Annotated in this window: 45 protein-coding genes, 2 tRNA genes and 1 pseudogene; 28 read left to right on the plus strand and 20 right to left on the minus strand. The window is 48.1% G+C overall.

The window, feature by feature from the left end; translation table 11 throughout:
- Positions 1 to 9: 9 nt before the first annotated feature.
- Positions 10 to 85: transfer RNA gene (locus WC5_RS16940), tRNA-Gly, on the minus strand.
- 210 nt (positions 86 to 295) lie between these two features.
- A complete protein-coding gene (orn, locus tag WC5_RS16935; protein WP_001295188.1) occupies positions 296 to 841 on the minus strand; it encodes an oligoribonuclease in 546 nt (181 codons plus the stop codon).
- A 94-nt stretch (positions 842 to 935) separates the two neighbouring features.
- Between orn and rsgA the strand changes: the two genes are divergently transcribed.
- From rsgA to mscM, 3 genes are all read left to right on the plus strand, one after another.
- Positions 936 to 1988 carry a small ribosomal subunit biogenesis GTPase RsgA gene (rsgA, locus tag WC5_RS16930; protein ID WP_000041984.1) on the plus strand — a complete coding sequence of 351 codons (1053 nt, stop codon included), beginning with the start codon at positions 936 to 938 and terminating at the stop codon, positions 1986 to 1988.
- 96 nt (positions 1989 to 2084) lie between these two features.
- Positions 2085 to 3053: an archaetidylserine decarboxylase gene (asd, locus tag WC5_RS16925; RefSeq protein ID WP_000934943.1), complete on the plus strand. Its 969-nt coding sequence runs from the start codon at positions 2085 to 2087 to the stop codon at positions 3051 to 3053.
- 21 nt (positions 3054 to 3074) lie between these two features.
- Positions 3075 to 6398 (plus strand): miniconductance mechanosensitive channel MscM, encoded by a 3324-nt coding sequence (gene mscM / locus WC5_RS16920; protein WP_001236820.1) that lies wholly within the window; start codon positions 3075 to 3077, stop codon positions 6396 to 6398.
- A 149-nt stretch (positions 6399 to 6547) separates the two neighbouring features.
- On the opposite strand, the gene yjeM is transcribed toward mscM, so the two are convergent.
- Complete coding sequence (gene yjeM / locus WC5_RS16915) at positions 6548 to 8050, minus strand: glutamate/gamma-aminobutyrate family transporter YjeM (RefSeq protein ID WP_010349887.1); 1503 nt, start codon at positions 8048 to 8050, stop codon at positions 6548 to 6550.
- Between the two features lie 217 nt (positions 8051 to 8267).
- Positions 8268 to 9245, minus strand: a complete 978-nt coding sequence (gene epmA, locus WC5_RS16910) for an elongation factor P--(R)-beta-lysine ligase (protein ID WP_000004774.1) — start codon at positions 9243 to 9245, stop codon at positions 8268 to 8270.
- Between the two features lie 324 nt (positions 9246 to 9569).
- On the opposite strand from epmA, the gene frdA reads away from it, so the two are divergent.
- From frdA to blc, 6 genes are all read left to right on the plus strand, one after another.
- Positions 9570 to 11378, plus strand: coding sequence for a fumarate reductase (quinol) flavoprotein subunit (frdA, locus tag WC5_RS16905; protein ID WP_001192969.1), 1809 nt, complete (start codon positions 9570 to 9572; stop codon positions 11376 to 11378).
- Positions 11371 to 12105 carry a fumarate reductase iron-sulfur protein gene (gene frdB / locus WC5_RS16900; RefSeq protein ID WP_000829498.1) on the plus strand — a complete coding sequence of 245 codons (735 nt, stop codon included), beginning with the start codon at positions 11371 to 11373 and terminating at the stop codon, positions 12103 to 12105. The genes frdA and frdB overlap by 8 nt, the downstream gene beginning before the upstream one ends.
- A 10-nt stretch (positions 12106 to 12115) precedes the next feature.
- Positions 12116 to 12511, plus strand: a complete 396-nt coding sequence (gene frdC / locus WC5_RS16895; RefSeq protein ID WP_000208763.1) for a fumarate reductase subunit FrdC — start codon at positions 12116 to 12118, stop codon at positions 12509 to 12511.
- A gap of 10 nt (positions 12512 to 12521) precedes the next feature.
- Entirely contained in the window at positions 12522 to 12881 is a 360-nt protein-coding gene (gene frdD, locus WC5_RS16890) for a fumarate reductase subunit FrdD (RefSeq protein ID WP_001299198.1), read from the plus strand.
- Positions 12882 to 12942: 61 nt separating this feature from the next.
- Positions 12943 to 14076, plus strand: a complete 1134-nt coding sequence (locus WC5_RS16885; protein WP_000477367.1) for a BlaEC family class C beta-lactamase — start codon at positions 12943 to 12945, stop codon at positions 14074 to 14076.
- An 88-nt stretch (positions 14077 to 14164) separates the two neighbouring features.
- A complete protein-coding gene (blc, locus tag WC5_RS16880) occupies positions 14165 to 14698 on the plus strand; it encodes a lipocalin Blc (protein ID WP_001238382.1) in 534 nt (177 codons plus the stop codon).
- On the opposite strand, the gene sugE is transcribed toward blc, so the two are convergent.
- The 4 genes from sugE to efp form a co-directional block, all read right to left on the minus strand.
- On the minus strand, positions 14695 to 15012 hold the full coding sequence (sugE, locus tag WC5_RS16875; protein WP_000118476.1) for a quaternary ammonium compound efflux SMR transporter SugE: 318 nt from the start codon (positions 15010 to 15012) through the stop codon (positions 14695 to 14697). The genes blc and sugE overlap by 4 nt on opposite strands.
- 176 nt (positions 15013 to 15188) lie before the next feature.
- Positions 15189 to 15335, minus strand: coding sequence for a lipoprotein toxin entericidin B (gene ecnB, locus WC5_RS16870; protein ID WP_000239596.1), 147 nt, complete (start codon positions 15333 to 15335; stop codon positions 15189 to 15191).
- A gap of 111 nt (positions 15336 to 15446) precedes the next feature.
- Positions 15447 to 15572 (minus strand): lipoprotein antitoxin entericidin A, encoded by a 126-nt coding sequence (ecnA, locus tag WC5_RS0121915; protein WP_000977757.1) that lies wholly within the window; start codon positions 15570 to 15572, stop codon positions 15447 to 15449.
- 51 nt (positions 15573 to 15623) lie between these two features.
- Complete coding sequence (gene efp / locus WC5_RS16865; protein ID WP_000257278.1) at positions 15624 to 16190, minus strand: elongation factor P; 567 nt, start codon at positions 16188 to 16190, stop codon at positions 15624 to 15626.
- Positions 16191 to 16231: 41 nt separating this feature from the next.
- Here efp and epmB point away from each other — a divergent pair, with 41 nt between their 5' ends.
- Together epmB and WC5_RS16855 are read left to right on the plus strand one after the other, a co-directional pair.
- A complete protein-coding gene (epmB, locus tag WC5_RS16860) occupies positions 16232 to 17260 on the plus strand; it encodes an EF-P beta-lysylation protein EpmB (protein ID WP_000940511.1) in 1029 nt (342 codons plus the stop codon).
- Between the two features lie 383 nt (positions 17261 to 17643).
- On the plus strand, positions 17644 to 18513 hold the full coding sequence (locus WC5_RS16855; RefSeq protein ID WP_001008065.1) for a YjeJ family protein: 870 nt from the start codon (positions 17644 to 17646) through the stop codon (positions 18511 to 18513).
- Between the two features lie 202 nt (positions 18514 to 18715).
- On the opposite strand, the gene WC5_RS16850 is transcribed toward WC5_RS16855, so the two are convergent.
- The 3 genes from WC5_RS16850 to WC5_RS16840 all read right to left on the minus strand — a co-directional run bounded on the left by WC5_RS16850 (position 18716) and on the right by WC5_RS16840 (position 21190).
- Positions 18716 to 19069, minus strand: a complete 354-nt coding sequence (locus tag WC5_RS16850) for a DUF4156 domain-containing protein (protein ID WP_000558209.1) — start codon at positions 19067 to 19069, stop codon at positions 18716 to 18718.
- A gap of 137 nt (positions 19070 to 19206) precedes the next feature.
- Positions 19207 to 20853 (minus strand): chaperonin GroEL, encoded by a 1647-nt coding sequence (groL, locus tag WC5_RS16845; protein WP_000729121.1) that lies wholly within the window; start codon positions 20851 to 20853, stop codon positions 19207 to 19209.
- A gap of 43 nt (positions 20854 to 20896) precedes the next feature.
- Positions 20897 to 21190: a co-chaperone GroES gene (locus tag WC5_RS16840; RefSeq protein WP_001026276.1), complete on the minus strand. Its 294-nt coding sequence runs from the start codon at positions 21188 to 21190 to the stop codon at positions 20897 to 20899.
- A 275-nt stretch (positions 21191 to 21465) separates the two neighbouring features.
- Here WC5_RS16840 and yjeH point away from each other — a divergent pair, with 275 nt between their 5' ends.
- Positions 21466 to 22722 (plus strand): L-methionine/branched-chain amino acid transporter, encoded by a 1257-nt coding sequence (gene yjeH / locus WC5_RS16835; protein WP_000015829.1) that lies wholly within the window; start codon positions 21466 to 21468, stop codon positions 22720 to 22722.
- 15 nt (positions 22723 to 22737) lie between these two features.
- Here the strand turns inward: yjeH and WC5_RS16830 are convergent, their stop codons facing one another.
- The gene (locus WC5_RS16830; protein ID WP_001267449.1) at positions 22738 to 23214 is read right to left on the minus strand and encodes an FxsA family protein; all 477 of its coding nucleotides are present in this window, start codon (positions 23212 to 23214) and stop codon (positions 22738 to 22740) included.
- A 336-nt stretch (positions 23215 to 23550) separates the two neighbouring features.
- Between WC5_RS16830 and aspA the strand changes: the two genes are divergently transcribed.
- The 6 genes from aspA to WC5_RS16800 all read left to right on the plus strand — a co-directional run bounded on the left by aspA (position 23551) and on the right by WC5_RS16800 (position 29327).
- Positions 23551 to 24987, plus strand: coding sequence for an aspartate ammonia-lyase (gene aspA, locus WC5_RS16825; protein ID WP_010349613.1), 1437 nt, complete (start codon positions 23551 to 23553; stop codon positions 24985 to 24987).
- Positions 24988 to 25104: 117 nt separating this feature from the next.
- Positions 25105 to 26406, plus strand: coding sequence for an anaerobic C4-dicarboxylate transporter DcuA (dcuA, locus tag WC5_RS16820; protein WP_000961959.1), 1302 nt, complete (start codon positions 25105 to 25107; stop codon positions 26404 to 26406).
- A 115-nt stretch (positions 26407 to 26521) separates the two neighbouring features.
- Complete coding sequence (cutA, locus tag WC5_RS16815; RefSeq protein WP_000883313.1) at positions 26522 to 26860, plus strand: divalent cation tolerance protein CutA; 339 nt, start codon at positions 26522 to 26524, stop codon at positions 26858 to 26860.
- Positions 26836 to 28533 carry a protein-disulfide reductase DsbD gene (gene dsbD / locus WC5_RS16810; protein WP_000068950.1) on the plus strand — a complete coding sequence of 566 codons (1698 nt, stop codon included), beginning with the start codon at positions 26836 to 26838 and terminating at the stop codon, positions 28531 to 28533. Before cutA ends, dsbD begins: the two co-directional genes overlap by 25 nt.
- 36 nt (positions 28534 to 28569) lie before the next feature.
- Positions 28570 to 29145, plus strand: coding sequence for a transcriptional regulator (locus WC5_RS16805; RefSeq protein WP_010349609.1), 576 nt, complete (start codon positions 28570 to 28572; stop codon positions 29143 to 29145).
- Positions 29146 to 29251: 106 nt separating this feature from the next.
- A tRNA-Phe gene (locus WC5_RS16800) sits at positions 29252 to 29327 on the plus strand.
- Positions 29328 to 29397: 70 nt separating this feature from the next.
- Here WC5_RS16800 and WC5_RS0121925 read toward each other — a convergent pair.
- The 5 genes and pseudogenes from WC5_RS0121925 to WC5_RS16780 all read right to left on the minus strand — a co-directional run bounded on the left by WC5_RS0121925 (position 29398) and on the right by WC5_RS16780 (position 40576).
- Complete coding sequence (locus WC5_RS0121925; protein ID WP_024192186.1) at positions 29398 to 29664, minus strand: GNAT family N-acetyltransferase; 267 nt, start codon at positions 29662 to 29664, stop codon at positions 29398 to 29400.
- Positions 29661 to 29816: pseudogene (gene yjdI / locus WC5_RS0121930) on the minus strand (4Fe-4S mono-cluster protein YjdI); the annotation flags it as partial. The pseudogene yjdI (WC5_RS0121930) and the gene WC5_RS0121925, both read right to left, overlap by 4 nt.
- A gap of 102 nt (positions 29817 to 29918) precedes the next feature.
- The gene (locus WC5_RS16795) at positions 29919 to 33848 is read right to left on the minus strand and encodes an autotransporter outer membrane beta-barrel domain-containing protein (RefSeq protein WP_016231487.1); all 3930 of its coding nucleotides are present in this window, start codon (positions 33846 to 33848) and stop codon (positions 29919 to 29921) included.
- Between the two features lie 1138 nt (positions 33849 to 34986).
- A complete protein-coding gene (locus tag WC5_RS16790; protein WP_016231488.1) occupies positions 34987 to 35817 on the minus strand; it encodes an AraC family transcriptional regulator in 831 nt (276 codons plus the stop codon).
- 916 nt (positions 35818 to 36733) lie between these two features.
- Positions 36734 to 40576: a S6 family peptidase gene (locus WC5_RS16780; RefSeq protein WP_016231489.1), complete on the minus strand. Its 3843-nt coding sequence runs from the start codon at positions 40574 to 40576 to the stop codon at positions 36734 to 36736.
- Between the two features lie 475 nt (positions 40577 to 41051).
- Between WC5_RS16780 and WC5_RS16775 the strand changes: the two genes are divergently transcribed.
- From WC5_RS16775 to WC5_RS16765, 3 genes are read left to right on the plus strand one after another with little or no spacing between them, the layout of a single operon-like run.
- On the plus strand, positions 41052 to 41621 hold the full coding sequence (locus tag WC5_RS16775) for a fimbrial protein (RefSeq protein ID WP_000749168.1): 570 nt from the start codon (positions 41052 to 41054) through the stop codon (positions 41619 to 41621).
- Positions 41622 to 41671: 50 nt separating this feature from the next.
- A complete protein-coding gene (locus WC5_RS16770) occupies positions 41672 to 42373 on the plus strand; it encodes a fimbrial biogenesis chaperone (RefSeq protein ID WP_016231490.1) in 702 nt (233 codons plus the stop codon).
- A 32-nt stretch (positions 42374 to 42405) separates the two neighbouring features.
- Complete coding sequence (locus tag WC5_RS16765; protein WP_016231491.1) at positions 42406 to 44943, plus strand: fimbria/pilus outer membrane usher protein; 2538 nt, start codon at positions 42406 to 42408, stop codon at positions 44941 to 44943.
- Positions 44944 to 45052: 109 nt separating this feature from the next.
- Here the strand turns inward: WC5_RS16765 and WC5_RS16760 are convergent, their stop codons facing one another.
- Together WC5_RS16760 and yjdI (WC5_RS16755) are read right to left on the minus strand one after the other, a co-directional pair.
- Positions 45053 to 45325, minus strand: coding sequence for a GNAT family N-acetyltransferase (locus WC5_RS16760; RefSeq protein ID WP_000405640.1), 273 nt, complete (start codon positions 45323 to 45325; stop codon positions 45053 to 45055).
- Positions 45326 to 45336: 11 nt separating this feature from the next.
- The gene (gene yjdI, locus WC5_RS16755) at positions 45337 to 45567 is read right to left on the minus strand and encodes a 4Fe-4S mono-cluster protein YjdI (protein ID WP_000371866.1); all 231 of its coding nucleotides are present in this window, start codon (positions 45565 to 45567) and stop codon (positions 45337 to 45339) included.
- Positions 45568 to 45745: 178 nt separating this feature from the next.
- Here yjdI (WC5_RS16755) and WC5_RS16750 point away from each other — a divergent pair, with 178 nt between their 5' ends.
- The 5 genes from WC5_RS16750 to WC5_RS16730 all read left to right on the plus strand — a co-directional run bounded on the left by WC5_RS16750 (position 45746) and on the right by WC5_RS16730 (position 52501).
- The gene (locus WC5_RS16750; protein ID WP_016231492.1) at positions 45746 to 47377 is read left to right on the plus strand and encodes a sensor histidine kinase; all 1632 of its coding nucleotides are present in this window, start codon (positions 45746 to 45748) and stop codon (positions 47375 to 47377) included.
- Complete coding sequence (gene dcuR / locus WC5_RS16745) at positions 47374 to 48093, plus strand: two-component system response regulator DcuR (RefSeq protein WP_000611279.1); 720 nt, start codon at positions 47374 to 47376, stop codon at positions 48091 to 48093. Before WC5_RS16750 ends, dcuR begins: the two co-directional genes overlap by 4 nt.
- A 570-nt stretch (positions 48094 to 48663) precedes the next feature.
- Positions 48664 to 50004: an anaerobic C4-dicarboxylate transporter DcuB gene (gene dcuB / locus WC5_RS16740; protein ID WP_000899528.1), complete on the plus strand. Its 1341-nt coding sequence runs from the start codon at positions 48664 to 48666 to the stop codon at positions 50002 to 50004.
- A 77-nt stretch (positions 50005 to 50081) separates the two neighbouring features.
- Positions 50082 to 51728, plus strand: a complete 1647-nt coding sequence (gene fumB, locus WC5_RS16735) for a class I fumarate hydratase (protein ID WP_000066142.1) — start codon at positions 50082 to 50084, stop codon at positions 51726 to 51728.
- Between the two features lie 122 nt (positions 51729 to 51850).
- Positions 51851 to 52501, plus strand: a complete 651-nt coding sequence (locus WC5_RS16730) for a DUF2238 domain-containing protein (RefSeq protein ID WP_000198758.1) — start codon at positions 51851 to 51853, stop codon at positions 52499 to 52501.
- On the opposite strand, the gene melA is transcribed toward WC5_RS16730, so the two are convergent.
- A complete protein-coding gene (melA, locus tag WC5_RS16725) occupies positions 52498 to 53853 on the minus strand; it encodes an alpha-galactosidase (RefSeq protein WP_000986615.1) in 1356 nt (451 codons plus the stop codon). The genes WC5_RS16730 and melA overlap by 4 nt on opposite strands.
- Before the next feature lie 260 nt (positions 53854 to 54113).
- Between melA and melR the strand changes: the two genes are divergently transcribed.
- Both melR and adiA read left to right on the plus strand, forming a co-directional pair.
- Positions 54114 to 55022 carry a transcriptional regulator MelR gene (melR, locus tag WC5_RS16720; protein WP_001090774.1) on the plus strand — a complete coding sequence of 303 codons (909 nt, stop codon included), beginning with the start codon at positions 54114 to 54116 and terminating at the stop codon, positions 55020 to 55022.
- Positions 55023 to 55219: 197 nt separating this feature from the next.
- The gene (adiA, locus tag WC5_RS16715) at positions 55220 to 57487 is read left to right on the plus strand and encodes an arginine decarboxylase (protein ID WP_077629234.1); all 2268 of its coding nucleotides are present in this window, start codon (positions 55220 to 55222) and stop codon (positions 57485 to 57487) included.
- Positions 57488 to 57671: the final 184 nt, after the last annotated feature.

A 57671-nucleotide genomic window follows, 5' to 3' on the forward strand; every position in this document is an offset into this window, starting at 1 on the left:
TTCAAATTTTGGAGCGGGAAACGAGACTCGAACTCGCGACCCCGACCTTGGCAAGGTCGTGCTCTACCAACTGAGCTATTCCCGCGTACTACTTAATTTTTGCTTTCGTAATTTCGCATTTCTGCGTCGTTACGGGAGGCGCATTATACGAGAAATCTTTCCCTCTGCAACCCCCCTAAAAATTTTTTTTTGAGTTTTTATCTCAAGTGCTGAAATTATCAGCAAGACGTTCAATTTAGCGCCAAACCCACGCCGCCGCAAGTGGAATCCAGCGGTTACGTGACCAGGAAAAATTTTACAGCTTGATAAAATGTTCGCGGTAGTAAGCCAGCTCCGCCACCGATTCACGGATATCATCCATCGCCTGATGCGTCCCCTGCTTGGTAAAACCATCAAGAATTTCCGGCTTCCAGCGGCGCGCCAGCTCTTTCAGGGTGCTGACATCGAGATAACGGTAGTGGAAGTACGCTTCCAGTTCCGGCATGTATTTAAACAGGAAGCGACGATCCTGACCGATGCTGTTACCGCAAATCGGCGATTTTCCCGCAGGCACCCACTGTTTTAAAAATTCGAGCGTTGCCAGTTCAGCTTCCCGATCGCCCATCGTGCTCGCTTTCACGCGCTCCACCAGCCCGCTGGCGGTATGGGTACGGACATTCCAGTCATCCATCAGCGCCAGCTGTTCATCGGACTGATGTACTGCAATGGTCGGCCCTTCTGCCAGAATATTCAGGTTGGCATCGGTCACCAGCGTGGCAATCTCAATAATGCGATCGCGCTCGGGATCCAGACCGGTCATCTCAAGATCGATCCAAATCAGGTTGTTTTCATTGGCACTCATGCTATTTTCCACCCATTCACAGTGACTATATTGATCCACAATTGCGTGTATCATAGATGTTTTGCCCATCAGGGGCGACCAGGAGTCAGTACGATTGAGTAAAAATAAACTCTCCAAAGGCCAACAGCGCCGTGTGAACGCCAATCACCAGCGTCGTCTTAAAACGTCTAAGGAGAAGCCCGACTACGACGACAATCTGTTTGGCGAGCCTGATGAAGGTATCGTCATCAGCCGTTTTGGTATGCACGCTGATGTGGAATCCGCAGACGGCGAAGTTCACCGCTGCAATATTCGCCGTACCATCCGTTCGCTGGTAACCGGCGATCGCGTGGTCTGGCGTCCGGGTAAACCAGCGGCAGAAGGCGTAAATGTCAAAGGGATCGTGGAAGCGGTGCATGAGCGCACCTCGGTGTTGACGCGCCCGGATTTCTACGACGGCGTGAAACCTATTGCCGCCAACATCGACCAGATTGTCATTGTCTCCGCTATTTTGCCGGAGCTGTCGCTCAATATTATCGACCGTTACCTGGTGGCCTGCGAAACCTTGCAGATTGAACCGATTATCGTGCTCAACAAGATAGACCTGCTGGACGACGAAGGCATGGCATTCGTCAACGAGCAGATGGATATTTATCGCAACATCGGTTATCGCGTATTGATGGTTTCCAGCCATACTCAGGATGGGCTGAAACCGCTGGAAGAGGCGTTGACCGGGCGCATCAGCATTTTTGCCGGACAGTCCGGCGTCGGCAAATCCAGTCTGCTTAACGCGCTGCTGGGGTTGCAAAAAGAGATCCTGACCAACGATGTCTCGGACAACTCCGGTCTCGGTCAGCACACCACCACTGCTGCCCGGCTGTATCACTTTCCGCACGGCGGCGATGTCATTGATTCCCCTGGCGTACGTGAATTTGGTCTCTGGCATCTGGCACCGGAACAAATCACTCAAGGCTTTGTCGAATTTCATGATTACTTAGGCCTGTGTAAATATCGCGATTGCAAACACGATACCGATCCGGGCTGCGCAATCCGTGAAGCGGTTGATGAGGGGAAAATCGCGGAAACTCGTTTCGAAAACTATCACCGTATTCTGGAAAGCATGGCGCAGGTAAAAACGCGTAAAAACTTTTCTGATACGGATGACTGACAATTAAGCTAACCGTCGTTAGAATCGTCCCCTTTTTTTCAGGATCCGGCATGAACGCCGGATCAGGAACGACAAAACAATGGCCTGGAGGCTACCTTGTTAAATTCATTTAAACTTTCGCTACAGTACATTCTGCCAAAACTATGGCTTACTCGCCTGGCGGGTTGGGGCGCAAGCAAGCGGGCAGGATGGCTGACAAAACTGGTTATCGATCTGTTCGTTAAATACTACAAGGTCGACATGCAAGAGGCACAAAAGCCGGACACCGCCAGTTACCGCACCTTTAACGAATTTTTTGTCCGTCCGTTGCGTGACGAAGTACGCCCAATCGATACCGATCCAAATGTCCTGGTCATGCCTGCCGATGGCGTTATTAGCCAGTTAGGTAAAATCGAAGAAGATAAAATCCTGCAAGCCAAAGGCCACAACTACAGCCTCGAAGCCCTGCTGGCGGGTAACTACCTGATGGCGGATCTCTTCCGCAATGGTACGTTTGTGACCACTTACCTCTCCCCGCGTGACTACCACCGCGTGCATATGCCGTGCAACGGCATTCTGCGGGAGATGATCTACGTGCCGGGCGATCTCTTCTCTGTGAACCATCTCACCGCTCAGAACGTGCCGAATCTGTTTGCCCGCAACGAACGCGTAATCTGCCTGTTCGATACCGAATTTGGCCCGATGGCGCAGATTCTGGTCGGTGCGACGATTGTTGGCAGCATTGAGACGGTCTGGGCAGGCACCATTACGCCACCGCGCGAAGGCATCATCAAACGCTGGATCTGGCCTGCAGGGGAAAACGACGGCTCCGTGGCACTGCTGAAAGGCCAGGAAATGGGGCGCTTTAAACTCGGCTCTACCGTTATCAACCTGTTTGCACCGGGTAAAGTGAATCTGGTTGAGCAACTGGCAAGCCTTTCTGTCACTAAGATTGGTCAGCCACTGGCAGTATCTACCGAACCCTTTGTTACCCCAGAAGCTGAACCTGCCCCGCTTCCTGCTGAAGAGATCCAGGCAGAACACGACGCCAGCCCATTGGTTGACGACAACAAAGACCAGGTCTAATCCATCAAAGGAAACGCTGACGTGCGCCTGATTATCACTTTTCTGATGGCCTGGTGCCTCAGTTGGGGGGCGTACGCCGCGACGGCCCCCGATAGCAAACAAATCACCCAGGAACTGGAGCAGGCAAAAGCGGCGAAGCCCGCGCAGCCAGAAGTCGTAGAGGCGCTCCAGTCCGCCTTAAATGCGCTTGAGGAGCAAAAAGGCTCCCTTGAGCGCATCAAGCAATATCAGCAAGTTATCGATAATTACCCCAAACTCTCCGCTACTCTGCGCGCGCAGTTGAACAACATGCGTGATGAGCCGCGCAGCGTGTCGCCGGGGATGTCTACCGACGCGCTGAATCAGGAAATTCTCCAGGTCAGCAGTCAATTGCTGGATAAAAGCCGTCAGGCTCAGCAAGAACAGGAGCGCGCCCGCGAGATTGCGGATTCGCTGAATCAACTGCCGCAACAGCAAACCGACGCCCGCCGCCAGTTGAATGAAATCGAGCGTCGTCTCGGGACACTTACGGGAAATAGTCCACTTAATCAGGCGCAAAATTTCGCGTTGCAGGCCGACTCCGCGCGTTTGAAATCATTGGTCGATGAGCTCGAACTGGCACAACTTTCCGCCAATAACCGTCAGGAACTGGCGCGTCTGCGTTCGGCACTGGCAGAAAAAGAGAGTCAACAACTGGATGCGTATTTGCAGGCATTGCGTAACCAGTTGAATAGCCAACGCCAGCTTGAGGCTGAACGGGCACTCGAAAGCACTGAATTACTGGCAGAAAGCAGTGCCGATTTGCCGAAAGATATCGTCGCTCAATTCAAAATTAACCGCGAACTGTCGGCGGCGTTGAATCAGCAGGCGCAGCGGATGGATCTCGTCGCTTCACAGCAACGTCAGGCTACCAGCCAGACGTTGCAGGTTCGGCAGGCGCTGAATACGCTACGTGAACAATCACAATGGCTGGGTTCGTCAAACCTGCTCGGCGAAGCACTGCGGGCGCAGGTGGCACGGCTGCCAGAAATGCCCAAACCGCAGCAACTAGATACTGAAATGGCGCAGTTGCGCGTGCAACGGTTACGTTATGAGGATCTCCTCAATAAACAGCCGCTGCTACGGCAAATCCATCAGGCCGACGGTCAACCACTTACCGCCGAACAAAACCGTATTCTTGAAGCACAATTGCGTACTCAGCGTGAGTTACTGAACTCCTTACTCCAGGGTGGCGACACGCTACTGCTTGAACTGACCAAGCTGAAAGTCTCCAACGGACAACTGGAAGATGCGCTGAAAGAGGTCAATGAAGCGACGCACCGCTATCTGTTCTGGACCTCTGACGTGCGCCCGATGACCATCGCCTGGCCGCTGGAGATCGCTCAGGATCTGCGCCGTCTGATCTCGCTGGACACCTTCAGCCAGTTAGGTAAAGCCACCATGATGATGCTGACCAGCAAAGAGACGATTTTGCCGCTGTTTGGCGCGTTGATTCTGGTCGGTTGCAGTATTTACTCGCGCCGCTATTTCACCCGTTTTCTTGAACGTTCGGCAGCGAAAGTCGGCAAAGTCACCCAGGATCACTTCTGGCTGACGTTGCGCACCCTTTTCTGGTCGATTCTCGTCGCATCACCGCTGCCAGTGCTGTGGATGACGCTGGGTTACGGCTTGCGCGAGGCGTGGCCTTATCCGCTGGCGGTAGCGATTGGCGATGGCGTAACGGCCACCGTGCCGCTGCTGTGGGTAGTGATGATTTGTGCCACCTTTGCCCGCCCGAACGGCTTGTTTATCGCTCATTTTGGCTGGCCGCGCGAACGGGTTTCCCGTGGGATGCGCTACTATCTGATGAGCATCGGGCTTATTGTGCCGCTGATTATGGCGCTGATGATGTTCGATAATCTCGACGACCGCGAGTTTTCCGGTTCGCTGGGACGTCTTTGCTTTATCCTCATTTGCGGTGCACTGGCGGTAGTCACACTCAGCCTGAAAAAAGCCGGTATCCCGCTGTATCTCAACAAAGAGGGCAGCGGTGACAACATTGCTAACCATATGTTGTGGAACATGATGATTGGCGCGCCGCTGGTCGCTATTCTCGCCGCAGCGGTGGGTTATCTGGCAACGGCGCAAGCTCTGCTGGCAAGGCTGGAAACATCGGTCGCCATCTGGTTCCTGTTGCTGGTGGTTTATCATGTTATCCGCCGCTGGATGCTGATCCAGCGACGCAGGCTGGCGTTTGACCGGGCGAAGCATCGCCGGGCAGAGATGTTAGCGCAACGTGCGCGTGGCGAAGAAGAAGCGCATCATCACAGTAGCCCGGAAGGGGCAATTGAAGTCGATGAAAGCGAAGTCGATCTCGATGCTATCAGCGCACAATCCTTACGGCTGGTGCGTTCAATCCTGATGCTGATCGCCCTGCTTTCGGTCATTGTGCTGTGGTCGGAAATCCATTCCGCTTTTGGCTTCCTCGAAAATATTTCGCTATGGGATGTCACATCCACAGTGCAGGGCGTGGAAAGTCTGGAACCGATTACCCTCGGTGCGGTGCTGATTGCCATTCTGGTGTTTATTATCACCACGCAGCTGGTGCGCAACCTGCCCGCGCTGCTGGAGCTGGCGATTTTGCAGCACCTCGATTTAACGCCGGGTACGGGCTACGCCATCACCACCATCACCAAATATCTGCTGATGCTGATTGGCGGGCTGGTCGGCTTCTCGATGATTGGTATTGAGTGGTCGAAATTGCAGTGGCTGGTCGCTGCGCTCGGTGTTGGTCTCGGCTTTGGTTTGCAGGAGATTTTCGCCAACTTTATCTCTGGCCTGATTATCCTGTTCGAAAAACCGATTCGCATTGGCGATACGGTGACAATTCGCGATCTCACCGGTAGCGTGACGAAAATTAACACCCGTGCCACCACCATCAGCGACTGGGACCGTAAAGAGATTATTGTGCCAAACAAGGCGTTTATTACTGAGCAGTTTATCAACTGGTCGCTCTCTGACTCAGTCACACGCGTGGTGTTGACGATTCCGGCTCCTGCCGATGCCAACAGTGAAGAAGTGACGGAGATCCTGCTAACCGCAGCACGCCGCTGTTCGCTGGTAATCGACAATCCGGCGCCGGAAGCCTTCCTGGTGGATCTGCAACAGGGGGTTCAGATTTTCGAATTGCGTATTTACGCCGCTGAAATGGGACACCGGATGCCGCTGCGCCATGAGATCCACCAGTTGATTCTGGCAGGCTTCCACGCCCACGGTATTGATATGCCATTCCCGCCCTTCCAGATGCGTCTGGAAAGCCTGAACGGTAAACAAACGGGAAGAACATTAACTTCTGCGGGTAGACGTCGCCAGGCGGGAAGTTTGTAATGTGTGAAGCTGCCAAATGACGCCAACGTGACTAATTTAGCAGCTTAGCATCATCTTCAGTTATCTCCGGCTCCGGAGAGTATCATCCATAACGCATTTCTTCCTGACAACTCATCGCCGGACTGGCGATGAGTTGTTATTGCAGACAATCAATCTAAAGTTAACTCAGGCTGACTCGCCATGCGGCTGCAATAGTTCTGGTAAATCGCCATCGCTAACAGAGAGAAGAAGACAGGGCCGCCAATCATCCACAATGTGCTGTCCCAGTCTCCGGCCTCAACCACTGGCTGGATGATGGTGAAGACGTTCGCAAAAGTCACCACCAGTACGACAACCACCGTCGCGATCATTGCCGACATATGCGTTTTGAAAATCACAAACGGTCTGTCGAGATCCTGACGCGCTTTAAAGAACGGGAAAGCCAGCGCGAGGAACAGATACGGAATGGTCATGGAAACGTTCGCCATCAGCGTCAGCTTGTTAAAGAATGCCGATGCGGTGCCGCCGCCAAAGGAAACCAGCAGGATGAAGACAGTAACCAACCCACACTGCATCCACATGGCAATGGACGGCATCCCCATGGCGTTCAGGCGCGTCATCGGCTCCGGCCACAAGGCTTTCGGCGTTCCCTGGATGATTGCTTTCAGTGGTGAATAGCAGAGCGTAAAGAACGCACCGGTGTAAGCGAGGAACATGGAAAGTCCGGTAATACGCGCAAACCATACGCCCAGCGACAATGACGCTTCAGGTGATAAATGCAGCGCGTTACCCAGCGACATCCCCAGGCTCTTCATCAGCACATAGGTAATATTGCCGAGGTTAACAGAACCATTACTTAATACCTGCTGCCAGTTAGTGCTGACGCCCCATAAGAATATTGCCAACGAATAACCGATTGAAATAACAATAGCGGCAAAAACAATACCTTTAGCAAAGTTCTTTTCTGGGTTTTCCGTTTTATCTACCAGTCCACCTACAGCCTCAATTCCGCCATAAGCAAAAATGGCAAATACGACAAAAGATAACATCGCCAGTCCGGACTGATATCCCGGATTTGGTGATGCCAGGAAATTAATATCTTGCGCGAAATGCCCACCATTTAATAACAAAATAGTAATGCTTACTAACAGCAATACTAAATTAAGACACATTACTGCAATACCGCCCACCGCAGTAATACGGGCAATTTTATTAATCCCTTTCGAGGCAACGACGGTAACCAGAATCATCCATGCTACAGCCAGCAGCCCAACCACCTGCGTAGGCTCAAGCCCAGCAATGCGCCAGTGCTGGGTCATATCGCTACCATAGAGGAAAGTAGAAAACGGCACCCAGACTTTAGCGGAGGTACTCACCATCCAAATGATATAAGAGGAAAACCACATAAATGTGCCGATGAAAGCAAAACGTGGTCCAACGCTATTATTCATCCAGGAATAGATACCGCCTTCTTCTTTGCGATAGGCAGCCCCCATTTCAGCCATCATTAAGGCGAATGGAATAAAGAATAATAATGCAGAAAATATATACCACGGAATCGCACTATATCCCATTAAATAATAAGCCGAAGGGCTATTCGCAAAACCGAATACTGAAGTAAAGATCATCAGTATGAGTCCAATTAGACTCATCTTTTTTATCGTGTGAGGCATGAAATCATCCTTCATTTCAGCGCGCATATTAAACGCGCCAACTAACTGCACTACCCACCGATTGGTGGGCAACAATAAAACTAAAACAGAATTGATACCCGGATGATAGCAAACATCCAGTCTTAAATTGTGCGCTTTAGCGGAAAAATGAAAACATATGCTACAGAATGGCGCTGACTACGCCATTCTATGTTGATTTATGGCTAATTTTTCAGAATTATGCCCGGTCGATACTAAAGGCGATCACTTCTGCCAGTGTCTCCGCGCCCAGTGCTAACATCACCAGGCGGTCAACACCTAACGCCACGCCGGAACAGTCGGGCATACCAACTTCAAGAGCTTCGATCAGGTTATGGTCGATAGGATGCTGCGGTAAACCACGTGCCGCACGTTTACGGTTATCCTGTTCAAAGCGTTGTTGCTGTTCACGGGCATCCGTCAATTCATGGAAACCATTCGCCAGCTCAATACCTTTGTAGTAGACCTCGAAGCGTTCTGCGACTCGATGATCCTCGGTACTGATTTGTGCCAGTGATGCCTGAGTGGCTGGAAAATGGTACACAAAAGTTGGTTTCTCTTTACCAATGTTCGGTTCCACACCAAAGGTAAACAACAGTTGCAGCAGCGTGTCGCGGTCTTCTTCGGTATCTGCAACGTTGCTGAGATCCAGCTTTGCCGCCACTTCCCGCAACTGCGTTTTATCAGCAGAGAGCGGATCAATTTCCAGATAACGCAAGAAGGCTTGCTGATAAGAAAGGCTTTCTGCTGCCGGGCAGTCCAGCACCTGTTGCAGAAGATCGTCCACCTCGTTCATCAACCGGTACATATCATAGTGCGGTCGATACCACTCCAGCATCGTGAACTCAGGGTTGTGATAACGACCCATCTCTTCATTACGAAAGCTGCGGCACAGCTGGAATACCGGACCACAACCGGCAACCAACAGGCGTTTCATATGGTATTCCGGGCTGGTCATTAACCAGAGATTCATCCCCTGCGAATGCCCGGGGCCAACGAAACGTGTCTCAAACGGGACCAGATGAATATCGGTTACCGTCGCCTGGCTCATACAAGGCGTCTCCACCTCCAGCACTCCACGATCGGCAAAGAAACGACGGATCTCCGCCATAATCGCCGCGCGCTTTAATAAGTTAGGAATGGATGCGCTCGGCTGCCAGGATGCCGTTTCGCTCATAGTAAAATCTCCAGTTTTTAACAAGGGCACGAAGTCTACTCGCAACGCGACGGCGAGACAAATTTTACGCAGGAATCAATCAACGGTGGGCAGTGACTAAAAAAACCACAACATGATGCTTTAGTAATTAAATTAATCATCTTCAGTGATAATTTAGCCCCCTGGCACGCTAAAAAAATCGATCTCGTCAAATTTCAGACTTATCCATCAGACTATACTGTTGTACCTATAAAGGAGCAGTGGAATAGCGTTCGCAGACCGTAACTTTCAGATACTTACCCTGAAGTACGGTGCTGCGGGATAAAAACAATCTGGAGGAATGTCGTGCAAACCTTTCAAGCCGATCTTGCCATTGTAGGTGCCGGTGGCGCGGGATTACGTGCTGCAATTGCTGCCGCGCAGGCAAATCCAAATGCAAAAATCGCACTAATCTCAAAAGTATACCCGATGCGTAGCCATACCGTTGCTGCAGAAGGGGGCTCAGCCGCTGTCGCGCAGGATCATGACAGCTTCGAATATCACTTTCACGATACAGTAGCGGGTGGCGACTGGTTATGTGAGCAGGATGTTGTGGATTATTTCGTCCACCACTGCCCAACCGAAATGACCCAACTGGAACTGTGGGGATGCCCATGGAGCCGTCGCCCGGATGGTAGCGTCAACGTCCGTCGCTTCGGCGGCATGAAAATCGAGCGTACCTGGTTCGCCGCCGATAAGACCGGCTTCCATATGCTGCACACGCTGTTCCAGACCTCTCTGCAATTCCCGCAGATCCAGCGTTTTGACGAACATTTCGTGCTGGATATTCTGGTTGATGATGGTCATGTTCGCGGCCTGGTAGCAATGAACATGATGGAAGGCACGCTGGTGCAGATCCGCGCTAATGCAGTAGTCATGGCAACCGGCGGTGCGGGTCGCGTATATCGCTACAACACCAATGGTGGCATCGTTACCGGTGACGGTATGGGTATGGCACTGAGCCATGGCGTTCCGCTGCGTGATATGGAATTTGTTCAGTATCACCCGACCGGCCTGCCGGGTTCCGGTATCCTGATGACCGAAGGTTGCCGTGGTGAAGGCGGTATTCTGGTCAACAAAAACGGCTACCGTTATCTGCAAGACTACGGTATGGGCCCGGAAACTCCGCTGGGCGAGCCGAAAAACAAATATATGGAACTGGGTCCACGCGACAAAGTTTCTCAGGCCTTCTGGCACGAATGGCGTAAAGGCAACACCATCTCCACACCGCGTGGTGATGTGGTTTATCTCGACCTGCGTCACCTCGGCGAGAAAAAACTGCACGAACGTCTGCCGTTCATCTGTGAACTGGCGAAAGCGTACGTTGGCGTCGATCCGGTTAAAGAACCGATTCCGGTACGTCCGACCGCGCACTACACCATGGGCGGTATCGAAACCGATCAAAACTGCGAAACCCGTATTAAAGGTCTGTTTGCCGTTGGCGAATGTTCCTCAGTTGGTCTGCACGGTGCAAACCGTCTGGGTTCCAACTCGCTGGCGGAACTGGTGGTCTTCGGTCGTCTGGCGGGTGAGCAAGCAATGGAACGCGCATCTACTGCTGGTAATGGCAACGATGCGGCAATCAATGCCCAGGTTGCTGGCGTTGAGCAGCGCCTGAAAGATCTGGTTAACCAGGATGGCGGCGAAAACTGGGCGAAGATCCGCGACGAAATGGGCCAGTCCATGGAAGAAGGTTGCGGTATCTACCGTACACCGGAACTGATGCAGAAAACCATCGACAAACTGGCGGAACTGCAAGAACGCTTCAAGCGCGTGCGTATCACCGACACTTCCAGCGTGTTCAACACCGACCTGCTCTACACCATTGAGCTGGGTCATGGGCTGAACGTTGCTGAATGTATGGCACACTCCGCGATGGCACGTAAAGAATCTCGCGGCGCGCACCAGCGTCTGGACGAAGGTTGCACCGAGCGTGACGACGTCAACTTCCTCAAACACACCCTCGCCTTCCGCGATGCTGATGGCACTACTCGCCTGGAGTACAGCGACGTGAAGATTACTACGCTGCCGCCAGCTAAACGCGTTTACGGTGGCGAAGCGGATGCAGCCGATAAGGCGGAAGCAGCCAATAAGAAGGAGAAGGCGAATGGCTGAGATGAAGAACCTGAAAATCGAGGTGGTGCGCTATAACCCGGAAGTCGATACCGCACCGCATAGCGCATTCTATGAAGTGCCTTATGACGCAACCACCTCATTACTGGATGCGCTGGGCTATATCAAAGACAACCTGGCACCAGACCTGAGCTACCGCTGGTCCTGCCGTATGGCGATTTGTGGTTCCTGCGGCATGATGGTTAACAACGTACCGAAACTGGCATGTAAAACCTTCCTGCGCGACTACACCGACGGTATGAAGGTTGAAGCGTTAGCTAACTTCCCGATCGAACGCGATCTGGTCGTCGATATGACCCACTTCATCGAAAGTCTGGAAGCGATCAAACCGTACATCATCGGCAACTCCCGCACTGCGGATCAGGGTACTAACATTCAGACCCCGGCGCAGATGGCGAAGTATCACCAGTTCTCCGGTTGCATCAACTGTGGTCTGTGCTACGCCGCGTGCCCGCAGTTTGGCCTGAACCCAGAGTTCATCGGTCCGGCTGCCATTACGCTGGCGCATCGTTATAACGAAGATAGCCGCGACCACGGTAAGAAGGAGCGTATGGCGCAGTTAAACAGTCAGAACGGCGTATGGAGCTGTACTTTCGTGGGCTACTGCTCCGAAGTCTGCCCGAAACACGTCGATCCGGCTGCGGCCATTCAGCAGGGCAAAGTAGAAAGTTCGAAAGACTTTCTTATCGCGACCCTGAAACCACGCTAAGGAGTGCAACATGACGACTAAACGTAAACCGTATGTACGGCCAATGACGTCCACCTGGTGGAAAAAATTGCCGTTTTATCGCTTTTACATGCTGCGCGAAGGCACGGCGGTTCCGGCTGTGTGGTTCAGCATTGAACTGATTTTCGGGCTGTTTGCCCTGAAAAATGGCCCGGAATCCTGGGCGGGATTCGTCGACTTTTTACAAAACCCGGTTATCGTGATCATTAACCTGATTACTCTGGCGGCAGCCCTGCTGCACACCAAAACCTGGTTTGAGCTGGCACCGAAAGCGGCCAATATCATTGTAAAAGACGAAAAAATGGGACCAGAGCCAATTATCAAAAGTCTCTGGGCGGTAACTGTGGTTGCCACCATCGTAATCCTGTTTGTTGCCCTGTACTGGTAAGGAGCCTGAGATGATTAATCCAAATCCAAAGCGTTCTGACGAACCGGTATTCTGGGGCCTCTTCGGGGCCGGTGGTATGTGGAGCGCAATCATTGCGCCGGTGATGATCCTGCTGGTTGGCATTCTGCTACCACTGGGGCTGTTTCCGGGTGATGCACTGAGCTATGAGCGCGTTCTGGCGTTCGCACAGAGCTTCATTGGTCGCGTATTCCTGTTCCTGATGATCGTCCTGCCGCTGTGGTGTGGTTTACACCGTATGCACCACGCGATGCACGATCTGAAAATCCACGTACCTGCTGGCAAATGGGTTTTCTACGGCCTGGCTGCTATCCTGACAGTTGTCACGCTGATTGGTATCGTTACAATCTAACGTATCGCCAATGTAAATCCGGCCCGCCTATGGCGGGCCGTTTTGTATGGAAACCAGACCTATGTTCAAAACGACGCTCTGCGCCTTATTAATTACCGCCTCTTGCTCCACATTTGCTGCCCCTCAACAAATCAACGATATTGTGCATCGCGCAATTAATCCGCTTATAGAGCAACAAAAAATCCCTGGTATGGCGGTTGCGGTGATTTATCAGGGCAAGCCCTATTACTTTACCTGGGGCTATGCGGACGTAGCAAAAAAGCAGCCCGTCACACAGCAAACGTTGTTTGAGTTAGGTTCTGTCAGCAAAACATTTACGGGTGTGCTCGGTGGCGACGCTATTGCACGAGGGGAAATCAACCTAAGCGATCCCGCGACAAAATACTGGCCTGAACTTACTGCTAAACAGTGGAACGGGATCACGCTATTACATCTTGCAACCTACACCGCTGGCGGCCTGCCGTTACAGGTGCCCGATGAAGTGAAGTCCTCAGGCGACTTGCTACGTTTCTATCAAAACTGGCAGCCCACCTGGGCACCAGGAACACAACGTCTGTATGCCAACTCCAGTATCGGTTTGTTCGGCGCGTTGGCTGTGAAACCATCTGGTTTGAGCTTTGAACAGGCGATGCAAACTCGTGTTTTCCAGCCACTCAAACTCAACCATACGTGGATTAATGTGCCGCCCGCAGAAGAAAAGAATTACGCCTGGGGATATCACGAAGGTAAGGCAGTGCATGTTTCGCCAGGGGCATTAGATGCTGAAGCTTATGGTGTGAAGTCGACAATTGAAGATATGGCCCGCTGGGTGCAAAGCAATTTAAAACCCATTGATATCAATGAGAAAACGCTTCAACAAGGGATACAACTGGCACAATCTCGCTACTGGCAAACTGGCGACATGTATCAAGGCCTGGGCTGGGAAATGCTGGACTGGCCGGTGGATCCAGACAGCATCATTAATGGCAGCGACAGTAAAATTGCGCTGGCAGCACGACCAGTAAAAGCGATTACTCCGCCTGCCCCTGCGGTACGTGCATCATGGGTACATAAAACAGGCGCGACCGGCGGGTTTGGTAGCTACATCGCATTTATTCCAGAGAAAGAGCTGGGGATTGTGATGCTGGCTAACAAAAACTATCCGAATCCAGCGAGAGTCGCTGCCGCCTGGCAAATTCTCAACGCTTTGCAATAACAACGCAGATGGTCCGAATTTTCGGACCTTTTATCCGCTTTTCCTTGCTGTCATCTACACTTAGAAAAAAACCAGTAAGGAAACATCTATGCGCCTGCTCCCTCTCGTTGCCGCAGCGACAGCGGCATTTCTGGTCGTTGCCTGTAGTTCACCTACACCGCCACGTGGCGTTACTGTGGTAAATAATTTCGATACCAAACGCTATCTGGGTACGTGGTATGAGATTGCCCGTTTTGATCACCGCTTTGAACGTGGACTGGAAAAAGTCACCGCAACATACAGCCTACGGGATGATGGCGGCCTGAATGTCATTAATAAAGGCTATAACCCTGACAGAGAAATGTGGCAGCAGAGTGAAGGGAAAGCGTACTTTACCGGCGCACCAACTCGCGCCGCGCTGAAAGTGTCGTTCTTTGGCCCTTTCTATGGCGGCTATAACGTCATTGCGCTAGATCGGGAGTACCGCCATGCGCTGGTTTGCGGCCCGGATCGCGATTACCTGTGGATACTCTCCCGCACCCCAACCATTTCTGACGAAGTTAAACAGGAGATGCTGGCAGTCGCGACCCGGGAAGGGTTTGATGTCAGTAAGTTTATTTGGGTACAGCAGCCCGGCAGTTAATGGGTGCTAAGTTTCAGACCAATAATCCCCAGTACGATTAATGCCAGACTTGCCAGGCGCATCGGGTTAGCGGACTCACCGAGCAGTACAATGCCGGTAATCGCCGCACCGACTGCGCCAATTCCCGTCCAGACCGCATAAGCCGTCCCTACAGGTAACGATTTCATCGCCCAGGCAAGTAGCGCCATACTGATGATCATCGCCGTCACGGTAATAACACTTGGCGTCAGGCGACTAAAACCGTGGGTATATTTCAGGCCAACGGCCCATACCACTTCCAGCAGACCAGCAATAACTAAGATAATCCAGGACATATCAGACTCCGGAGATTTGGGGCCGTCCCCGGTGAAAAGAAGCGTTCGCAGGTCGTCCTGCAAAGCTGATGGTGAGGGAGGTATTTTGCCGATTTAAGAGGAAATTTCAACGGTTACGGCAGTGATTACCGCCGAGAAAAACAAACGGCACGACAAATCTGCCGTACCGTTATTGCTTATTGCTGCGCTTTCGTCGCTGCGCCAGAAATCGCGTTACCGCCATCAGAGATGTCTTCACCAACGCCACGCGTGGTGTTGCAGGCGGTTAATACTGTTGAAAGCACCAGAACAGAAAAGATCGCTGCAATTGTCTTCTTAACCATAACGTCTTCCTTTTAGGTAATGTTATTTGTGTTTGCCTATAGCAAATTAATAATAGACAACATCACCAAAAATGACGGAAATCTGATGATTTTTAGGAAGTGAAGAATAAATTAGCTGGCAGCGCGGGAGATGGAATTACCAAGATGTTTGATGTCTTCGCCGAAACCCCGAGCGGTGTTACAGCCCGTAAGCAGCGTGCTGGCAAGCAAAACAAGAACGATAAGGCGTTTCATCATCTCTGACCTGAATAAGTGATGGTGCAGCCAGCAGGCCGCACCACAACCGCATTACTTCACGCGAGAGACGTATTCACCAGAGCGGGTATCCACTTTGATGACTTCGCCGATCTGTACGAACAGCGGAACTTTAACCACAGCACCAGTAGACAGGGTAGCCGGTTTGCCGCCAGTACCTGCGGTATCGCCTTTCAGACCCGGATCGGTATCAACGATTTCCAGTTCAACGAAGTTCGGCGGAGTAACGGAGATCGGCTGACCATTCCACAGAGTTACAATGCACTCTGCCTGATCCAGCAGCCATTTAGCGTTGTCGCCAATTGCTTTCGCATCAGCAGACAGCTGCTCGAAGGTTTCGTTGTTCATGAAGTGCCAGAACTCACCGTCGTTGTACAGGTAAGTCAGGTTCATATCGACAACATCAGCGCCTTCAGCGGAATCAGTAGATTTGAAAGTTTTTTCTACGCGAGTACCAGTCAGCAGACGACGCAGTTTAACGCGAGCAAATGCCTGGCCTTTACCCGGTTTTACGAATTCACTCGCTTCAACCGCGTAAGGTTCGCCGTCTAACATGATTTTAAGACCAGCACGAAAATCGTTGCTATAGTACGTTGCCATAAGGCCCTCTGAAATTTGTTAATTGGTAGCTAAGCCACAAAATGGCGCATATTGTAACCCTAAATACCCCATCCAGAGAAGATTGGTTAACGCAACTTGCCGATGTTGTGACCGATCCTGATGAACTTCTGCGTCTTTTGAATATAGACGCGGACGAAAAACTGTTGGCCGGACGCAGCGCCAAAAAGCTGTTTGCCCTGCGCGTGCCCCGCTCATTTATCGATCGCATGGAGAAAGGCAATCCTGACGATCCACTTTTGCGTCAGGTACTTACCTCGCAAGATGAGTTTGTCGTCGCGCCCGGATTCTCCACCGACCCGCTGGAAGAACAGCACAGCGTAGTGCCTGGTTTGTTGCATAAATACCACAACCGGGCGCTACTGTTGGTTAAAGGCGGCTGCGCGGTAAATTGTCGCTACTGTTTCCGTCGCCACTTCCCGTATGCCGAAAATCAGGGCAACAAACGTAACTGGCAGGCGGCACTTGAGTATGTTGCGGCGCATCCGGAACTGGACGAGATTATTTTCTCCGGCGGCGATCCGTTGATGGCGAAAGATCACGAGCTGGACTGGCTGCTGACGCAACTGGAAGCAATCCCGCATATCAAACGTCTGCGCATCCACAGCCGTCTGCCGATTGTGATCCCGGCGCGCATCACAGAGGCGCTGGTTGAACGCTTTGCCCGTTCTACGCTGCAAATCTTGCTGGTGAACCACATCAACCATGCCAATGAGGTAGATGAAACATTCCGTCAGGCAATGGCTAAGTTGCGCCGCGTGGGCGTGACTTTGCTGAACCAGAGCGTTCTGTTACGTGGCGTGAATGATAACGCACAAACGCTGGCAAACCTGAGTAATGCGTTGTTCGATGCCGGCGTGATGCCGTATTACCTGCATGTGCTCGATAAAGTACAGGGCGCGGCGCATTTTATGGTGAGTGATGACGAAGCACGGCAGATTATGCGTGAGTTGCTGACACTGGTGTCCGGATATCTGGTGCCGAAACTGGCGCGCGAGATTGGCGGTGAACCCAGCAAAACGCCTCTGGATCTCCAGCTACGCCAGCAGTAACTGATTAACAGGGAAGTTAAACAGAAAATTGCCTGATGCGCTTCGCTTGTCAGGCCTACATCGTGCATTGAAACTCAATGAGCTGTAGGCAGGATAAGGCATTTATGCCGCATCCGCCAAGAGCAACGAATACGAGAACAGAGACAGGTCATTAAACAGGGAAGTTTAATCTTTGCCCGTTGCATAACCTTTAATTATTCATTTACGTTGCTATTTTTACTCTTTATATAGCCAACACCAATAATTAACTTTTCTTTTCTGTTTATATATAGAGTGAGCACTGCTATTTATGTTATTTTAACAACTATTACTAGCAAGCCCATTTACCTGGCTTATTAATTAAAATTAATTATTTGATTGAGAAATGGTTAGGGAGAACCTACATGGCCATAAGCATCAAGGGTGTTAATACCGGTGTTATTCGCAAGAGTAATAATTTCATTGCACTGGCGCTGAAAATTAAAGAGCCTCGCAATAAAGAATCGTTATTCTTTATGTCTGTCATGGAACTACGCGACCTACTGATTGCGCTAGAAAGTCGTCTGCATCAAAAGCATAAACTGGATGCTGATACACGTATTCAGTATGAGCAGGCTCGCGATAAAGTTATGAAGAAAATGGCAGAGAATATCCCAGAAATTCTGGTTGATGAGCTTAAAAATGCCGATATTAATCGCCGGGTTAACACGCTGGAACTTACCGAAAATCAGGGCGAAAATCTTACCTTCGTATTAACGCTACATGACGGTAGCAAATGTGAGTTAGTCGTTAATGAGTTGCAGATTGAAATGCTGGCGCGAGCAATCATTCATGCAATTAATAATGCTGAAATGCGTGAACTGGCATTGCGTATTACATCGCTATTAGATTTCCTGCCGTTATATGACGTCGACTGCCAGGACAATGGCAATCTGGAATATGACACTTATTCTCAGCCGGAATGGAAACATAATCTGTTTAGCCATTATCTGGCGGTGCTTTATCGCTTTAAAGATGAAAGTGGCAAAGAACAATTTAGCGGCGCGGTGGTGAAAACGCGTGAAGCGAAAGCGGGTAAAGAAATTGAGGCTATCACACGCCGGATGCTTGATTTCAGTCCACGGCTGAAAAAACTCGCGGGTGTGCCATCTCAGGTTTACGTTCGTACAGTAGCAGCAAATAACGCCCAACCGCTGACTCAGGATCAATGCTTACGCGCAATACATCACTTACGAGTTCAGTCCATCAGCAAGGCCGCGCCACAGGCGAAATAATCTCATCTTTTTGAATGCGAGGCTGGAGCCATCCAGCCTGGAATTACTGATAACGTGATCGTTGATCATGCCGGATGCGGCGAAAACGCCTTATCCGGCCTACAAATTCTCGAATATTCAATCAGTTGCAATGCTCGATGTAGGCCTGATAAGCGAAGCGCATCAGGCAATTACACGTTTGTCAGCCAGCCTCTGAATCACATCAGTTCGGGCACTTATAAACCTGGCCGATAATCTGGCTATCAGTCGGAACAAAACTGGACAACATCCCCTGCGACGGGCTGCTGATACCATAAATCACATTACCGCCCATTGCTGCCGCCTGGTTGCGCAGATCGTTTGCTGCACCGCGCATAGAACCGCCTTCTTCACCGTGTTGCCCGGAAAGCCAGTTACTTTGCTTACCTGTCGCAGTACCAATCAGTTGGCACTCGGCACCTGGCTGCTCGTCAACAATGCGTACACTCTGACCGGCAGCACTCAATTCGTTGCTGGAGCTACAACCCGCCATCAGTAGCGCGGCACCGACAATCCCTGCTAAGTATTTTACGTGCATGTTATTCCCCATAATCAATGAGCTGGACGCAACTCGCGTCGTCCGTGTCTGAATCTTATACTAGAAAGATGACCAAAAGAAAAACCCCCAGACATTTCTGCCCGGGGGTTTCTTTATTTCTGCGAGGTGCAGGGCAATTACATCATGCCGCCCATGCCACCCATGCCGCCCATACCGCCAGCAGCGCCTAAGTCAGCTGCATCGTTTTTCGGCAGGTCGGTAACCATGCACTCGGTGGTGATCATCAGACCAGCCACAGAAGCTGCGTACTGCAGAGCAGAACGAGTTACTTTGGTTGGATCCAGGATACCCATGTCGATCATGTTGCCGTATTCTTCGGTTGCTGCGTTGTAACCGTAGTTGCCGTCGCCGCCTTTAACGGTGTTAGCAACAACAGACGGTTCTTCACCGCAGTTCAGGACGATCTGACGCAGCGGAGCTTCCATTGCACGCAGTGCAACTTTGATACCCACGTTCTGGTCTTCGTTCTGACCACGCAGGTCAGCCAGTTTAGACGCTACGCGGATCAGCGCAACACCACCACCAGCAACCACGCCTTCTTCTACCGCAGCACGGGTCGCGTGCAGGGCGTCTTCAACGCGTGCTTTTTTCTCTTTCATTTCAACTTCGGTAGCAGCACCTACTTTGATAACTGCAACGCCGCCTGCCAGTTTCGCTACGCGCTCCTGCAGTTTTTCACGGTCGTAGTCAGAAGTTGCTTCTTCAATCTGCTGACGGATCTGAGCAACACGGCCCTGGATTGCAGCTTCTTCACCCACGCCATCGATGATGGTGGTGGTATCTTTGTTGATCACAACACGTTTAGCCTGACCCAGGTCTTCCAGAGTCGCTTTTTCCAGCTCCATACCGATCTCTTCAGAGATTACAGTACCGCCAGTCAGGGTTGCGATATCCTGCAGCATTGCTTTACGACGATCGCCGAAGCCCGGTGCTTTAACCGCAGCGACTTTCACGATGCCGCGCATGGTGTTAACAACCAGAGTTGCCAGTGCTTCGCCTTCAACATCTTCAGCGATGATCAGCAGCGGTTTGCCTGCTTTTGCAACAGCTTCCAGAACTGGCAGCATTTCGCGGATGTTGGAGATTTTCTTGTCAGCCAGCAGGATGAACGGGCTTTCCAGTTCTACTGCGCCAGTTTCCGGCTTGTTGATGAAGTAAGGAGACAGGTAGCCACGGTCGAACTGCATACCTTCAACCACGTCCAGTTCGTCCTGCAGACCAGTACCGTCTTCAACGGTGATAACGCCTTCTTTACCGACTTTGTCCATCGCTTCAGCGATCAGTTTACCTACGGTTTCGTCGGAGTTAGCGGAGATAGTACCAACCTGAGCAATAGCTTTAGAGTCAGAGCACGGTACGGACAGCGTTTTCAGTTCTTCAACTGCAGCGGTAACGGCTTTGTCGATACCACGTTTCAGATCCATCGGGTTCATGCCCGCAGCAACAGCTTTCAGACCTTCAGTGATGATAGCCTGAGCCAGTACGGTTGCAGTGGTAGTACCGTCGCCTGCAGCGTCGTTCGCTTTAGAGGCAACTTCTTTCACCATCTGCGCACCCATGTTTTCGAACTTGTCTTCCAGTTCGATTTCACGAGCAACGGAAACACCATCTTTGGTGATGGTCGGTGCACCGAAAGATTTATCCAGAACTACGTTACGGCCTTTCGGACCGAGGGTAACTTTCACTGCATCTGCCAGTACGTTTACGCCGCGCAGCATTTTCACACGAGCGTCGTTACCGAATTTTACGTCTTTAGCTGCCATTATCTTTATTCCTTAAATTCGTATGTTCAGTGTCGTGCGCGGATTACGCTTCAACAATTGCCAGAATGTCGCTTTCGGACATGATCAACACTTCTTCATTGTCGATCTTCTCAGATTTCACACCGTAGCCATCGTTGAAAATAACGATGTCGCCAACTTTCACGTCCAGCGGCTTCACTTCGCCATTTTCAAGGATACGGCCATTGCCGACAGCCAGCACTTCGCCACGGGTAGATTTAGCCGCTGCAGAGCCGGTCAGAACGATGCCGCCAGCAGATTTAGTTTCAACTTCTTTACGCTTGACGATCACGCGATCATGCAATGGACGAATATTCATTGATAACTCTCCTTTGAGAAAGTCCGTATCTGTTATGGGTGACGCCGGAGCTTACGTGGTTTCCCGGCTGGTGACCAGAGAAATGGGGATGAGGCATCTCCCCTTCAAGGGGGAAAATGAAAAAAAATTCTGATCAGCACAAAATCGGGTGAAAACCCTGATTCACCTCACGTTTCATCGCAATTTCGACATCGCCGTCATAAGTGAATCTGATTGTGCTACCATCGAAAATCTACGCAGTTGCCCAAAATTTGGGCGCAATCGGACTTCAACCCATGAGTGGACTCAAACAAGAATTGGGGCTGGCCCAGGGTATCGGCCTGCTATCGACGTCATTATTAGGCACTGGCGTGTTTGCCGTTCCGGCGTTAGCTGCTCTGGTGGCAGGCAATAATAGCCTGTGGGCGTGGCCAGTTTTGATTATCTTAGTGTTCCCGATTGCAATTGTGTTTGCGATTCTGGGTCGCCACTACCCCAGCGCGGGCGGCGTCGCGCACTTCGTCGGTATGGCGTTCGGCTCGCGACTTGAGCGAGTCACCGGCTGGCTGTTTTTATCGGTTATTCCCGTGGGTTTGCCCGCCGCGCTACAAATTGCTGCCGGGTTCGGTCAGGCGATGTTTGGCTGGCATAGCTGGCAACTATTGTTGGCAGAACTCGGTACACTGGCGCTGGTGTGGTATATCGGTACTCGCGGTGCCAGTTCCAGTGCTAATCTACAAACGGTCATTGCCGGGCTTATCGTCGCACTGATTGTTGCCATCTGGTGGGCGGGCGATATCAAACCTGCGAACATCCCCTTCCCTGCGCCAGGTGATATCGAACTTTCCGGGTTATTTGCTGCGTTATCGGTGATGTTCTGGTGCTTTGTCGGTCTGGAGGCATTTGCCCATCTCGCTTCGGAATTTAAAAATCCAGAGCGTGATTTTCCGCGCGCTTTGATGATAGGTCTGCTGCTGGCAGGATTAGTCTACTGGGGCTGTACGGTAGTCGTCTTACACTTCGACGCCTATGGTGAAAAAATGGCGGCGGCTGCATCGCTTCCCAAAATTGTGGTGCAGCTATTCGGTGTAGGGGCGTTATGGATTGCCTGCGTGATTGGCTATCTGGCCTGCTTTGCCAGTCTCAACATTTATATACAGAGCTTCGCCCGCCTGGTCTGGTCACAGGCGCAACATAATCCTGAGCACTACCTGGCACGCCTCTCTTCTCGCCATATCCCGAATAATGCCCTCAATGCGGTGCTCGGCTGTTGCGTAGTAAGCACGTTGGTGATTCACGCTTTAGGGATCAATCTGGACGCACTCATTATTTATGCCAACGGCATCTTTATTATGATTTACCTGTTGTGCATGTTGGCAGGCTGTAAATTATTGCAAGGACGTTATCGCGTACTGGCGGTGATTGGCGGGCTGTTATGCGTTCTGTTACTGGCAATGGTCGGCTGGAAAAGTCTCTATGCGCTAATCATGCTGGCGGGGTTATGGCTGTTTTTGCCAAAACGAAAAACGCCGGAAAATGGCATAACCACATAATCCGGCGTTTTGACATTAATCCTGGCGATCGTCTTTATGATCAAGACGGTCGTGGTCATTATCCTTTCGCTGATACTCACCATCAAAAGTATTACCACCACCGGTCCCGGCGCTAAAACCGCCGCCCGGCATCCGGGAAAAACGTAGATGCGGCATCAGCTTCACTGTCAGATGCTTTTGCACCGGCGGTAATAAAAGCAGAAGCCCCAGGAAATCGGTGAAAAAGCCCGGCAATAAAAGCAGCAAACCGGCAATGATCAACGAAACACTTTTAATCATCTCCGCCGCTGGGTTTTCACCCGCCGCCATTTTTTGCTGCATCAGCACGAAATTCTTAAAGCCCTGGTTACGTACCAGTGACATACCGATAACCGATGTGAATATAACCAGTACGAGGGTCAGCAATACCCCCAGAACATGGGCAACCTGAATAAAAATTGAAATCTCAATATAGACATAAAGGAAAATGGCAATAAAAGGTAACCAGCGCAAAGGTTTCTCCTGTAATAGCAACCGGTTAAATCCGGACGCCTGAATGGGTTGCGAATCGCGTTCAGCTTATATTGTGGTCATTAGCAAAATTTCAAGATGTTTGCGCAACTATTTTTGGTAGTAATCCCAAAGCGGTGATCTATTTCACAAATTAATAATTAAGGGGTAAAAACCGACACTTAAAGTGATCCAGATTACGGTAGAAATCCTCAAGCAGCATATGATCCCGGGTATTCGGCCGATGCAGGGGATAATCGTCGGTCGAAAAACATTCGAAACCACATATATTCTGTGTGTTTAAAGCAAATCATTGGCAGCTTGAAAAAGAAGGTTCACATGTCAAACAACATTCGTATCGAAGAAGATCTGTTGGGTACCAGGGAAGTTCCAGCTGATGCCTACTATGGTGTTCACACTCTGAGAGCGATTGAAAACTTCTATATCAGCAACAGCAAAATCAGCGATATTCCTGAATTTGTTCGCGGTATGGTAATGGTTAAAAAAGCCGCAGCTATGGCAAACAAAGAGCTGCAAACCATTCCTAAAAGTGTAGCGAATGCAATCATTGCCGCATGTGATGAAGTCCTGAATAACGGAAAATGCATGGATCAGTTCCCGGTAGACGTCTACCAGGGCGGCGCAGGTACTTCCGTAAACATGAACACCAACGAAGTGCTGGCCAATATCGGTCTGGAACTGATGGGTCACCAGAAAGGTGAATATCAGTACCTGAACCCGAACGACCATGTTAACAAATGTCAGTCCACTAACGACGCCTACCCAACCGGTTTCCGTATCGCGGTTTACTCTTCCCTGATTAAACTGGTAGATGCAATTAACCAACTGCGTGAAGGCTTTGAACGTAAAGCTGTCGAATTCCAGGACATCCTGAAAATGGGTCGTACCCAGCTGCAGGACGCAGTACCGATGACCCTTGGTCAGGAATTCCGCGCTTTCAGCATCCTGCTGAAAGAAGAAGTGAAAAACATCCAACGTACCGCTGAACTGCTGCTGGAAGTTAACCTCGGCGCAACGGCAATCGGTACTGGCCTGAACACGCCGAAAGAGTACTCTCCGCTGGCAGTGAAAAAACTGGCTGAAGTCACTGGCTTCCCATGCGTTCCGGCTGAAGACCTGATCGAAGCGACCTCTGACTGCGGTGCTTACGTTATGGTTCACGGCGCGCTGAAACGTCTGGCTGTGAAGATGTCCAAAATCTGTAACGACCTGCGCTTGCTCTCTTCTGGCCCACGTGCCGGCCTGAACGAGATCAACCTGCCGGAACTGCAGGCGGGCTCTTCCATCATGCCAGCTAAAGTAAACCCGGTTGTTCCGGAAGTGGTTAACCAGGTATGCTTCAAAGTCATCGGTAACGACATCACTGTTACCATGGCAGCAGAAGCAGGTCAGCTACAGCTGAACGTTATGGAGCCGGTCATTGGCCAGGCCATGTTTGAATCCGTTCACATCCTGACCAACGCTTGCTACAACCTGCTGGAAAAATGCGTTAACGGCATCACTGCTAACAAAGAAGTGTGCGAAGGTTACGTTTACAACTCTATCGGTATCGTCACTTACCTGAACCCGTTCATCGGTCACCACAACGGTGACATCGTGGGTAAAATCTGTGCCGAAACCGGTAAGAGTGTACGTGAAGTCGTTCTGGAACGCGGTCTGTTGACTGAAGCGGAACTTGACGATATTTTCTCCGTACAGAATCTGATGCACCCGGCTTACAAAGCAAAACGCTATACTGATGAAAGCGAACAGTAATCGTACAGGGTAGTACAAATAAAAAAGGCACGTCAGACGACGTGCCTTTTTTCTTGTGTGTAGTAACTTAAAAATAACAATCTAATATCAACTTGTTAAAAAACAAGGAAGGCTAATATGCTAGTTGTAGAACTCATCATAGTTTTGCTGGCGATCTTCTTGGGCGCCAGACTGGGGGGAATAGGTATTGGTTTTGCAGGCGGATTGGGGGTGCTGGTTCTTGCCGCTATCGGCGTCAAACCTGGTAACATCCCGTTCGATGTCATTTCCATTATCATGGCGGTTATCGCCGCTATTTCTGCCATGCAGGTTGCTGGTGGTCTGGACTATCTGGTTCATCAGACAGAAAAGCTGCTGCGCCGTAACCCGAAATACATCACGATCCTCGCTCCGATCGTGACTTATTTCCTGACAATCTTTGCGGGTACTGGCAACATCTCTCTGGCAACGCTGCCAGTGATCGCTGAAGTTGCGAAGGAACAAGGCGTTAAACCTTGCCGTCCACTGTCTACTGCAGTGGTTTCCGCGCAGATTGCGATCACCGCATCGCCAATCTCAGCGGCAGTGGTTTACATGTCTTCCGTAATGGAAGGTCATGGCATCAGCTACCTCCACCTGCTCTCTGTGGTCATCCCGTCCACCCTGCTGGCGGTTCTGGTGATGTCCTTCCTGGTCACTATGCTGTTCAACTCCAAACTGTCTGACGATCCGATTTATCGTAAGCGTCTGGAAGAAGGCCTGGTTGAACTGCGCGGTGAAAAGCAGATTGAAATCAAATCCGGTGCAAAAACTTCCGTCTGGCTGTTCCTGCTGGGCGTAGTTGGCGTGGTTATCTATGCAATCATCAACAGCCCGAGCATGGGTCTGGTTGAAAAACCGCTGATGAACACCACCAACGCAATCCTGATCATCATGCTCAGCGTTGCAACTCTGACTACCGTTATCTGTAAAGTTGATACCGACAACATCCTCAACTCCAGCACCTTCAAAGCAGGTATGAGCGCCTGTATTTGTATCCTGGGCGTTGCATGGCTGGGCGATACTTTCGTTTCCAACAACATCGACTGGATCAAAGATACCGCTGGTGAAGTGATTCAGGGTCATCCGTGGCTGCTGGCTGTCATCTTCTTCTTTGCTTCTGCTCTGCTGTACTCTCAGGCTGCAACCGCAAAAGCACTGATGCCGATGGCTCTGGCGCTGAACGTTTCTCCGCTGACCGCTGTTGCTTCTTTCGCTGCGGTGTCTGGTCTGTTCATTCTGCCGACCTACCCGACGCTGGTTGCTGCGGTACAGATGGATGACACGGGTACAACTCGTATCGGTAAATTCGTCTTCAACCATCCGTTCTTCATCCCAGGTACTCTGGGTGTTGCCCTGGCCGTTTGCTTCGGCTTCGTGCTGGGTAGCTTCATGCTGTAATGACAAATCGCGGGGCGTTCACGCCCCGCTTTCTTTCCCGCCGACTAACATCCTTCCCTCGTCCGTTGTATAGTGACCTCTCTCTTGCGGTTCCATCTGTTCTTGCGAGGTGTTTATGCTTGATGATAAAAGTTCGAATACCGCGTCTGTCGTGGTGCTGTGTACTGCGCCGGATGAAGCGACAGCCCAGGATTTAGCCGCCAAAGTGCTGGCAGAAAAACTGGCGGCCTGCGCAACCCTGATCCCCGGCGCAACCTCTCTCTATTACTGGGAAGGTAAGCTGGAACAGGAATATGAAGTACAGATGATCTTAAAAACCGACAAAGCTCACCAGCAGGCGCTGCTGGAATGCCTGAAGTCTCATCATCCATATCAAACCCCGGAGCTTCTGGTTTTACCTGTTACACACGGAGACACAGATTACCTCTCATGGCTCAACGCATCTTTACGCTGATCCTGCTACTTTGCAGCACTTCCGTTTTCGCCGGATTATTCGACGCGCCAGGACGTTCACAATTTGTCCCAGCGGATCAGGCTTTTGCTTTTGATTTTCAGCAAAACCAACATGATCTTAATCTAACCTGGCAGATCAAAGACGGTTATTACCTTTACCGTAAACAGATCCGCATCACGCCTGAACAAGCGAAAATTGCCGACGTGCAGTTACCGCCAGGCGTCTGGCATGACGATGAGTTTTACGGCAAAAGCGAGATTTATCGCAAGCGGCTGACGCTTCCAGTGACCATCAACCAGGCTACGGCTGGCGCGACATTAACTGTCACTTACCAGGGCTGCGCTGACGCTGGTTTCTGCTATCCGCCAGAAACCAAAACCGTACCGTTAAGCGAAGTGGTTGCCAACAACGCAGCGCCACAGCCGATGTCTGTTCCGCAGCAAGAGCAGTCCGCCGCGCAATTGCCCTTTTCTGCGCTCTGGGCATTGTTGATAGGTATCGGCATAGCCTTCACCCCCTGCGTACTACCGATGTACCCACTGATTTCCGGCATCGTGCTGGGCGGTAAACAGCGGCTCTCCACCGCCAGAGCATTGTTGCTGACCTTTATTTATGTGCAAGGGATGGCGCTGACCTACACGGCGCTGGGTCTGGTAGTTGCCGCAGCCGGATTACAGTTTCAGGCGGCGCTACAGCACCCTTACGTGCTCATTGGCCTCGCCATCGTCTTTACGTTGCTGGCGATGTCGATGTTTGGCTTATTTACCCTACAACTCCCCTCTTCACTGCAAACGCGCCTCACGCTGATGAGCAATCGCCAACAGGGCGGCTCGCCCGGCGGTGTGTTTGTTATGGGGGCGATTGCCGGTTTGATCTGCTCACCATGCACCACCGCGCCACTTAGCGCGATTCTGCTGTATATCGCCCAAAGCGGTAACATGTGGCTGGGCGGCGGCACGCTTTATCTCTATGCGCTGGGCATGGGTCTACCGCTGATGTTAATTACCGTCTTTGGCAACCGTCTGCTGCCGAAAAGCGGTCCGTGGATGGAACAGGTCAAAACCGCGTTTGGTTTTGTGATCCTCGCGCTGCCGGTCTTCCTGCTTGAGCGGGTGATTGGTGATATATGGGGATTACGCTTGTGGTCGGCGCTTGGCGTCGCATTCTTTGGCTGGGCCTTTGTCACCAGCTTACAGGCCAAACGCGGCTGGATGCGCGTAGTGCAAATAATCCTGCTGGCAGCGGCGCTGGTTAGCGTGCGCCCACTCCAGGATTGGTTATTTGGTGCGACGCATACCGCGCAAACTCAGGCGCATCTCAACTTTACACCAATCAAAACGGTGGATGAGTTAAATCAGGCGCTCGTTGAAGCCAAAGGCAAACCGGTAATGTTAGATCTCTACGCCGACTGGTGCGTTGCCTGTAAAGAGTTCGAGAAATACACCTTTAGCGACCCACAGGTGCAAAAAGCGTTGGCTAACACGGTCTTACTTCAGGCCAATGTCACCGCCAACGACACACAAGATGTGGCGCTGTTAAAACATCTAAATGTCCTTGGCCTGCCGACAATTCTCTTTTTTGACGAACAAGGCCAGGAGCATCCACAAGCACGCGTCACGGGCTTTATGGATGCTGAAACCTTCAGCGCACATTTGCGCGATCGCCAACCGTGAACGACACTTGCAGTGGGAAAGACGGAGGAAAATAGCGTGCAACGTGAAGATGTACTGGGAGAAGCCCTGAAATTATTAGAATTACAAGGGATTGCCAACACCACGCTGGAGATGGTTGCTGAACGTGTGGATTATCCACTGGACGAGCTGCGCCGCTTCTGGCCGGACAAAGAGGCGATCCTCTACGACGCGCTGCGCTATCTTAGCCAACAGATAGATGTCTGGCGTCGTCAGTTGATGCTGGACGAAACGCAAACCGCCGAACAAAAGCTGCTGGCGCGTTATCAGGCGTTATCAGAGTGCGTTAAAAACAACCGCTATCCGGGCTGTCTATTTATCGCTGCCTGTACGTTTTATCCCGATCCTGGCCACCCTATTCATCAACTGGCCGATCAGCAAAAAAGCTCGGCCTACGATTTCACCCACGAACTATTAACCACGCTGGAAGTTGACGATCCGGCGATGGTGGCAAAGCAGATGGAACTGGTGCTGGAAGGTTGCCTGAGCCGAATGCTGGTGAATCGTAGCCAGGCGGATGTCGACACTGCACACCGGCTGGCGGAAGATATTCTGCGCTTCGCCCGCTGCCGCCAGGGTGGTGCATTGACCTGACAGAAACACAGAAAAGAAGCAATTTGCCGCAATCTTAAGCAGTTGAATCGCTTTTACTGAAATTAGGTTGACGAGATGTGCAGATTACGGTTTAATGCGCCCCGTTGCCCGGATAGCTCAGTCGGTAGAGCAGGGGATTGAAAATCCCCGTGTCCTTGGTTCGATTCCGAGTCCGGGCACCACTAATTCCTAAAAACCCGCCCACAAGGCGGGTTTTGCTTTTGGGAAAACGTCCTTCCTGCCTTCGCACCATCAACTGCGAATATCATCATACTCGCGCGTTTTATCAAATTCGTGTTTCGCAAACGGGCACAGTGGGATAATTTTCCGTTTCTCCCAGCGCATTTTTTCCACGACTTTCGCTACCAGTTGTTTACCAATCCCCTGCCCTTTCAGGCTTTCATCAACATCGGTATGTTCGATAATCGCTAAATTCTCTCCGGTCGGCACAAAGACAATTTCAGCTATTTGATTTCCCTGGGCATCATTGATGTAAAATTTATTATGACCCTCACTTATTTATGACGGTATTTCAGCGCGCCGCTCGGGCACGTATCAATTATATTCACGACGGTAGCGACGCCTACTTCATCCGGCATGATCCACGGTTTACGTTTGAGATTAAATAACTTGCCGTTGCCACGTACGCAATTGCCGGAATTTGTAGTGATGTGATGTCTCCCCTTCCCAAGGTGGTCAGTGCCATACATTTACTAACTACATTAATCCGGGAGTAACATCACTACAGGCCCCTTTTCAGGGGCCTCTGCCTGTCAGAACATATAACGGAAATTCGCGTTTATCGCGTTATCCACGTTGTATTTACCAAAGGCTGATTTCTCAAACTCCAGACCAAAGCGCATGTTGTCCTTTATCTGTGCGTTCATGCCGACATTGAACAACATCCTGCTGTCCTTCTCTCCTTTAATCCGTTTCTCTCCGGAGGCATCGCGAAGAACCGTCTCGCCATTATTCAGCAGGTCAAACTGCCAGCTGGTTCCGGCACGGGCTGTCACACTCCAGTCCTTACCACTGAATGTTTTGCCCAGTTCAATCCCTGTTCTGCCAATCAACGGGCTGAAATCCTTGTTCTTCATACTCAGATCCATCTCACCGTCTTTCCAGCGGAATGTTTTCCCGGACACTGCGCCGTAAACCAGTTCGGCCTGAGGCTCAATAAAAGTGTCTTCCGTCAGGTGATAACGGTAACCCGTCTCCGCGCCGGCATACCAGGAGTGCGTTCCGTAGTGCTTCGTACCCAGACCGGCAAAGTTGCCTGTGTAGTCATTGTCATGGTGAATATATTTACCAATCAAATCGATATAGGCACCGGAATTAAACAGTGCTGAAGCATACAGACCGCCCCCCACGGATTTTGTCTTCCCGCTGAACGCATCACTGTCTGCACTGCTGTCGGTATAGGTCATCGTGACACCGGTGAACAGGTCGACACCGTCCAGCACATGTTTTTTGTCAAAGCCGACCTGAACGTGAGTGTAATTATCGCTGTACCCGCCATCGGCTGAACCGGCGCCGTTCATGATACGGGCCCAGGCGCCGGCATCTCCGTTCGTGTCACGCAGCTCACCCATACGTTTGTTCAGGTTGTTTACTTCCGTCATAAAGTTTTTGTAGCCGGCATTCATGAAACTGTCCGCCTTCGCTGCAGCCGCTTTATCGGCTTCCGTCTGGAAACCATCCAGAATCCATTGCGTACTGCCGCCGCTGGTGTCAACACGCAGCGTCGGTGTTACCCGGCTGAAGCCTGTCACCCGGGTGCCGGCCTTAAAGATATCCCCTGATGTTCCGGCCGGCGCACTGACCAGCGGGATGTTCAGGGACTGCCCCGGGGTCGGGTTCTTCATAAAGCTGACATTCAGGGTGTTGTCTGAACCGCTGGCTTTCCCCGTCACGCTGATTTTATCGGCGTCCTTCAGGTCAGTGCGCAGGACAAAATCACTGCCCGTGGCGTCAAGCGTGTTTACCGTCAGGGTACGGAAGGCACCGTTTTCTTCAGACTGAATCCGGCTGTTGCGGGTCGTCAGACTGCTGATGTCGGAGTCTCCGGTCAGCTGCCACAGACCACTGTTCATCCTGACGTTTCCCTTACCGCCGGTGATGGCGCCGTAGTACGCCGCGTTATATCCACTGAACAACCCGGCAGCCAGAACAGGGGAGACAGAAGAGGAAACTGAGCCCGGGTTTTCAGAGCCAATACGAATGTTGGATGAACTGGTTGCATGAATATCCCCGGAAACATGCGCCTGCTGGCTGATGTCCAGCGTGGCGTTATCGCCGGTTAAATCATAGCCTTCTGTCATGTATGTCAGTACCGGCATCCAGGTATTATCAGCGCCATTCTCCGGCGTGCCGCTCAGGGAAAGCGTACCGTTCTTCCCAATCTGAACCCGACCGTCACTGTAGAGGCCTTTTTGTGCCGTCAGATGACCGCCGTCACGGACAGAAAGAGTGGAATTCACGAAGATACCGTTGTCCCGCAACAGGGTATTTGGTGAGGTAACTGTCACGGTACTGTCATGGGCTTCAATCCCGCCAGTGAACCGGTTGTTGATGTCCAGCGTGGAGCCTTTTTGCAGCGTAATATTGCCCGTATAGCTGCTACTGCCATCGTCTGCTGAGCGTCCTTCCCGGACGTCCTGGCGGAAGCCAAAACCATTACCGGTGATATTGATGCCATCATACATATCAATGAATACCGGAACGTCGCCCCCCAGTTTCAGCGTTGAATTCGATGCAACAATATCACCTTCAACAACTGAGTTACGTGCAGTTGTGAATTCTGAGTTTTCCAGATTCAGAGTCTTAAATCGGAAATGCCGGGTTTCCCAGTCAGGTTGTTCAAAAGAAGCCACCTGGTTATTTGTTTTATAGGCACTGTTATTTTTCTTATTTGCCTCACTTTCCAGTTTGGCAAAATCAGCAACATAATCTTTGTCACAAAGAACTCCGGGGACATAGCAGAATCGGGGGCCCTCACGGAATATTGCATGTGTTGTGGCATGCCCCTGTAACCGAAGCTGGGAATTCCGTATGGTGATGTCATTGTGCGTATCAATGTTTCCGTCAATAATCAGGCTGCTGTCGGCATTTTTTTGTGTTCCGGCATGTTCGATATCCGTATTTCCCGTGATGTTGCCGTGATAGATATAACGCGCGGCGTTTTGTAAGGAAAGAGTCGCTTTTTTATCTGATGTATTGGTGATTACTGTACCAACATCCGTTGCCGCTATCTTTTTAAACGACTGGCTGAACCCGTTTAAATCCAGTGTCCCCCCCCGACTGGTAAAATAAATGCCTCTGTAATCACTGTTTTTATCCAGCGCATCAACCTGCCCCAGTTTGACCGTTCCGCGACCGCTGGCAACATAGATAGCATTAAACGCTTTTTCTGCATTAAGAAAAACGGTACCGTCACCCGTTTTCAGGTTATTCCCCTGGGTCACATTGACATTCAGTGTCCCGGCTCCTGTTTTGTGCAGGTTATCGTTTGCCACTCCTTTAACCGACCAGTTAACAACCGTCCCTTTTCCGATATCAATACCCGCCCCTTTATAGGTTTTATCTTTCCCAGTGACCGAATAATGTTGCCCCTCATCAAAAATCATTCCTCCGGTTCCTGAATCCAGGTTATCGGTGAGTTCAATTGTTCCGCCGCCATGAAAACTGAGGTCTTTATTTTTATTCCCCTTAGTCAGTTCAATAGCCGTCGTCTTTCCGTTTACAGAAAAATCATTGCTATTGAACGTCGCTTTATGACCTTTCAGGTTAATATTCTGAGTAAATACGTCTTTCAGGGTATCAACCGCGTTTTGGTCATAGCGGGCAAAAATTGTCCAGGCCCCCTTGTTTGAGTACACTTTTCCGGTCAACGTCCCCAGAAAAACCCATTTCTTTTTCTGATTATCAAAAAGATAGAATCCGGAGCCACTGTCTCCTCCAGTCACTTCGTTATGAAACCCACCGATATTATTACTGGCGTACATGTTATTCCAGTTTAACTGAAACATAGAAGCGCTGCGTAATAAGGGGTTATATGCCTGCCCCACACCGTACGACGTCACTCCAGTGGCACCAGAACCAACCCGGAAGCCTATTATTTGTTTCTTGCCATTAAACTCAACACCATAACGTTCAAGCGCTTCTGATGAAGATAAGCTAAAATCGACTTTATCAGTCGCACCAGCAGTTTCAACGACAAACTTATCCAGACGCTGGACTGCAAAGTCGCCTTTGGTCACCCGATCAACATAATGGTAGTCTGACTGTCCCCATGTCTGAGTGTGAATGGCATGGTGAATAGTGCCATTATGACTTGCTGTAACACTGTAGGCATTACCAATAGCAGTTGTTGCACCTTTAGCGGATACTGGAGAAAAATCAGGGATCGTTACTTCAGGAAAACTGAATTCACCACCATTTTTTAATGGCGTTTTTACCCCATATGCTCCAGGCTGAAATACACCTTTATTCTGTGCCAAATCGAGATAATCACGGATCCAGAAATTTCGGGCATCCATCTGTGCTGCATAGGCATGTTCAGCAGCACCATAAGACAAGGCGGAAACTATAAATGTAGCGAGAAGTTTTCGACCAGTTTTAGAGGATACTCGGGATGCTAATTCTGATACAGCTATAAGCCCTTGAGTAAGGTGACAATACTTAAGTGAATATATTCTGTTCACGGGTAAGACTCCATAACATTTATAACATAATACCAACAAATAGAACTATGCCTTTATTAATAAAAAGCTTCCAGTTACCTTTATTAATTGCAGTAAAAAAAATAAAAATTCAGCCCACGCCTGTAAAAAGCACATCCACAATACAGATTTTATAGTAGTGCAATTAGCATATTTACATTGCAATAATTAAATTACATTACATTGCGTCACCTAAGATTATTTAGAAAATAATAGCAACTCCATATCCACATTACATAATGAAGGACAAAGCCACAAAAATAAAAGCAAGTAATAAACAACCCCATATGGCGTTTAAGTGTTTTTGTATTTATTGTTTTTTATTTTATATCATTGCGAGGCACAATTCTTCATTTATTTCGCTCACCAATATTATTTTATCATATTCTTTTATTTTTTTCGAAAAACAATAATAGTTTTAGCTTGTGGATGTTTTTATATTCGAAGATTAATTGAGCCCATGGGTAAATAATTCGCTATTATTTAAGTAAACCGCTATATATGTAGATAATGGCGAATTAACGTATCAGTAGTTGACTCCTCAAGCCAATAAATGTGTATAGAATGATTATACGGGATAGTTACAAGTTCACCGATACTGTGCAGGACTTCAGTGGCGATGTTGGTGGGAGCTTTTGTTTCGTGATATGATGGACGTCCCTTCTTAATGCAGTCAGTGCCATGCTTTTACTGACTGCATTAATCCGGGAGTAATATCACATGAACACGATCAGGATTGTTGGTATCGATATTGCCAAGCCTGTTTTTCAGGTCTGCGTCTGGATTAATGATGATTCTGTTGCATAGAATAGAAACATCTCATGCTCCAAATTGCAGGATATCGTTCAACGATTCGAGTCCGGAACACTAATCGCTATGGAGGCATGTTCAACTTCTCATTCTGGGGGAATGAACGTTCAGTACTATAGGATATCCCCGACTATTCCCTGCGCAACAGAATCATTTTTGGTAAAAAAGTAACATTATTCTTAAGATATAGAAAAGGGACTCGTCCTAGACGGGTACAACTTATTAAAAAGACATACCATTATCACCTCACAGAAAATCGATTAAAAATCAGTAAGAACTGCTTCTGCCTATATTATATATACAATATTAATTATAATTTTCTTTTTACTTTCAAGGAAAACTGTTTTGGTGTTATACCAAAATAACTTTTAAAATTACGGATAAAATATGATGTACTAACATATCCAACCTCATCAGATATACTATTAATATGTTTTTCAGTCGTAGTTATCAATCTTGCTGCATGTTGCATTCTAATATCCAGAATCAAATTATTAAAATTATTATTTTCTTTTTCAAGTTTTTTCCGAATTGAGACTTCTGACATATGTAAAACATTTGCCAGATCGACTAATCGCCATGATTTTGACAGATCAGATTCTATTATTAACTTTAGTTTTTCTGTGAAAGTAGAGTCTGTTGAAACAGATAATGAGCAAACCAAGGATTCAATATCATCAACTTTAGATAACAAATAAGTAATATTATAAATTAGTCTATGATGAGGAACATTTGCTTCTGTTATCATTTTAAATATCTCTGTATCTGTCTTATCCGCCATGCAATTAAAAATTCTACTTCGCATAGGGCCGACTTTATGTGGATTCAGTAACAAAGGTTCCATAACTTTGCAGATACAACTTAACATATTATTATCTATATGAAAGATATCATAAGGCATGCCTTTACCTAACACGTTAAGTGTAACATCAATGACTGTATTTTTCTCGATATAACATATTGATTCAGGTGGAATATTAATAACGCCCCCATCTATCGTTTTAACCAGTAATTGGGCATTGCGAAGATAAATAATAGCACAATTGTAAAACCTAATCTTTTTAAGAACTAATGTAGAGTTACCGGGTATATCTCCTCTAACAGCAAGCCTCATATTACTAAAAGCATTTTGACTATTCATACAGTCACCCCCATGCTTTGTAAGAATATAATGTCATGGGGTATCCTCTCTGTAAACTCGAAAATAACGCAAAGATGAATACCTCTCAGTAAAAAGTTTCTCATCGACATAGCGACTAACTTTAGAGACTCTAAATAATTAGTCTCTATGATGATATAATTTATTAACTTTGATAATAATTACGTCATGAAAAAATATGAAAAGACAGAAATCAAATCATTTGATGTTACAGATAACATCTAAACAAAACTGGGAGCTTCCGTGTCGTCTCAGCACCAAACTTAATCTTTATCATTCTTATTCTATAATAGACCTTACTTACGCTTAAACATGTGATCTTTGAAATTTCTTTTATTTTCCTCCTTTTAATAAAGTAGAGGTAAAGAATCTCTCGTTCAATATCGTTAAGAGAGCACAAGATTTGTTCTGGTGGATATATATAATCAATTGATAACCGATTTCCATAGTGTATAGTTACATTATCAGCACATATGCATTTAACAGGCCCACCAGAAAAAAGAAGACTGTATAAAAAATAATTATTATTATCACAGACTATATAAACATGACTATATTGCTGAACGGCCTCATATACAGAGGCACGCCCACTGAACTCAAAACATTTATATCTTTCATCCTGGCTTGCAAAATATAAGATACCATTTTTTAAATAAATGTCTTTTGTAACCATTATTAGAGCAACGGTCATAGCATATATAAAAATATTAGATACCTGAACTGAATCCAACTATAAGCTAAAGTAAAGAAAAAGGCCATTCTAAAAAATAGCAACATAAGATAAAATTTTACACTCCCGAATGTCAGGCAGATAAGTATATTTGACTGTCTATAGTAATCAATCAATAAGAAAACCTGAACAATATGTTCAGGTTTTGTTTTTTATCTACTCTACGACTCAGAATGTATAACGAATATTAGCATTAATTAACTTATCAATATTGTAAGAACCAAACTCAGATCGCTCCATATTCAGACTTATCCTGGTGTTTTCTTTGATTTTAGTATTTAACCCGACATTGAATACCACTCTGCTATCTTTACCATTATTAATATATGTATCACCTGACAGATCCTTGAATGCTGTAACAGTAGGCTTAAATAAATCGTACTGATAATTAATCCCAGTCAATGCTGTAATTTCCCAGTCTTTGCCCCTGAATGTTTTGCCAAATTCAATGCCTGTGCGACCAATCAACGGTTGCATCTGCTTACGTTGCATATTGATCTCAGCTCCATTGAATTGCCAGGAAAACTGATTCTCAGATACAGTACCGTAGATCAACTCTGTTTGCGGCTGTATATATGTTTCGTCAGGTAAGGTAAAACGCCAACCGGCCTCAGCGCCCAAATACCAGGAGTGCGAGCCATAATCTTGTTCTGGCATTCCTAACACACTTGATGAGTAATGATTGTCATGACGCACATATTTCCCGATAGTATCTACATAGAGTCCAGAGTCAAACATAGCTGAAGCGTACACACCAATACCCGTTGATTTGGTTCTTCCTGACCATCCGGTTCCCCGGTTATTACTGTTTGTAAATGTCGCCGTGACCCCAGTAAATAACTCTCCGCCTTCAATTATATGTTTCCTGTCTGCCCCAATTTGCAAGTGCGTATGACTTCCGGTAAATCCATCAGTAGCTGAACCCGACCCACTGTTAAGTCTAGCCCAGGCTCCTGTTTCACCATGGGTATGGCGTAAGTCACCCATACGATCATTCAGATTATTAATTTCTGTAATAAAGTTTTTATAACCGAGATCCATAAAACTCTTGCCTGTCCGCAAAGCGGCTTTATCAGGCTGTATGTAAAATCCCTCCAGATGCCATTGCTTATTAACGTCGGTCTCCAACACATCAAGTTGCGGTGTGAAACTATGGAACCCCGAATTTATTGAAACCGGGTTAAGTGTAAATATATCGCTTTGTGTATTTTTCGGGGCAGTAACCAATGACACAGGGTAACCGCCCTGTTTTACTGAATTCGTCGTAGGAATCACAACCAGTGTGTTATTCGCCCCTGTCAACGCCTGGTTTACCGTCACCGTATCTGCTGCTTTACCATCGGCATTAATAATGAACGAACTGTTAGTGGCCTCCAGCGTATCTGCCGTCAGTCCCCCCTGCCCGAGACGATTAAAACTCAGTGTTGAACCATTCAAAGTGAGCGACTTAACCACCGACTGCTCATTTGCCAGCCAGGCAGTGTCCTTCATTGTTACACTTGCCAACGGCGCGCTGATATTTCCATAGTAATTTGTGGATTGGTTAATATCAGTCGTGCCAAAGCTAATGCTGGCCGCATCATTGGCATTGATATCTCCAGTGATGATCCCACCCGCGCCAACATTTAAGCTCGTGTTTTGTCCGCTAAGCTCCCAGCTTTGGGCAGAATACATCGTTCCTGGCTGGTCTGATAGTAAGGAAAGGCTCGAACCCGCATTACTGCTTACTGTCCCGTCAGAAAGCAATCCGGCTGTAGCGGTCAATTTTGCCCCTTCACCTAATGACAAAGAAGATTGGGTGAAACGGCTGAGCTGATTAAGCGTGGTATCTGTAGAGGTTATCGTCGTCGCACTATCTGTACTATCAATACCACCGACAAAATGTTCATTAATAGTTAGTGCCGATCCTTGTTTCAACTGTACATGTCCATTGAAACGACTCTGATCATCTTCTGCGGTTGCCTTTGACTTACCCAATGTTGGTTTGGTTGCCACGCCCTTTCCGTCATTAAGATCAATGTAAAGATCCTCACTACCTAATGTCACGATAGAATGATCGGCATTAATTCTCGTATTAAGGCTGGCGTTTCTTGCAAGGTTAAATTCAGCATTTTGTAAGTTAAGCTCAGCCATACTGAACTGTCGATTTTCCCAATCGTTCTGAGTAAATGACACCGGTTGGGTCAGTACAGAATTGTCACCCAGCGCCTTTAACTTATTTGCTACATCCTGACTGCTGACGGCGTGAACAACCGGATGTCCTTGCATAAATAGCCGACCATTTTGCTGGGTTATACTCCCCTGAGTATTCACTCCACCATCAATGACGAAATCATTCTGTGCTCCTGCTGTAACCTCATTATTGATATTTATATTGCCGGTGAAATGGCCGTGCCAGATATTAGCAATCGTGGCTGTTGTATTTGGGCTGTTGAAATCCAGATTAACATTAGCCATGGAGCCACTGTTAGTCAGTATGGCTCCATCATCAGCCCCATTAAGTTTATGAAAAGTAAAACTATTTCCATTAATGTCGAGCTTGCCGCCATGATAGCCCCATTTGATATTATCCGGATTAATTTGTTTGTCGTCGCTTAGCACCAGAGTAGGGCGCCCACTTACAATACTGACAGAACTGAACGCCTGGCTCAGTCCGTTATCATCAGCACGCTGTGCTAATATTACGGTTCCGTCTCCCACACTTAAACTTCCTGGGTTTACACCAGTACCGCTAATTTTTAACGTCCCCGTACCCAGTTTATGCAAACTATCACCAGTAACCCCATTAATCTGCCAGTCGACAAGATGCTCATCATTGACAATAATTCCGCCACCTTCCCATGTCTGAGTATCAACGGGCTTGACAATATAATCATCATCAAAAGTAAGTGTGCCAGCCCCCTGATTAACGGTATTTTCTAACACTACAGTACCGCCGCCCTGAAAAGTTAGATCTTTACCGCTATTAAGCGAAGCAGGCCATGTTGCGCCCAAGTTTCCATGCATTTCCCATGATGTGCTTCCCTGGGTTAATGAACCAAGCCCCGTTTTTTCGTCATATGACCAATGAATATCCCCCTCACCTTGTTTTGTATTTACCGGTGTATCTGCATCTTGTTTCATCGTATTTTTTACATCACCGGCAGGAATTATTGTGTACCAGTTAGTATTGCCATTGACCCCTGCATATGAATTGAGAACGGCTAACAAAACCCATTTATTTTGGTCTGCATCCCAGGCAAAAAGAGGAGAGCCACTGTCACCGGGAGTACCGTAGGCGGAGAGTGGAGTATTAGTGGTATTCGTGACAAAACTCCAGTCAGATATAAACGGCGCATTCACTATTCCACCTGTTTTATACGAGTACGCCCCCATTAAATGGGAAATTTTTCCGTTGGTATCTTTTACATATTGAGTCCCCGTCCCAACACGATAGAACACAGGGAAACGGTCAGCATTTTGATAGGTTCCCTTAGCAGTGCCCGCATTGGTTATATCTAGTGGTGTAACCTCAGTAACAATTTTGTTGAGACGGGGAGTGTGGAAATCTCTCCAATGGTTATTTCTGTCAACAAGGGTATAGGCGGAATCATCCGCATAGCCAAATTTGACAGATTGATAACCACCATTGTGCTTAACGCTGACGACATATTGTGGTGAAACCAATGTTGCAACCCCAGTCGAGTCATTAGAGCTGAAGTCAATCATGGGTGCCTTATTCAGCGTCGTGACGAGATTGCCATTTTTATCATATAGAGGAACATTTTCTGCGCCAGGACGGAAAGCCCCTTTATTTTCTGCGAAATCACGATACGTTTGGTAGGGAAGTGAGATCCCAACGACGGAGGCGTATATTGGAAATGCAACTATAGTTCCTATTAACCATATGATATTCTTAGAAATACAAGGTATTACTTTCCCCACACATCCCTTCTTAGATCCACTAAAGATCTCAGCTACGGCAACAACTTGTTTCTTAGCATTTTTCTTTAATGAGTAAACCTTATTCATTTTCAAACTCACAGAAGCAGGTTAAAACACATTATTTAACCAAATTAATTTGCATTCGCTATGCCTGAGTCATTTTTACACCTTAATATTGCATAAATTTAACACATTGTATTCTCAACAGAGAATTGCACTTTAAAAAGACATGTAATGAACACAAACCGATAATTAAACACAAAAAAACGATAGTATTATCATCAATAATACGCGATGAATATAATATATTTATTTGAAAAATCACTTTTAGAATTATTTTTTTACCTTTATTTTTTATTTTAACCGCTGCAAGAAAAGCTAGTTAAAATTCAAAACAATTAGACCAACATTGCTCAAAATAAAAAATCAATTAAACTGCACCCATAGCAAACATAAGCGTTTCTCCTATGCATCTTATGCAAAATGAGAATAAACTTGCTGTTTGCTATATATTTCATTCATCTGTAAATTTCTTATCTGATTTTAAATTGAGGTAATGATAATGAAAAAAAGCTTATTAGCTATCGCCATTTCATTAATAGCGAGTGGTTCTGTTTCCGCTATTGCAGCGGCACCTGCATCAGGTACTCAAATTGGCACCGGTACTTTAGCTGTCACCGGCACAGTTGCTGACTCAGCATGTACTGTATCTTTCCCAACCTCTGTCACACTGCCTAGTTTTTCAAAAGCAGATTTTTCTGCGAAAACTCAGAACAGCACTATTGGTTCTCAAAATGCAGGAAATATTACCTTTTCAGGATGTAATGGTCAGTCCGTTAATATTAAATTAACTACAACAAGCACAGTCAGTGGCAACGGCCTTTTTACATACCCGGTTGTAAATGGCAAAGAGCAAGGACAATTTGCTATAACAGTTGGGTTAGATAAAGACGGTGCTATGAGATTTATGAAAGCAAATAAAGATGATACAAACTTTCAAAATATTAGTGTGAATAATGAGAGCTATTCTATTCCTGTAACCGTAGGTACTTATAAGACGGGAAATAATGTTAACGATGTTAGTTATGGCACTTATAACGTTAACTACGTGTTTACTGCTACTTATGCATAAATAACATTCGGCATGGCTATACTTATAGCCATGCCATTGGAGAGATTACTATGAAGTTCAAAAAAACAATAATTTTAATTTCATTATTGTTTTCAAACTTTTCATTTAGCCAATCAAATGGCATAAATCTGGCGGCAACTCGCGTAGTATTTGATTCAAAAGAAGCTAACGCATCCTTAAAAATAAATAATAACTCTGAAGAAAAAACATGGCTTTTAAGATCATGGGTTTCAGCTTATAATAGTGACGAAAAAGTTAAAAACTTTATAATCACACCTCCTTTATATCGAATTGACCCGACAGAAAGTTTTCAATTACGCATAAATAAAATTAATGATATTCTACCAGAAGATAGAGAGTCTGTATTTAGAATTAATGTTTTAGCCATACCCTCTAATTATAATAATGACACACAAGAAAAAAGAGATTCGGGGTTACAGTTTGCAATAAATAATCGTATTAAGCTTATCTATCGACCACATAATTTGAATGTACCTAAGAAAGTCGATGATGCTTATAAAGCTTTGATATTTTTGAAATCAGAAAATCAAGTTTATGTTAAAAATCCAACACCATATTACATTACCATGAATGATGTAAAAATTAATGGGAAAAGTATTACATCTATTAATGATTTTATGGTTTCGCCATTTTCAACATTAATCATCCCGGAAAAAAATGCTAAAACAATTAGCTATTCTACGATCAATGATTATGGCGGGAAAACTCCGACTCAAAACATTAAGCTTTAATATTTATTTAGTCATCTTTATCGGGGGACAATTTGAAAGGTTCATTAAAAAAATCCTTATTATTGTTAAGGATCACCATCATATGTCCGGTATTCAGTTGCGCTGCCGTATCTCCCTCACCTGACAATAGTCATAGGTTCTCATTTAACCCCGATTTTTTGCAATTATCTGATGGTGATAATGCCAAAAATATCGATCTCAATTATTTTGCAAGCGCAAGCGGTGCAGCGCCAGGGAAATATACTGTTGATGTAGTTATAAATGGGGAATTAGTGGACCGTCAGATTAAGTTAGATTTTTTCGCACAGGACAATAAGCTGAACGCCAGACTGACACCTCAACAGCTGGATCGCTGGGGCGTTGATACCGGTAAGCTCTCAACATCAAAAAATACCACAACCCAACAAAATATTCTTCAGCTTATTCGAGGGGCCTCAGAAAATTTTGATACGAATAACCAAAAGCTAATATTGAATATACCACAAAGCTACCTCAAACCTCAGGATTGGTTAAGTACTCCACCCCATCTCTGGGATGAAGGTATGCCAGCACTAATGGTTAACTATCTATTTAATGGAATTAAGCAAAATAATAATGGCTACGGTAGTCGTAGTCAGTTTTTATCTCTGGACAGTTCTCTGAACCTTGGTGGATGGCGCCTTCGTCATAATGGTAACTGGTCAACAAACTCATATAATAAAGAGAGCCACTGGCAACCCGTTAGTGTTTATCTACAGCATGATTATTCTTTTCTTCAGGGAGGGCAATTTATCGTAGGTCAGACCTCAACGGATGGTGCGATATTTGACAGTTTTCCTTTTGAAGGAGCACAGTTTTCATCTGATGATGGCATGATTGCACCAGAGCTCAGCCAATATAGCCCTGTTGTCCGTGGCATTGCTTATTCTCAAGCACAGGTATCCGTCAAGCAAAACGGTGTTGTCATTTATCAAAAGAACGTCCCACCTGGACCGTTTGAATTACGTGATTTTAACCAAATATTCACTGGTGACCTGGAGGTGGAAATCCGTGAGGCAGATGGCAGTATTCGCCATTTTACTCAGGCGACAGCTGTTTTACCGGTTCTTCAACGTCAAGGACGCCTACGCTATAACCTGGCATTTGGGAAATATCGCTCAAGTTCTACTTTGAATAATGGAGTGTCTGATCCTCAGTTTGTTCAGTCTTCAGCAGCAATCGGATTACCTGATGAATATACATTTTATGGGGGTGGTATAAAAGCAGACAATTATGCAGCAGTTCTGCTTGGCCTGGGTAAATATTCAGATTTTTTGGGAGCGTTCTCCCTGGATGTCACCCATGCTCGCTCACAATTTTCGCAGAATTATAAGTCTTTAGGAAAACAGCAAGGACAGTCTTACCGTTTTATGTATTCGCGTGGTTTTGGTGAGACGAATACGACATTGAATATTACCGGCTATCGTTATGCCACACGTGGTTACTACGATTTTGATGAGTTACAACAAATTCAGAGTGGATTCGTTGATGAGAAAAATATAAACAGTTATCATCAACGTTCTCGTATATCAACAACGATAAATCAAGATCTTCAGGACTGGGGACAACTCTACCTCTCAGCAAGTAAAGATCAGTACTGGAATACTGCTGATGGATATAACTTATCTGCGAGTTATTCACTGCCATTTCGTTATATCTCGGCAATGCTGTCGCTTGGGTATAATAAAAGCCCGTACTACCACGAGGCTGATAAATCGCTGTTTTTATCTGTTTCGGTACCGCTCAACTCATTGTTGAATGGAAATAACCTGTTCTTAACCACGAATACCATTACGAATAATGGTCAGGTGCAACAACAGGTTGGATTAAACGGCTCCTCACAGGATGGTGAGTTTAACTATGCTGTGGCGCAAGGCTGGCAGAATCAGAACAGAGGAGAGTCAGGTAACATTAACCTTAACTATCGTGGACCTTATGCACAAATGAACGGCGGCTATGCCTGGCAAAAAGAGTCCAGTCAATGGACATACGGAATTAGCGGTGGTATTACGTTGCATCCACATGGATTAACCTTATCCCAGCCATTAAGTCTGGACAGTGCCAGTGCTCTGGTTCAGGCTCGTGATGCCGCCAGCGTAAGAGTATTGAACGGTTCAGGTATTTATACGGACTCGCGTGGATATGCCGTTGTCCCATATTTAAATCCCTATAACCGAAATCAAATTTCGCTTGATGTAAATAGTGTTAAGGATAATGTCGAGCTGCTAAATACAGATGTTACTGTCATCCCTGCTCGAGGAGCTTTAGTTTCCGCCCCGTTTAAAGTCAATGTCGGTAATAAAGCAATCATTACCTTAATACAGAAGAATGGCGAGCCTGTACCGTTTGGTAGTGTAGTGACATTAGATTCTGAAAACAGCATTAACAGCAGTATTGTTGCTGATCAAGGACAGGTGTATATGTCAGGGTTACCTGAAGAGGATACTCTTATTGCACAATGGGGTGAGGAGCCTTCTCAAAAGTGTAAAGTAAATTACAAATTGCAAAATAAAACAGCTAAATTCAATGAATTGACTTTACAATGCCAATAGTCTGTAGTTCTTAGATTAATAACCCCGCATGTGCGGGGTTATTTTCATACAACATATTAACAACATCATTACAGATTTGTATTACTTACGGCGGATACAAATCATCTGTTCAGCTTCGAATATCATCATACTCACGCGTTTTATCAAATTCGTGTTTTGCAAACGGGCACAGTGGGATAATTTTCCGTTTTTCCTGGCGCATTTTTTCCACGACTTTCGCTACCAGTTGTTTACCAATCCCCTGCCCTTTCAGGCTTTCATCAACATCGGTATGTTCGATAATCGCTAAATTCTCTCCGGTCGGCACAAAGACAATTTCAGCTATTTGATTTCCCTGCGCATCATTGATGTAAAATTTATTATGACCCTCACGTATTTCCATTTTCCCCTCACTTATTTATGACGGTATTTCAGCGCGCCGCTGGGGCACGTATCAATCACTTTTATTACGGTGACGACGTCTACTTCATCCGGCATGATCCACGGTTTACGTTTGAGATTAAACAGTTTGCTATTACCGCGCACACAATTACCGGAATGCTGACATATTGCGGTGTTGAAATAGACATCGACCTTTTCGCCGGTATAGCAGCGATAACCAACATCCAGTAGTTCCTGATCCATGACCTTCTCTCCCTCATAAGTATGGTTTTCGCTATAAGCATAGCTCCCGAATCGCCAGACGACACCGGAAGTTTCAGTTACCAAATCAGCTTCCCCGAATGGCCAATCCCCTTACTCCCTTTGAATTACCCGCAGCATCAGAGATAATGCTTAGGAAATTTGTCATACAAGGAAGCTGATGAGACATTCACTGCCCTGCCGCATGTTACGCAAACGTCCGATGAAACTCAGTACCACGGTGATCTTAATGGTCAGCGCAGTGCTGTTCTCGGTGCTGCTGGTAGTGCATCTGGTTTACTTCTCGCAAATCAGCGATATGACGCGTGACGGGCTGGCCAACAAGGCACTGGCCGTGGCGCGTACCCTTGCCGACTCGCCAGAAATTCGTCAGGGCTTGCAGAAAAAACCGCAGGAGAGCGGTATCCAGGACATCGCTGAAGCTGTACGTAAACGCAACGATTTGCTGTTTATTGTCGTTACCAATATGCAAAGTCTTCGCTACTCGCACCCTGAAACCCAACGCATTGGTCAGCTCTTTAAAGGGGACGATATCCTGAAGACGCTCAACGGCGAGGAAAATGTCGCTATTAATCGCGGTTTTCTGGCGCAGGCTTTACGCGTATTTACCCCTATCTACGACGAAAATCATAAGCAGATCGGCGTGGTGGCGATTGGCCTGGAGTTAAGCCGCGTAACGCAGCAGATCAATGACAGTCGCTGGAGCATTATCTGGTCAATTTTATTCGGTGTGCTGGTTGGCGGGCTGGGTACATGGATTTTAGTCAAAGTACTTAAGCGCATCCTGTTCGGCCTGGAGCCTTACGAAATCTCAACTCTGTTTGAGCAACGCCAGGCAATGCTGCAATCAATCAAGGAAGGTGTCGTTGCCGTAGACGCGCGCGGCGAGGTCACACTCATCAATGATGCTGCGCAAGAACTGCTTAATTATCACAAATCCCAGGATGACGAAAAGCTATCGACACTGAGTCAGGCATGGTCGCAGGTGGTGGATGTCTCGGAAGTATTACGTGACGGCACGCCGCGACGAGATGAAGAGGTTACCGTCAAAGATCGGCTATTACTCATCAACACCGTACCTGTACGCAGCAATGGCGTTATCATCGGAGCCATCTCTACCTTCAGGGACAAAACGGAAGTTCGTAAGCTAATGCAACGGTTGGATGGGCTGGTCAACTATGCCGACGCACTTCGTGAACGCTCCCACGAATTTATGAACAAATTACACGTGATTCTCGGATTATTACATCTGAAGAGTTATAAGCAGTTGGAAGATTACATTCTAAAAACAGCCAACAACTATCAGGAAGAGATTGGCTCTTTGCTGGGTAAAATCAAATCTCCGGTTATCGCTGGTTTTTTAATCAGCAAGATTAACCGCGCGACCGATTTAGGCCATACGCTGGTATTAAATAGTGAGAGCCAGTTGCCAGACAGCGGTAGTGAAGATCAAGTCGCAACGTTAATTACCGCACTGGGAAATCTGATAGAAAACGCGCTGGAGGCATTAGGGCAAGAACCCGGTGGTGAAATCAGCGTTACGTTGCACTACCGTCACGGCTGGCTGCACTGTGAAATTAACGATGATGGTCCGGGAATTTCCCCCGACAAAATCGATCACATTTTTGAAAAAGGTGTCTCGACAAAAGGAAGTGAACGAGGCGTCGGTCTGGCACTTGTCAAACAACAGGTTGAAAATCTCGGCGGCAGCATTGCCGTGGAATCGGAACCCGGGGTTTTCACACAATTTTTTGTCCAGTTACCCTGGGATGGGGAGAGGTCGAGCAAATGATCAATGTATTAATTATCGATGACGACGCAATGGTAGCGGAGTTGAATCGCCGATACGTGGCGCAGATCCCTGGTTTTCAATGCTGCGGAACAGCCTCGACACTGGAGAAAGCCAAAGAGATTATCTTCAACAACGAAACACCTATCGACCTGATCTTGCTCGATATCTATATGCAAAAAGAAAACGGGCTCGATTTACTGCCTGTCCTGCACAACGCTCGATGCAAAAGCGATGTGATTGTCATCTCCTCGGCTGCTGATGCCGCAACCATTAAGGATTCTCTGCATTATGGCGTCGTTGATTATCTAATCAAACCGTTCCAGGCATCACGTTTTGAAGAGGCGCTCATCGGCTGGCGACAAAAGAAAATGGCGCTGGAGAAACATCAATACTATGACCAGGCCGAGCTGGATCAGCTAATTCATGGCAACTCATCTAACGAACAGGATACCCGCCGTCTACCGAAAGGCTTAACGCCGCAGACTTTACGCACGCTGTGCCAGTGGATTGACGCTCACCAGGACTATGAATTTTCAACCGACGAGCTGGCCAACGAGGTTAACATCTCTCGCGTTTCCTGCCGCAAATATCTGATCTGGCTAGTAAATTGTCACATCTTAGTTACCAGTATCCATTATGGCGTCACCGGTCGTCCGGTTTATCGCTACCGTATTCAGGCAGAGCATTACTCATTACTGAAGCAATATTGCCAATAACGCGTTATTAGTTATCTGGAAGTAACAATTATTGCAGTAATGCAAACCAGCACTGGCACAAGTTACATCAGCCATCAGTAAAACTTGTGCCAGATCAAATATAATTATCCCTCTTCATCCCCTGCGAATTAATATCAATTCGGATAAATAGAGTTTTTAATTTCAAAACGCTAACAAAAGTTAATTAACTATTATGTCACCCGTATTATGTGTATTTTTACCCACAAATAGGTAGATCAGAATAATCTATAAACTTGATGATATCTGTCTGTAGAACAAAAATTATACCAATAAATATCAACAAGATAGAGCAAAACAGATCTTTAACACCTGCGAAACACAAACTATAACCCCATCGCCAGAGAGTATTTTCCTCTGAAAAAGTCACTTATCACAGTGCATAAATTTACCGCTGTCTGAATCAGCCAATATTCACTGTGAAGTATTTACTCAAGCCAGTAACGACCAAACGGATATTTAGTCAGTCTCTGATAACAGTTCATCCAAAACAGAATGTGGCTGTGATCTATTTGGCAAGAATTTAAATGGGATTATCGCGAGGGTTTACACATGTTATTTACCATCCAACTTATCATAATACTGATATGTCTGTTTTATGGTGCCCGAAAGGGCGGTATCGCGCTGGGTTTATTAGGCGGTATCGGCCTGGTCATTCTGGTGTTCGTCTTCCATCTTCAGCCGGGTAAACCACCGGTTGATGTCATGCTGGTCATCATCGCGGTGGTAGCGGCATCGGCGACCCTGCAAGCCTCTGGCGGCCTGGATGTTATGCTGCAAATTGCCGAAAAACTGCTGCGTCGCAATCCGAAATATGTTTCCATCGTCGCACCATTTGTCACCTGTACGCTGACCATTCTTTGCGGTACGGGTCACGTGGTTTACACCATCCTGCCGATCATCTACGACGTTGCGATTAAGAACAACATCCGTCCGGAACGCCCAATGGCGGCGAGCTCTATCGGTGCGCAGATGGGGATTATCGCCAGTCCGGTGTCGGTTGCCGTTGTATCGCTGGTCGCAATGCTGGGGAACGTAACCTTTGATGGTCGTCACCTTGAGTTCCTCGACCTGCTTGCGATTACCATCCCCTCTACCTTGTTAGGTATCCTGGCGATCGGTATTTTCAGTTGGTTCCGTGGTAAAGATCTGGACAAAGACGAAGAGTTCCAGAAATTCATCTCCGTACCGGAAAACCGTGAGTACGTTTACGGTGACACCGCCACGCTGCTGGATAAAAAACTGCCGAAAAGCAACTGGCTGGCAATGTGGATCTTCCTCGGGGCAATCGCGGTGGTCGCACTTCTTGGTGCTGATTCTGACCTGCGTCCGTCTTTTGGCGGCAAACCGCTGTCGATGGTACTGGTTATCCAGATGTTTATGCTGCTGACCGGGGCGCTGATTATTATCCTGACCAAAACCAATCCCGCGTCCATCTCAAAAAATGAAGTCTTCCGTTCCGGTATGATTGCCATCGTGGCGGTATACGGTATCGCGTGGATGGCAGAAACCATGTTCGGTGCGCATATGTCTGAAATTCAGGGCGTACTGGGCGAAATGGTGAAAGAGTATCCGTGGGCTTATGCCATTGTTCTGTTGCTGGTCTCCAAGTTTGTTAACTCCCAGGCCGCTGCACTGGCAGCAATTGTTCCGGTTGCACTGGCGATTGGCGTTGACCCGGCATACATCGTGGCTTCAGCACCGGCTTGCTATGGTTATTACATCCTGCCGACTTATCCGAGCGATCTGGCAGCGATTCAGTTTGACCGTTCCGGAACCACCCACATCGGCCGCTTCGTCATCAACCACAGCTTTATTTTGCCAGGGTTGATTGGTGTGAGCGTATCGTGCGTCTTCGGCTGGATCTTCGCTGCGATGTACGGGTTCTTGTAATTGCACTCTGCGTGCTGCCCGTCGCTGTGCGGCACGCCATTTTCGTATAACAAATACAGAGTTACAGGCTGGAAGCTATGTCAAATAAAGAGTTTATTTATCAGGCGCCTTTCCCGATGGGGAAAGACAATACCGAGTACTATCTGCTCACATCCGATTACGTTAGTGTTGCCGAATTTAACGGCGAAACCATCCTGAAGGTGGAACCTGAAGCCCTGACCTTGCTGGCGCAGCAAGCATTCCATGACGCTTCTTTCATGCTCCGCCCGGCACACCAGCAACAGGTAGCTTCTATTCTTCACGACCCTGAAGCCAGTGAAAACGATAAGTATGTGGCGCTGCAATTCTTGAGAAACTCAGAAATCGCCGCCAAAGGTGTATTGCCGACCTGCCAGGATACCGGCACCGCCATCATCGTCGGTAAAAAAGGTCAGCGAGTGTGGACCGGCGGCGGTGATGAAGAAGCCTTGTCAAAAGGTGTCTATAACACTTATATCGAAGATAACCTGCGCTATTCACAAAACGCACCGCTGGACATGTACAAAGAGGTCAACACCGGCACTAACCTGCCTGCGCAAATCGACCTGTACGCGGTAGATGGCGACGAGTACAAATTCCTCTGCGTTGCCAAAGGCGGCGGTTCTGCCAACAAAACGTATCTCTATCAGGAAACCAAAGCCCTGCTGACTCCGGGTAAACTGAAAAACTTCCTCGTTGAGAAAATGCGTACCCTCGGCACCGCAGCCTGCCCGCCGTACCATATCGCGTTTGTGATTGGCGGCACGTCTGCGGAAACCAACCTGAAAACCGTCAAGTTGGCAAGTGCTCACTATTACGATGAGCTGCCGACTGAAGGGAACGAACACGGTCAGGCGTTCCGCGATGTTCAGTTAGAACAAGAACTGCTGGAAGAGGCTCAGAAGCTCGGCCTCGGCGCGCAGTTTGGCGGTAAATACTTCGCTCACGACATCCGCGTAATCCGCCTGCCGCGTCACGGCGCATCCTGCCCGGTGGGTATGGGCGTCTCCTGCTCCGCTGACCGCAACATTAAAGCGAAAATTAACCGCGAAGGTATCTGGATAGAAAAACTGGAACACAACCCAGGTCAGTATATTCCTGAAGAGCTGCGTCAGGCGGGTGAAGGCGAAGCGGTGAAAGTCGATCTCAACCGTCCGATGAAAGAGATCCTCGCCCAGCTTTCGCAGTATCCGGTATCCACCCGCTTGTCACTCACCGGCACAATTATCGTCGGTCGTGATATTGCGCACGCCAAGCTGAAAGAATTGATCGACGCCGGTAAAGAACTGCCGCAGTACATCAAAGATCACCCGATCTACTACGCAGGTCCGGCAAAAACGCCAGCCGGTTATCCATCGGGTTCTTTAGGCCCAACCACCGCAGGCCGTATGGACTCTTACGTGGATCTGCTGCAATCCCACGGCGGCAGCATGATCATGCTGGCGAAAGGTAACCGCAGTCAGCAAGTCACCGACGCATGTCATAAACACGGCGGCTTCTACCTCGGCAGCATTGGCGGCCCGGCGGCAGTGCTGGCACAGCAGAGCATTAAGCATCTGGAATGTGTCGCTTATCCGGAACTGGGTATGGAAGCTATCTGGAAAATCGAAGTAGAAGATTTCCCGGCGTTTATCCTGGTCGATGACAAAGGCAACGACTTCTTCCAGCAAATCGTCAACAAACAGTGCGCGAACTGCACTAAGTAACTTCTTTGGCCCAGCGCCTGGCGGCATACTGCCAGGTGATCCCCCTGGGCCACCTCTTTTGCGATTGTAATTTCACGCTTGCTGGTGAATAGTCAGTATTTTCCCTGACTTGCGAACTCACCATGACCCGCACACTCAAGCCGTTAATTCTTAACACTGGCGCGCTGGCGCTGACGTTAATCCTGATTTACACCGGAATTTCGGCTCATGACAAACTCACCTGGTTGATGGAAGTGACGCCGGTAATTATTGTCGTACCGTTGCTGCTTACCACCGCCAGACGTTATCCGTTAACGCCGCTGCTCTATGCACTGATTTTCTTTCACGCCATCATCCTGATGGTCGGCGGTCAGTACACCTACGCGAAAGTCCCCATCGGTTTTGAAGTACAGGAATGGTTGGGGTTAAGCCGTAATCCGTATGACAAGCTGGGGCATTTTTTCCAGGGGCTGGTGCCTGCACTGGTGGCGCGAGAAATCCTCGTGCGTGGGATGTACGTGCGCGGACGCAAAATGGTGGCGTTTCTGGTCTGCTGCGTAGCACTGGCGATAAGCGCCATGTATGAGTTGATCGAGTGGTGGACGGCGCTGGCGATGGGTCAGGGAGCGGATGATTTTCTCGGCACCCAGGGCGACCAGTGGGACACGCAATCCGATATGTTCTGCGCGCTGCTGGGCGCATTAACTACGGTGATATTGCTTGCTCGCCTTCACTGTCGCCAGCTCCGGCGCTATGGCTTAATTACCAAAGCGCCGGAAGCGATTATCCCTTAACGATGCAACCAGCCTGGCAGCCAGTCGCCGTGGGCGGAAATCAGATCGTCAACAAGGGCATATATTTCGTCAATTCCCAACACGGCGGCAGTGTGCGGGTCCATCATCGCAGCGTGGTAAACACGGTCACGATTTTCGGTGAGAATGGCTTCGGTAAGCAGCGTCTGTACGTTAATATTGGTTTGCATCAGGGCTGCCAGATGCGACGGTAGCGTACCGACTTTGGTCGGCTGAATGCCATTTGCATCAACCAGGCAGGCCACTTCCACACAACATCCTTGCGGCAGGTTATCAATCAAGCCATCGTTACGGACGTTGCCATAAATCACGCTCGGTTCGCCGGTCCAGATAGCGTTCATGATGGTGCTGGCATATTCCCGTGACGGTTTAATATCAATCCGGGAGGCGTTCTTATACTCCTCCAGCTCTTTGTGCCAGTTCTCCAACTGCTCGACGCAGCGTTTCGGGTACTCATCCAGCGGTACTTTATAACGCTCAATCAAATCCTCACGGCCTGGCTTAATAAACCACGGCGTATATTCGGCAAAATGTTCTGACGACTCCGTGACGAAGTAGCCCAGCTTTTTGAACATTTCATAGCGCACAATATTCTGGCAGCGAGGATTACCATGAATATTCGGCTTCGGTGCCTGACCTGCGTCATACGCTGCCAGCAGTTCCGGGTAGAGATTCACGTAACTGCCGTCGGCGGTTTTGCGCTCCAGTTCCAGGTAAAACGCCATATGGTTGATACCCGCACAACGATAACGCAGCGTAGCGGGGTCAATATTGAGGTCACGCGCCAGCTCTTCCGCCGTTCCCTGCACCGAATGGCACAGCCCTACCTGTTTGATATGCGGATAGCGGGCATACATCGCCCAGGTATTCATCGCCATCGGGTTAACGTAGTTGAGCATGGTGGCATCGGGGCAGACTTCTGTCATGTCTTCGCAAATTTGCCACAGGTGCGGAATGGTACGCAGCGCGCGCATAATGCCGCCCGGCCCCAACGTATCGGCAATAGTTTGTTCCAGACCGTGGCGCTTACAGACCTCGAAATCAGTCACCGTGCAAGGTTCATAACCACCAATCTGAAATGCCACCACGACAAAATCGGCATCCTGTAAGGCTTCTTTCTGTTGCGTGTGGCAGGTGATTTTGCCGCTGGCTCCTGCTGAATCCATCAGCTTACGCACCACAATGTGCGACTCTTCCAGGCGAGTTGGATCAATATCCATCAGAGCAATATGCGCCGTTTTCAGCGCCTCGCGATGAAACACATCACCAAGAATATTTTTTACGAAAATTGTCGAACCAGCGCCGATAAAAGTAATTTTGGGTGCAGACATCATTCAGGTCTCCAGGCTTGCTTGAATGATTTCATCATGACAGGCGATTTCGCAGAAAGCCTCCGGCTTCCCGATTGAGCATTCCCAAAAACTCAGATCTGGGGTTACTTAGCAGTAAATCTGAGTTTTTGGGACTAAATTACCTAAAAAACAGAGTAATTGGCTCTTATAAAATCCTCTCTCTTTACGTTTTGTGTCGTCATTCGCAGTCATCCTCAGCCACTCATGCCATAATTCTGATAATCCAGGAAAGAGAGCCATCCATGAATACAGATACCTTTATGTGTAGCAGCGATGAAAAACAGACCCGCAGCCCGCTGTCTCTGTATTCAGAATACCAGCGGATGGAGATAGAGTTTCGTGCACCGCATGTCATGACCACCAGCCACTGGCATGGTCAGGTTGAGGTAAATGTGCCTTTCGATGGCGATGTGGAATACCTGATTAACAATGAAAAAGTGAATATCAATCAGGGGCATATCACACTGTTCTGGGCCTGTACGCCACACCAACTAACCGATACCGGAACCTGTCAGAGCATGGCGATTTTTAATCTGCCGATGCATCTGTTTCTCTCCTGGCCTCTGGATAAAGACCTTATAAACCACGTCACTCACGGCATGGTGATTAAATCGCTGGCGACACAGCAACTTAGCCCCTTTGAAGTGCGCCGCTGGCAGCAGGAATTGAACAGCCCGAATGAGCAAATCCGCCAGCTCGCCATTGATGAAATTGGCCTGATGCTCAAGCGATTTAGCCTCTCCGGCTGGGAACCGATTCTGGTCAATAAAACCTCGCGCACGCACAAAAACAGCGTCTCGCGCCATGCGCAATTTTACGTCAGCCAGATGCTGGGCTTTATTGCAGAAAACTATGACCAGGCGCTGACCATCAACGACGTGGCTGAGCACGTCAAACTAAACGCCAACTATGCGATGGGGATATTTCAGCGAGTCATGCAGTTGACGATGAAACAGTACATTACCGCGATGCGCATCAACCACGTTCGCGCGTTACTGAGCGATACCGATAAAAGTATTCTCGATATTGCCCTGACGGCAGGTTTTCGTTCGAGCAGTCGTTTTTACAGTACTTTCGCCAAATATGTCGGTATGTCGCCGCAACAATACCGCAAACTTAGCCAACAACGCCGCCAGACACTTCCCGGTTAAAAACGATATCAGTATCAGCCAAAAAAATAATTTAGCTGTCGATAATAAACATTGAAAATTAATTGAAAAATTAATATAAGCTTCTGTTTATAATAAAAAAAAATTAAAACCGCTTATTTTTCAATCGCTTTACAGCCTGAAATGCCCGGAAGATACTTGCCCGCAACGAAGATTCCTTCACAACCGGGTAAACAATGATGAAAGTATTAATTGTTGAAAGCGAGTTTCTACATCAGGACACCTGGGTCGGTAGCGCCGTTGAACGTCTGGCGAATGCCTTGAGCCAACAAAATGTTACCGTCATTAAATCAACCTCATTTGATGATGGTTTTGCCATTCTCTCTTCAAATGAAGCTATTGATTGTCTGATGTTCAGTTATCAAATGGAGCATCCAGACGAACATCAAAACGTCAGAGAATTGATCGGTAAACTTCATGAACGCCAGCAAAACGTGCCGGTATTCCTGCTAGGCGATCGGGAAAAATCAATCGCCGCGCTGGATCGCGACCTGCTGGAGCTTGTCGATGAATTCGCCTGGATTCTGGAAGATACTGCCGATTTTATTGCCGGACGCGCCATCGCCGCGATGACCCGCTACCGTCAACAGCTGTTACCGCCACTGTTCAGCGCGCTGATGAAATATAGCGACATCCATGAGTATTCCTGGGCCGCGCCGGGTCACCAGGGCGGTGTAGGGTTCACTAAAACGCCAGCCGGACGTTTCTACCATGACTATTATGGTGAAAACCTGTTCCGCACCGATATGGGTATCGAACGAACTTCTCTCGGTTCTTTGCTTGACCATACTGGCGCATTTGGCGAAAGCGAAAAATATGCCGCGCGCGTATTTGGTGCCGATCGCTCCTGGTCAGTCGTTGTCGGCACTTCAGGTTCTAACCGCACCATCATGCAAGCCTGCATGACCGATAACGACGTGGTCGTTGTTGACCGTAACTGCCACAAATCCATTGAACAAGGCTTAATGCTGACTGGCGCGAAACCGGTATACATGGTGCCAAGCCGCAACCGCTACGGTATTATCGGGCCAATCTACCCGCAGGAAATGCAGCCTGAAACCTTGCAGAAGAAAATCAGTGAAAGTCCGCTGACTAAAGACAAAGTCGGGCAAAAACCGTCTTACTGCGTGGTGACCAACTGCACCTACGACGGCGTGTGTTATAACGCCAAAGACGCGCAGGATCTGCTGGAAAAAACCTCTGACCGTCTGCATTTCGACGAAGCCTGGTATGGCTACGCACGGTTTAACCCGATCTATGCCGATCACTATGCAATGCGCGGTGAACCGGGCGATCACAATGGCCCAACCGTTTTCGCTACCCACTCCACACATAAACTGCTGAATGCGCTGTCGCAGGCGTCTTATATTCATGTACGTGAAGGTCGGGGCGCGATTAACTTCTCCCGCTTTAATCAGGCATACATGATGCATGCCACCACTTCCCCGTTATATGCCATCTGCGCATCAAACGATGTGGCTGTATCAATGATGGACGGCAACAGCGGTCTGTCACTGACTCAGGAAGTGATCGATGAAGCGGTCGATTTCCGCCAGGCAATGGCACGGTTGTATAAAGAGTTTACTGACGAAGGTAGCTGGTTCTTTAAACCGTGGAATAAAGAAGTGGTTACCGATCCGGAAACCGGCAAAACCTATGACTTTGCCGACGCGCCACGCAAACTGCTGACCACCGTTCAGGACTGCTGGGTAATGCATCCGGGCGAAAGCTGGCACGGCTTTAAAGATATCCCGGACAACTGGAGTATGCTCGACCCGATTAAAGTCAGCATCCTCGCACCGGGGATGGGTGAAGACGGTGAACTGGAAGAGACTGGCGTACCTGCCGCACTGGTTACCGCATGGCTTGGTCACCACGGCATCGTGCCAACTCGCACCACCGATTTCCAGATTATGTTCCTGTTCTCAATGGGCGTGACCCGAGGGAAATGGGGAACTCTGGTTAACACCCTCTGTTCCTTCAAACGCCACTACGACGCTAACACACCACTGGCGCAGGTGATGCCGGAACTTGTTGAACAATATCCTGACACTTACGCGAACATGGGGATTCACGATCTGGGCGACAAAATGTTTGCCTGGCTGAAAGAAAACAACCCAGGTGCACGGTTAAACGAAGCCTATTCTGGCCTGCCGGTGGCTGAAATCACTCCGCGTGAAGCGTACAACGCGATTGTCGACAACAACGTCGAGCTGGTATCCATTGAAAATCTGCCAGGACGCATTGCGGCGAACTCAGTCATCCCGTATCCGCCAGGAATCCCAATGCTGCTGTCTGGTGAAAACTTCGGCGATAAAAACAGTCCGCAGGTAAGTTATTTACGCTCGCTGCAATCCTGGGATCATCATTTCCCTGGATTTGAACACGAAACTGAAGGGACTGAAATTATTGACGGTATTTACCACGTAATGTGTGTGAAAGCGTAACCACTATTCCGCTGAAGGCGTAATTGTTTTAATAACATTACGCCGCCTGGCCTGAGGCCTTTTGAGTATGGCAACGTTTTCATAAAAATTGCTGCAAACAAAAATGTCATACTTTTTGCGCGGTCCCACCCCGCGCTTTTTTTGTTTATTATTTACCCTTCACCACTCTGTAAAAATTTTTGTA

The organism is Escherichia sp. KTE114, from assembly GCF_000407765.1.
Taxonomy (GTDB): Bacteria; Pseudomonadota; Gammaproteobacteria; order Enterobacterales; family Enterobacteriaceae; genus Escherichia; species Escherichia ruysiae.

What these genes read in the sequence shown, in the direction of transcription:
- orn (WP_001295188.1), bottom strand. Translation starts at nt 841, where the DNA reads ATGAGTGCCAATGAAAACAACCTGATTTGGATCGATCTTGAGATGACC.
- yjeM (WP_010349887.1), bottom strand. Translation starts at nt 8,050, where the DNA reads ATGCCTCACACGATAAAAAAGATGAGTCTAATTGGACTCATACTGATG.
- epmA (WP_000004774.1), bottom strand. Translation starts at nt 9,245, where the DNA reads ATGAGCGAAACGGCATCCTGGCAGCCGAGCGCATCCATTCCTAACTTA.
- frdB (WP_000829498.1), top strand. Translation starts at nt 11,371, where the DNA reads ATGGCTGAGATGAAGAACCTGAAAATCGAGGTGGTGCGCTATAACCCG.
- frdC (WP_000208763.1), top strand. Translation starts at nt 12,116, where the DNA reads ATGACGACTAAACGTAAACCGTATGTACGGCCAATGACGTCCACCTGG.
- frdD (WP_001299198.1), top strand. Translation starts at nt 12,522, where the DNA reads ATGATTAATCCAAATCCAAAGCGTTCTGACGAACCGGTATTCTGGGGC.
- WC5_RS16885 (WP_000477367.1), top strand. Translation starts at nt 12,943, where the DNA reads ATGTTCAAAACGACGCTCTGCGCCTTATTAATTACCGCCTCTTGCTCC.
- blc (WP_001238382.1), top strand. Translation starts at nt 14,165, where the DNA reads ATGCGCCTGCTCCCTCTCGTTGCCGCAGCGACAGCGGCATTTCTGGTC.
- sugE (WP_000118476.1), bottom strand. Translation starts at nt 15,012, where the DNA reads ATGTCCTGGATTATCTTAGTTATTGCTGGTCTGCTGGAAGTGGTATGG.
- ecnB (WP_000239596.1), bottom strand. Translation starts at nt 15,335, where the DNA reads ATGGTTAAGAAGACAATTGCAGCGATCTTTTCTGTTCTGGTGCTTTCA.
- ecnA (WP_000977757.1), bottom strand. Translation starts at nt 15,572, where the DNA reads ATGATGAAACGCCTTATCGTTCTTGTTTTGCTTGCCAGCACGCTGCTT.
- efp (WP_000257278.1), bottom strand. Translation starts at nt 16,190, where the DNA reads ATGGCAACGTACTATAGCAACGATTTTCGTGCTGGTCTTAAAATCATG.
- epmB (WP_000940511.1), top strand. Translation starts at nt 16,232, where the DNA reads ATGGCGCATATTGTAACCCTAAATACCCCATCCAGAGAAGATTGGTTA.
- WC5_RS16855 (WP_001008065.1), top strand. Translation starts at nt 17,644, where the DNA reads ATGGCCATAAGCATCAAGGGTGTTAATACCGGTGTTATTCGCAAGAGT.
- WC5_RS16850 (WP_000558209.1), bottom strand. Translation starts at nt 19,069, where the DNA reads ATGCACGTAAAATACTTAGCAGGGATTGTCGGTGCCGCGCTACTGATG.
- groL (WP_000729121.1), bottom strand. Translation starts at nt 20,853, where the DNA reads ATGGCAGCTAAAGACGTAAAATTCGGTAACGACGCTCGTGTGAAAATG.
- WC5_RS16840 (WP_001026276.1), bottom strand. Translation starts at nt 21,190, where the DNA reads ATGAATATTCGTCCATTGCATGATCGCGTGATCGTCAAGCGTAAAGAA.
- yjeH (WP_000015829.1), top strand. Translation starts at nt 21,466, where the DNA reads ATGAGTGGACTCAAACAAGAATTGGGGCTGGCCCAGGGTATCGGCCTG.
- aspA (WP_010349613.1), top strand. Translation starts at nt 23,551, where the DNA reads ATGTCAAACAACATTCGTATCGAAGAAGATCTGTTGGGTACCAGGGAA.
- dcuA (WP_000961959.1), top strand. Translation starts at nt 25,105, where the DNA reads ATGCTAGTTGTAGAACTCATCATAGTTTTGCTGGCGATCTTCTTGGGC.
- cutA (WP_000883313.1), top strand. Translation starts at nt 26,522, where the DNA reads ATGCTTGATGATAAAAGTTCGAATACCGCGTCTGTCGTGGTGCTGTGT.
- dsbD (WP_000068950.1), top strand. Translation starts at nt 26,836, where the DNA reads ATGGCTCAACGCATCTTTACGCTGATCCTGCTACTTTGCAGCACTTCC.
- WC5_RS16790 (WP_016231488.1), bottom strand. Translation starts at nt 35,817, where the DNA reads ATGAATAGTCAAAATGCTTTTAGTAATATGAGGCTTGCTGTTAGAGGA.
- WC5_RS16780 (WP_016231489.1), bottom strand. Translation starts at nt 40,576, where the DNA reads ATGAATAAGGTTTACTCATTAAAGAAAAATGCTAAGAAACAAGTTGTT.
- WC5_RS16775 (WP_000749168.1), top strand. Translation starts at nt 41,052, where the DNA reads ATGAAAAAAAGCTTATTAGCTATCGCCATTTCATTAATAGCGAGTGGT.
- WC5_RS16770 (WP_016231490.1), top strand. Translation starts at nt 41,672, where the DNA reads ATGAAGTTCAAAAAAACAATAATTTTAATTTCATTATTGTTTTCAAAC.
- WC5_RS16760 (WP_000405640.1), bottom strand. Translation starts at nt 45,325, where the DNA reads ATGGAAATACGTGAGGGTCATAATAAATTTTACATCAATGATGCGCAG.
- yjdI (WP_000371866.1), bottom strand. Translation starts at nt 45,567, where the DNA reads ATGGATCAGGAACTACTGGATGTTGGTTATCGCTGCTATACCGGCGAA.
- WC5_RS16750 (WP_016231492.1), top strand. Translation starts at nt 45,746, where the DNA reads ATGAGACATTCACTGCCCTGCCGCATGTTACGCAAACGTCCGATGAAA.
- dcuR (WP_000611279.1), top strand. Translation starts at nt 47,374, where the DNA reads ATGATCAATGTATTAATTATCGATGACGACGCAATGGTAGCGGAGTTG.
- dcuB (WP_000899528.1), top strand. Translation starts at nt 48,664, where the DNA reads ATGTTATTTACCATCCAACTTATCATAATACTGATATGTCTGTTTTAT.
- fumB (WP_000066142.1), top strand. Translation starts at nt 50,082, where the DNA reads ATGTCAAATAAAGAGTTTATTTATCAGGCGCCTTTCCCGATGGGGAAA.
- WC5_RS16730 (WP_000198758.1), top strand. Translation starts at nt 51,851, where the DNA reads ATGACCCGCACACTCAAGCCGTTAATTCTTAACACTGGCGCGCTGGCG.
- melA (WP_000986615.1), bottom strand. Translation starts at nt 53,853, where the DNA reads ATGATGTCTGCACCCAAAATTACTTTTATCGGCGCTGGTTCGACAATT.
- melR (WP_001090774.1), top strand. Translation starts at nt 54,114, where the DNA reads ATGAATACAGATACCTTTATGTGTAGCAGCGATGAAAAACAGACCCGC.
- adiA (WP_077629234.1), top strand. Translation starts at nt 55,220, where the DNA reads ATGAAAGTATTAATTGTTGAAAGCGAGTTTCTACATCAGGACACCTGG.